Below are 57,671 nucleotides of genomic sequence, written 5' to 3'. Positions count from 1 at the left end.
TTCACTGTGTATGCAGAACCGCGCACTGCAGAAAAAATGATTGGCTTGACAATTGATTTACGTCGATATCTGCCTAATAATACAACTGGTGCTATTTGCAATTTATCCGGTATGGAAATGCCAGTGATTAAAATGGAAGACGATGAAACATTTAAGCAGACTCTTGTTCGAGTTAAACAATCAATGGATAAAATAAAGTCTCAAAATCCAGGTCTTTCTTCAGCAGCAGGAATGGAGTTACTGGCAGAAATGAAGCTATCTACAGTGAAGGAAATGTTTAATCAGCAATATGAACAGGCTGTACAGATGGGAATGGCATTGCCGTTACTGACAAATTTGGGAGTAATCGCTGATGAATCTATTCAGTTTGGTGAAATTCAAGCTGAGGACGGGTATATGACATCACCTATTATGTATGCACCATTCTTTTCAATGGGAGCAAGCTCTTATAATGGAAGGCTTACATTTACGATCGGTTATCATGCGCCGGATATATCAAAAGAAAAGGTAGAAAAATTTTTAGATAGTGTTGCTAATCAACTATCAGAAATAAAATAAAAGAGAATATAGAGAACAGATTTCTAACAGAATTGTATTTTAGGGGCTCGTATCATGTACGGATAATCTCTGGAAATTTTCTCTGATCGCACTTGCCTTTATGCTTTATATGCAATGGGAATGGTAGTGAGAAACAATTTGTATCGTGAAAAAACAAGATATATCGGTATAAAAACAATAAAACAGAGCTGATTTAAATTACACTTTGAATCAGCTCTGTTTTACTAGTTTGATGGCCCTTACAACAAAAAAGGAGGCTGTATCCGGTTAGGGTAAAGCGGATTTTTAATTTTTTTGAAAATAAAGTTGACATCCACAACTACTTAGTCATACAATGTAGTTGTAATAAGTAATACTGAATAGTGTGGTTTTACTCAAAAGCTATTCAGTAAAAAATTCGCCTTAGTACTCTGTGATACTGAATATAAGTCAGACAGAATAGGGGGTAAAGGAGGATCAGGACATGGAAAATTTAACTGAAATGCTAAAAGGTTCACTGGAAGGGTGTGTACTGGAAATCATCAGTCGCCGTGAAACGTATGGCTATGAGATTACCCGCCATCTGAATGATCTTGGGTTTACCGAAGTTGTGGAAGGTACGGTGTATACCATCCTTGTACGATTAGAGAAGAAAAAGCTTGTGAATATTGAAAAGAAACCATCAGATATGGGACCGCCTCGTAAGTTTTATTCATTAAATGAAGAGGGCCGCCAAGAGCTTGAATTGTTTTGGAAAAAATGGGATTTTGTATCGTCAAAAATTAACGTCTTGAAGTCAAAATAGGTTCATAAGATAAAATGTTCCGGCCGATACTTTGGGAATTTCTTGTTCGGTTTTATAAAAAAGGAGGAAAATAAGATGTTAGAAATGTTTAAAAAGTTAATTGGTGATAAAAAAGAGTACAAAATGATGATGGCACGAGTTGAGGCTCTGCCAGAGGACTACCAATTTGTATTTAAGAAAATTCAAAACTACATGTGGAATTTCTCAGCGGGTAACGGGATGGATATGTTACACATACAGTATGAATTAATCGATTTGTTTGAAGCTGGTGCAGCAGAAGGAAGACAAGTGCTTGACATTACTGGGGATGACGTGGCTTCCTTTGCTGACGAACTAGTGGCAAATGCTAAAACTTACGTCTCCAAGTATCGTGAAGATTTGAATGAAAGTATTATGAAGAAATTGAGAAAAAAATAAATGGAATAAGTAATACCGACTGATTAGCTGGTTACACATATGAATTGCCACCATAGCTATTCAGTTATATTTTTAGCTCGGTACTAAGTGATACAGAATATCAGTGGTACTAAATAGATAGAGGTAAATAAATTATCTCCGCAAAACATTTTTATAGGGAGGAAAAAAGTATGAGTCATGCAGCGATTTCTATAAAAGGCTTGAAAAAATCCTTTAAAGACAAGGAAGTTTTAAAAGGAGTAGATTTTGAGGTGCAGCGTGGAGAAATTTTCGCGCTGCTAGGCTCAAATGGAGCGGGAAAGACGACAACGGTCAACATCCTTTCGACACTCATGAAGCAAGATAGTGGTGAAGTAAGTATTTGCGGATTTGATGTACAGCGTCAACCAAATCATGTTCGTCAAAGTATCAGTTTGACAGGGCAGTTCGCAGCTTTAGACGGTATGCTGACTGGGAGGGAAAACTTGATAATGATTGCTAGGCTACGTGGTGTTTCCAGTCCCGCTCAAGTTGCTGACAATCTACTTGCAAGATTTAGCCTGACTGATGCGGCAAACCAAAGGGCAGATCAGTATTCAGGCGGGATGAAGCGCCGGCTTGATATCGCGATGAGTTTGATTGGGGCGCCAGCAGTTATTTTTCTTGACGAACCAACGACTGGACTCGATCCTGAAGCGCGGATTGAAGTGTGGGATACAGTCAAGGAACTTGCTGATAGTGGTACAACTATTTTGCTTACGACTCAGTACTTGGAGGAAGCAGAACAACTGGCTGATCGTATCGCAATTTTGCATGGTGGAAAAATTATTACGACAGGTACTCTTACTGAACTGAAAGAGATGTTCCCACCGGCAAAAGTGGAGTATATCGAGAAGCAGCCTACATTGGAAGAAATATTCCTTGCGATCATTGGCAAAAAGGAGGAGATGTAAATGAAAAGCAAAACAGGGGTATTACTTGGGCGCTTAATGCGCAATATTATGCGTAGTCCAGATACAATTATTACGGTAGCGATTACACCGATTATGATGATGCTATTGTTTGTATACGTATTTGGTGGGGCTATACAGACAGGAACAGATAACTACGTCAATTATTTATTGCCGGGAATTTTGCTAATGGCTATCGCATCCGGTGTAGCTTACACTTCCGTGCGACTCTTTACGGATGTAAAGAGTGGGCTGATGGCACGTTTCATTACGATGCCTATTAAGCGTTCATCGATATTGTGGGCTCATGTTTTAACCTCTCTTGTTGCTAATGTACTTACTATCGTTGTAGTTATTCTTGTTGCGCTCTTAATGGGTTTCCGTTCCAGTGCGAATATTCTAGATTGGCTTGCAGTAGCTGGGATACTAGGAATGTTTACGTTAGCGCTAACATGGTTGGCTATCATTCCAGGGCTGACGGCAAAGTCTATGGAAGGGGCGACAGCCTACTCGTACCCACTAGTTTTTCTTCCATTTATTAGTTCAGCCTTCGTACCTACCGAAACGATGCCAAAAATTGTTCGTGTGTTTGCAGAGAATCAGCCTGTAACTTCAATCGTGAATGCGATTCGTGCTCTTTTATATGAAGGAACTGTTGGAAACGATATTTGGATTGCGCTCGCTTGGTGCGTCGGAATTATGGTTATTGCTTACTTCTTTGCTAGTAAAGCATTTAAACGTCAGCTAGGGTAAGAAACGAGATAAACGAAACCTTCAGGAATAATATATATTTAGAAAAGCACGGGAGATTTTCCGTGCTTTTATTATTTATCATGCTCTCATTGTAGTAAATGAAATGGTATTTAAAAATAGAATAATTGTCCAGTGATAAAGCTTAATATTTGAGGCTCACTGCTTATGGAATGTATAAGCACACTCGTTTTTGTAAATCTGCTAATACTTCATCGGGTATTTCTTTGATTTTAATATCCTTCCCTAGAAAAAGCAGCCAATTTATTATTTCCGTCACTTCATCGGGATTGTTAACATTGATAAAAGTTTTTAAAATGGCTGTGGATTGGTAAGGATTAGTATAAGATATTGAAATTTTTAAAGGATGGTATTTTTTGAACTGGGCAATTGCTGTCGGACCAAGTTCAAGTACAAGGTTAATTGCTTCAGCCTTCTTACTTAGTTTTTCTAAAATCTTTTTCTTATTGAGCCTTTTATTCGTCGTGTATGGTTCGATATTGATGAGATCATCGACAGGAAACATTAACTTCTTTTCTTCTTTTAAGTCAAATCCTTCAATAATCCAATGGCTTTTTTCTTGATAAAGGTGTAATAGATAAATTGGATAAGACTTAATTTCTTCATCTTTTTTAATGGTAATCAATAAATGGTTATCCAAAAGAAGGATTTGAATGAGTTTTTCTAACATAGGATGGGGGAGATCAGAAAGCTCAAGTAGATCGGGATTATGAGGATTAGTTCCTTGGAACAGCAAGAGTTGATTTAAAAGAACAAGGTCATCCTGCTGGGTTTCTGAGATGAGTCCTAGTAGTTTTTCGGCTAAAGATTGACGACTCTTTAGGTAGGGAAGTTGTTGATTCCTCGTAGCCATAAAGGCAATAAAAAGAGCTTTCACTTCATTATCAGTAAAGCGAACAACGGGCAGGATAGAATTATGCATAACAAAATATCCACCCGTTCTCCCAACTTCAGCGACAAGTGGCATTCCCATAGCTTCAATTTCTCTAATGTCTCTAATAGCTGTCGATCTTGATATGTTAAATTCTCGTATGATTTCAGAAATTGTAAAGTGGGAGCGGTTGTTGATATATCGCATAATTGTATTGATCCGTTCAACTTTTTTCATGTTGGTCTCCTAAACAGTATCATTTTTTGACATGGTTTAAAGATATTATAAACGTATCAGATGAAAAGATAAATCGTTTGATTAATAAAAAAAGAGGCAGGTTTTGCATATGAAAAATTATACTATAGAAGAAAAAGATAGCTTTATTGTGTTAGGTATTGGAACTGAAATTAAGAGTGAATATACAGACTTTGCTGGAATAAATAAAGAAAAGGAAGCCTTTTGGTCGGCTGTTAAAGAAGATGGAAGGCTGGACACTTTAAAAGCTTTAGCGACAAATGAATACATTTTTTCTGTGAGCGAAGCGGTGAATAACAAAATGATGTATTATGCGGGTGTCATGACAGAAGCACAAATAGAAGAAGAATCTAGAGTAATTCAGTTTCCGAGGGGAGAATACTTAGTAGTAAAAGGGGAAGACAAAACAGCTGAAGAGTTAAGTAATAAGTTGACTGGCATCGCCTTCGGTCAAGCTTTACCAGATGCAAATGAGTTTGCTTATGTTGGTGGACCAAATACGACGGTTGAGATGGGGAAAAGAAACGGCTTAGTGTTTGGTGAAATGTGGATTCCAGTTGTTAGGAAGTAAAGTGATAAAAGGTACGAATAGGGGAAGTAGAGGCTAACAATCTTGGATTGTTGGCCTTTTTAACATGAATATAATATTCATATGTCTATTGTATTTTTTGCGGCAAGATTAAATAGCTTTTTTGTTACTTTACAATAAAGTATACTTAATATCAGTAATTCATATAATTAGGAGTGGTTTCTATATTTAGAGAAAATACAAAAAGGATACTTCTGTCATTAGTAACAAATCCAATACTAATAATTGTATACGGGATCTTTTGCTATGAGTTGGCCTTATACTGTAAGTACGGAAGAATGAATTATAATATTTACATTTTGTTATTGTGTATAGTACTTTTTATATCCATAACTACATTTACTACAATGCGGGTGATAAAAAATAGAGAATATGAATCTAAAAAATTAACAAATTCAATAGCATGGAGATCCATTTCTATTATCATTATTGTTGCAATTACATCATTTTATGGGATGCAGATTTATAAAAGTGCAATAAATTACAATGGCAAATTGGCATGGTTTATAGAAAAGTTAAAACATGAAAGGTCAGTTAAACTTAAACATAATAATATATATAAATCTGGAGTAGAAGGTATTTTTGAAGATATAAATAAAAAATATCCTTTGCCAAAGAAATTGTATATGGCAACTGATTTTGATCTTACATTTCATTCAGATGGAACAATCACAGCGTTTGATACATTTGTTTATGGGAAAAATGTTGATGGGAAAGAAGAAACTTATTTAATCTCTTATAATAAGAAGAAATCAGAAGATATTACTATAATACGAGATGGATATGCAAAGCCTGATTATAATGATGATAAATTAGTAGAACCTTTAATTAAAACGGTTAAGGCGATCCCAGTTAAGCAAACGGTCAAAAAATGGAATGAAAGTAAGTATGGGTTGATTTATTATGGAAAAAGAAATTGGGGATCCAATACAGAGGGAATTATTAATATTACTGAGGATGGTAAGAGGCAGAGTGTTAAAGAAGCAGCTTCTGATATCATTGGATATACTGTATCTATATTTGTCCCTGGAAAAGAGAAAGAGCTAGTCCCTGCTAGATATAATTTAATAAGTGACGCAAGTTGGAGTAAATCAAAGACGCCTCCAAAAGAAGATATGCTTAAAGAGAAGGAACAACAAGATTTAAAGAATGAAAAAGAACAGTTTTTCCTATCGAAAGAAGTTGGTTATAAACTAAATATGACAGATAAAGCATTAGGGAGCGCTTTTTATTCATTAAGCAAGACTAGTGATGAAGGGAAAACATGGGAGGTTATCAATCCAGACCCATTTAATGGGGGGATTGGTAGTGTATCAGGAATCATTTTTATAAATGATAAACTTGGGTTTTTAGGAGCAATTAGGCCTTCTGGTAATGAAGGAGAGTTATATCGCACAGATGATGGGGGAGTATCTTTCAAAAAGGTAGAATATCCGCCGCATGAAGTGAAATTAGATCATACACAGTCCACAATAAGTCCTTTTGATTCTCCTAGTATGCCATATGAGAAAGATGGGGTTTTTAATATGTTAGTTGGACAAGGGGCAGATGGAGACTACAATGGCGATAGTAGTGCACTTTATCAATCAAAAGATAACGGAGAGACATGGGAATTTGTAGAAGAAGTGAAAAAGAAATAATCAGAATGTTTTTTTAAAAATAAGGTAACTACTCAGCTATACATTTCATGACGGACAGGAAGAATTTACGAGTGAAATAATTAAAGTTCTTTCTCATGCTGGAGATTGGTTAATATGGTCTACTATTCTTGCATCTTCCATCATGTATACTGTTACTTTATATAAGAATCATCCAGATATCAGAAAAATTATACATGCTCGTTTTGAAGAAATAAAGCAACGAATAAAATATTAATGTAACTAATAAAAAACGTTATTCTTTCTAGTAATTTTGCTTATTTAGAAAGAATAACGTTTTTATTTTTTAATACTCAAGTAATAGTTTACCTGCAGTTCCTATCATATAATTTATTGAATTTTAATATACGTTATGTATAACAGATATTTACCTTATAAAATAAGGGGGGCATATTATGACTGAGACAAACGAATCTTCAGGAGTCAATTTGAAAAAAGATGTGAAGTTTTCTATTATAATTCCTGCACACAATGAAGAAAAGTACATTAGAAAATGTTTAGATTCAATTGCAAAGGCATCAGAGGCATATAAAGAGCAAACGGAAGTTATAGTTGTTTTAAATCGTTGCACAGATAAAACAGAGGAAATAGCAAAGTCTTATAACTGTATTACATTAAAAAATAACGATAAAAACTTATCCAAAATCCGAAATGCAGGAGCCCAAATAGCTAGTGGAGAAATAATCATTACTATAGACGCTGATACCCAAATGACAGAGTCTATGTTGTCTAATGTAGATAAACATCTAGCTTCAGGCAAATACATTGGTGGTGGGGTAACTGGAAAGTTTGAAAGAATGTCCTTAGGAATATTCGTTTCCGCAATGTTAATAATAATTCCCTTACTTTTTAAGTATGGAGCTATATCTGTAGGGATTTTTTGGTGCTATAGAAAAGACTTTATGGCAATCAACGGATTTAATGAAAACATGCTTATGGCAGAAGATGCTGATTTTGCCAAACGGTTAAAAAAATGGGGAAAGCGAAATAATAAGAAATTCGGTACAATTAAAAATGGAATGATGACTTCATGCAGAAGATTTGATACATATGGAGACTGGACTTTACTTAAAAATCCAAAAGTAATTTTAGCTTATCTAAAAGGAAATGATAGAAAATACGCAGATAAGACATATTATGATAACCAAGAAAGATAAAAATGGAGAAAACCGGTAGAAAATAGTTAGTGCTTTTTTAGATATAATGAGAATCCAACTTAATTTAATAGATATTATAAGAAAACCATCAATTTGATTACCCTTTTTCAAATTGATGGTTTTTATTTTTGAAATAAATATGTATTTTTTTATGAAAATATTTTTTGACCCCCATAAAACTTTGTACTCCTCCGAATATGTATAGTGAAAAAAATAAATAGAAGAAAAATGACTATGAAAGAATATAGAAGTATTAATAAAATTACTAGATTAAGTGGCATCCAAAATGGAAGGATGAAATTACCAATTATATAGAGAAGAGTTATTCAAGGATTGCAGATAAAATAGAAAGAGAATAAGCAAAACGAACGGTAGAAAATAAGAAAGTAGATAAAAATACAAACTTAACTTTAGTGCCGAGAGAAAAGGAAAATTATTAAGAAAACGTTGGGAAAAGTTAGACTCGAAAAATATAACTAACAGCAAGAAAACAAGACCGAAGAAAAGTACCAAGAAAATCTGGTTAAATGGTCACTTGTGTAGTGGCCATTTTGCTATTTGAAGGAGGCTGGGAGATTACAAGTGTTGAGTTTAGTAATGAAGATCTTAAGAAAACCGAAAATAGAAGATATCGTATATAACATACAAAACAACGAAGAAGACAAAGAAGCGTTTATCGTACAGTATCAGCCTTTTATTAGAAAATCAATCTCATCTGTCTGCCGTCGATATATTACAGAACAGGATGATGAATATAGCATTGGATTGTTTGCTTTTAACGAAGCAATTGAACAGTATTCCTATACAAAAGGAAAATCCTTTTTAGCGTTTGCTGATCTTCTTATAAAAAGAGATGTAATTGACTATATACGTAAGGAGTCTAAACATAACTTTGTCTTTTTAAAAGAAGATGAGCAAGAGGAAATGTTAGAAATGCAAGTGTCGCTTACGGAGTATATGAAAGAGATGGAAAATAGTAACCGTAAGGAGGAAATTCTTCATTTTCAAAGTGTGCTAGCTGAGTTTAAAATCACATTCTCAGAGCTTGCTAAAGAATCTCCTAAGCATCGTGATACACGTGAGCACTTAATAGAAATTGTGAAAATAATTATAAAAGAAGAGGAAATGATGGAAGAGCTGTTCCGAAAGAAAAAGTTACCGCTTAAACAGATTGAACCGCGTGTTAGGGTAAGTCGTAAAACGTTGGAACGACATAGAAAATACATTATTGCAATGTGTATTATTTTTGCAAACAACTATACATATATTCTGGATTACATAAGAGGGGAAAAGCATGATGAATAAAGGAATTGTGATGGATATAAAAAAGCATAGCGTAGTTGTTTTAACACCAAATGGAGAGTTTATTACGTGTAAAAGAAGAGGGGATTCTTGCATAATCGGGGAGGAAATCTCGTTTGATGAGCAAGAACAAAAAGCATCGCATTTTTCGATTCCTTCCTTTTTAAAGCCTGCATCAATACTTGTTGCTTGTTTTCTATTTGCAGTGCTGTTTTTCTACAACCAACCAGAAGAAAAAGTATTTGCTTACGTCTCAGTTGATATAAATCCAAGTTTAGAGGTGAGCGTAACAAAGGATTTTCGTGTTATAGATTTGCAGGCTTGTAATGATGATGGAAGGCGTATTTTAAAAGAATTGAAGCAATGGAAAAATAAACAATTACAAGAAGTAATACGTACTATTATAAAGCAAAGTCAAGAGGATAAGTATTTAACGAATGATAAGCAAGTTATGCTAACAGCTGTTGCAAAGGACAAGGCACTAGAACCACTTTTGGAAAAGGCAATGAAAGAATTAAAGAAAGAATATGAGCTAAAACATATTACAGTTGAATATCAAAGTAGCACAATGCAAATACGAGAGAATGCTAGAAAAGCTGGAATTGGCACAGGTGTTTATATAAAGCAAGAGAATGAGAAGAACAAATCACTTACGCCTCCTGTCACCCCGTCTAATCCGGTGGAAAACGAAGAAGAGGTGCAATCACACCCGGAGTCATCTCCTGATGCAACACTCGATTTGTCTCCTGTAAAAGAAAAAAAATATGAAAAGCAAGAGCAGAAAGAACAAAAGAAAACAGAGGAACAGCCATCGAAGCAAATAAAAGAAAACAATGGAAGAGGATCTCAGCAAGAAAATAGAGGGAATCAACAGGAGAATAACAGTAGAGAAGCTCAACAAGGAAATAATGGGAATCAGCAAGGGAACAACGGAAGAGGATCTCAACAAGGGAATAATGGAAATGGGAAAGGGAACAACGGAAGAGGATCTCAACAGGGAAATAATGGAAATAGGAAAGAGAACAACGGAAGAGGATCTCAACAGGGAAATAACGGAAACGAGCAAGGGAACAATGGAAGAGGATCTCAACAAGGAAATAATGGAAACGAGCAAGGGAACAATGGAAGAGGATCTCAACAAGGAAATAATGGAAATGAGCAAGAGAACAATGGAAGAGGGTCTCAACAAGGGAATAATGGAAATGGGCAAGGGAACAATGGAAGAAATCCTCAACAAGGAAATAATGGGAATCAGCAAGGGAACAATGGAAGAGGATCTCAACAAGGGAATAATGGAAATGGGCAAGGGAACAATGGAAGAGGATCCCAGAAAGAAAATGACGGAAACGAGCAAGGGAACAATGGTAGGGGGTCTCAACAAGAAAATAGGGGCCACCAGCAAGGGAATGAAAAGAAGAATCAATAGAATATGGAAGTGAGAGATTCACTTCAAAGCTAAAAGGATTTATTCCGCTATTTGCTGGGCAGCCCGATTGGTGAGGGCTGATGATTAGTGGGGGGGTGAACAAAACCCCCACTGATTAAAGTTGCACTTTAATATTCTATAGTTCTATTAAGAAGGAGTATGTGAAAAATATAATGGAGAAAAACATTCAACAAGAGAAAGATAAAGAAAAACCTGTTTTTTATGATCCGAAAGGAAGGAGAAACATAGCCTTTATTTGGTTTCTATGTATCTCAATAGTTAGTGTAAGTGTTGTATTTTATTTTTTCTTTCAAAGTATTTTTTCAACACCAGAAATTCCAAATATGAATACCGCTGTACAACAAGATACTAAACTTGTACCAATTAATCAAAAACTTAGTGATCAGCAGTTAAAGGAGGAAGCATTTAACCCAAATACCGAAACGAAGGATAATAAAAATTTGGTGAATCCGCCGAAGGATAGTAAACATCCTAAAGAAGTGTATGGTTTTTATGTAAACTGGGATGAAAATAGTACCGCTTCTTTAAAAGAAAATATCGATTCATTAACTACGTTAGTACCAGAGTGGTATCATTTAAAAGCAGATTTAACGATTAGAAGTGAGATAAAACCTGAGATAGTAAAGTTGGCAGAAAAAAATCAAGTGAAGATTATGCCTTTGCTTACTAACTATACTGAGGAAGCTTCTGGTCCTGATAGTGGGCTAATTCATAAGTTACTGAGTTCCTCAAACGATGTAAAGACAAAGTTTATTAATGATTTAGTAATCCAAGTTAAAAAAAATCAGTTTTCAGGTATTAATATTGACTTTGAGGCCGTACCTGAAAGTGATAGAGAAAACTTAACAAATTTTATGAAAGAACTTACTACGGAATTTCATGAACATGATTTGCTCGTTACACAAGATGTTCCAGCTAATGATAAGGCTTTTGATTATAGTGCGTTAGCAAAAATAATAGATCGAATGATTGTAATGATGTACGATGAGCACTATGGAGCCGGGGAACCAGGACCAATTGCTTCAAATAAATGGTTCCAACATACATTGAAAGAACTGAATATTCCGTCTGATAAACTTGTAGTTGCTTTCGGTAACTATGGATATGATTGGGAAGTAAATAGTAAAGAAGCTGCAAAGTCTATGACTTTCTCAGAAGTTATGGCAATGGCTCATGATTCAAATATAAAAATTCAATGGGATAAGGTGAGTGGAAATCCGTATTTTAGATATAAAACAGGAGAGAAAGAACATACTGCTTGGTTCTTAGACGGTGTTACTCTTTATAATCAAGTGAAAATCGCAATGGACAATCATGCAAAGGGGTTTGCGCTATGGAGATTAGGAGCAGAAGATCCTACAATATGGAAAGTTTTAAAAAATCCTATTGAGGTACAAAAAAATCCTAATGTATTACATAAAATCCGTAGTTTAGATGAAGTGAATTATTCTGGACAAGGTGAAATTTTACAGATTGAGAATGAAAGAAAAAATGGATTGAGAGATTTTAAAGTAGGCAAAGATGATTATATTACAGATGAAGTATATCAATCCTTACCATCTGCATATGAAGTGCAACGATATGGAAAACCAAATGGGAAACAAGTAGTATTAACATTTGATGATGGACCAGACCCGAAATATACGCCAGAAATATTAGATATATTAAAAGAGAATCAAATAAAAGCTGCTTTTTTTGTACTTGGTGAAAACGCGCAACTAAATACTAGTATTGTAAAAAGAATATACGATGAAGGGCATGAAATTGGCAATCATACTTTCAAGCATCCTAACATAGCAGATACGTCTTTACTACGAACGAAAGTAGAACTTAATACGACGCAACGTTTAATTCAGGAAGTAACTGGACATTCTACGGTTTTATTTAGACCGCCATATGAAGCGGATGCTAACCCGGATTCATCAAATGAAATATTGCCTATTTTACGTGCGCAAAATATGAACTATACAATGGTAGCGGAAAAAGTTGATCCCGAAGACTGGGCAATACCATCAACAAATGAATTAGTAAAGCGTGCTCTTAATCCCATTTATAAGGGAGAGGGAAATATTATTCTTCTCCATGATGCGGGAGGGAACCGTACACATACAGTAGAGGCGCTCCCAATCATTATTAAAGACCTAAAAAAGCATGGATATAGTTTTGTAACAATTTCAGATTTAATGAATAAAGAACGAGATGAAATCATGCCTCCTGTTTCTTCTGAGGGGAAGCAATATTTACTTTACAATAAAGCTGTCTTTTCAGGGGCAGGATACTTTAAGCATATATTAACAACTATTTTTTATATTGCTATTGGATTAGGGATTTTTCGATTTTTATTCTTAATTTATTTTGCATGGAAGCAGAAAAGAAAAACGTTATCTCGCTATATTAATTCGTCCTATCAACCTTTTGTTAGTGTTGTCATGGCAGCATATAATGAAGAAAAGGTGATAGCCAAGACAATTCACTCAATTTTGGATAGTAATTATAGAGAATTTGAAGTTATTGTTGTGGATGACGGATCGACAGATGGTACGTCAAAAGTAATGAAAGAAACATTTTATAAACACCCTAAAGTTCGTTTCATTCAGAAAGAAAACGGCGGGAAATCATCGGCAATGAACCTAGGGTTTCAACAATCGCGAGGAGAAATCATTGTCACTTTAGATGCGGATACTATTATTGCGCAAGACGCCATTTCTCTAATGGTTAGACACTTTGAAGATCAGAATGTAGCTGCAGTTTCAGGTAATGTCAAAGTGGGGAATAGACGGAATTTGTTAACTACTTGGCAACATGTTGAGTACATTACAGGGTTTAATTTAGAACGTAGAGCTTTTGATGAGTTAAATTGTATTACAGTAGTTCCAGGAGCTATTGGGGCGTGGCGCAAAAAGAATGTAGTTGAATCTGGATATTTAAGCGAAGATACGTTAGCAGAAGATACGGATCTTACTATTACATTTTTACGTCAAGGGCATAGAATTGTATATGAAGAAAAAGCGCATGCTTTTACGGAATCACCTGAAGATGTGAAAAGTCTCATTAAACAGCGGTATCGTTGGTCATATGGTACACTTCAATGTCTTTGGAAACATCGAAAAGCGTTATGTAATCCAAAGCATAAAACATTAGGATTTATTGCACTGCCTAATATGTGGTTATTCCAATATGTGCTGCAATTCATTGCTCCTTTTGCAGATATATTAATGATTATAGGACTATTTAGTAGTAATCCGCTAAAAGTTTTAGGATTTTATCTTGTTTTCTTTTTAATGGATCTTCTCGCTTCTCTGTTCGCATTTAAATTAGAGGAAGAGAACCCAAAACCATTGGCATGGTTAATTTTACAACGTTTTATTTATCGCCAATTTATGACTTATGTTGTCATTAAATCTATATTCTCATCGCTTCGAGGAGTAGCGGTAGGGTGGAATAAACTAAAGAGACTGGGGAGTGTTAAACATTCCACGGAACATAAGGAGGCATCATAAAAGAGCAGACTATCTGCTCTTTTTTTCATTGGTTTTAGTTAGTTGAATGTAGAGTTGTAGTATAAAAACTGCTGCTTCTATAATGAGATTCCTATTCATCATTAATGGTGAGACATTATGTTAAGCTAATCCTTTAGTTTCGGATTAAAGTTTTTTTATATTTTTTTAAAATGACGGACACAAAAACGCATATACCTCCGAATTATATATATGGATAACATAAATATGTATATAAAAGGGGAGAAATAAGATGAAAGAAAAAAAAGAAATGTTTCAAGAAATCGCTGAGGTGTTAAAGGTATTGGCGCATCCAGTTCGTCTATCTTTAGTAAAAATAATGCTTGCAAAAGGTCCTACTAATGTAACAACAATGTATGGAGATTTACAAATGCCTCAAAGTACAATTAGTCAACATTTATCTAAACTAAAAGCTGCTAAAATGGTTACAGGTACTCGGAAAGGATTAGAAATTTATTATGAGGTAACTGACAATCGCACAAAATCAATATTAGCATGTTTAGTTTAAATGATGATTTCTATTTCAAAATAAAAAGCGCTATTCTTTTCTATGATTTTACAGAGAGAATAGCGTTTTTTATTTTTAAGGAGTATCTTTTTATATGCCTATAGAACGGAGTGAAAGGTTTATGGGTTTAAATGTACCTACTATTACCTTAGGTTCTAATGCGTCTAATAATGAAAAAATTCTCGGTTTAGGGGTGCTTCTTTATAGCTTACGTACAATTGAGATTAGAAAAAGTAGAGCGAGCGTTTAATGAGGCGGAAGTAGTGTTTATATGTGAAACTTTATAGAAATCTCATTTTTCTAATTGTATCTTTTTAGATTGATGGATGTGGGGTCACGTCCATCAATCTAAGAAAACAAGTTAGCTAAAAAATGATGAAAATAAACTTTATAGAAATAAAAAATATGAACGTAGAGGATTAAACAAAGTATATAGTGCTTTTTTAGTCATGTAATCTTTTAATCTGATGATCTTTTCCCCATTCAAACAGATTATCCATTATTTGCATTAAAGATTTTCCATATTCACTTAGTGTGTACTCAACCTTTGGTGGAACTTCTTGATATACGGTACGATAGATAATCCCATCAGCTTCAAGTTGCCGAAGTTGTTGTGTAAGAACCTTTTGTGTAATGTTTGGGATTTCTCGTTTAATTTCATTTGTTCGCATTTTTCCATCCGACAAAATACATAAAATATGAACTTTCCATTTTCCACCGATTACATCGAGTGTTGTTGCAATTGGGCAATTATCATTTTGATTCATATAACACCTCCACAGGTACTTTAAGGTTCCTATAGCACTTTAAAGTACGTACTTTTCAATTATATGTGACTCATTCATACTAATACGTAAAGGGTTGAATAATTTATAAAGGGGATGAAAAAAGATGAAAACACTTGTAATTGTAGCACATCCTGATATTGAAAAATCAAAAATTAATAAAAGATGGATTGAAGAACTTGAGAAATATTCGGATGAAATTACGGTGCATGAATTGTATAAAGTGGCACCGAATTGGGAGTTTGATATTGAAGAAGAGCAAAAGTTATTAGTAGAACATGACAGATATATATTTCAATTTCCGCTTTACTGGTACAGTTCACCACCATTATTAAAAAAATGGTTCGATGATGTATTAACATATGGATTTGCGTACGGATCTAAAGGAGATAAAGTGAAGGGGAAAGAATTTGGTGTGGCTATTTCTATAGGTGGATTAGAAAAAGACTATGAAAATAGTGGAATTACAATGGATGAGTTGACGAAACCATTCCAAGCTACATGCTTATACACAGGTATGGAATTTATACCTTCCTTTTATTTATATGGTGCAGAATATAAACTAAGTGATGAAGAGATTGATAAAAGTGCACCTGAGTATGTGCAATATGTGATGAACAAGAAGTATTCTAATATATAATGGGAAATATCCATTTACTTGTAAAGTAAATGGATATTTTATATTCTTTTTATATTCACTAAGTGTAATCTTTAGTAAATTAATAGTTAATCTGGTAAAATAAAAAACCTAACATATATAAAGGGGAGTTTTACTTGAGAACGATGCGACAATTATTACAAAAGAGAGCAATGCAATCACCAAATTTGGAAGCGCTTGTAGGGGGGAAGAAAAGATATTCGTTTCAGCAATATAATGAACGAGTAAATCAGTTTGCACATTATTTGTTATATAATGGTGTGCAAAGAGGAGATCGTATAGGAATACTATGCAAAAATAATCACCCATTTCCAAGCGTTATGATGGCAAGTTTAAAAATTGGAGCGGTATTTATTCCGCTAAATCATCAGCTGACTGTTTATGAATTAGAAACGATTGTAAAAGAAGCGAAATTAAAAGTGTTAGTTATTGATGAAGAATTTAATGAAGTGTTATTAAAGGTTGATGCTGTTAAAGAAATTCCTTATGTAATTCAAACAACAAAAGAAGGCTTTGGTTCATTTGAATTAGAGTTGCAAAAACAGCCAACGACAGAACCGAACGTAGAAGTTCATGAAGAAGACGATGCCATTTACTTGTTTACATCAGGAACGACTGGACAGGCAAAAGCATGTGTAATTGGACATAAAAACTTACATCATTATTTTGCTGAAATTGCGGGACAAAGAGAAATCCCAGCAGGTGAACGCTTTTTATCTGTGCATCCATTGTTTCATATGAGTGGCGTGCTTTCTATTTTAAATTGTATTTATCATGGCGTTACGATGATCTTCTTAGCTGATTCGAATCCTGCTCTTATTTGGGATAAGATTGAAGAAGAGAAAATTACTACGATGCTTGCTTTCCCAGCTGTTTATAGTTACATGCTTGATGAACTAAATAAAAAAGAACGTAACATTTCAACCTTTAAAGTAGCACAAAGCGGTGGTACAAAAGTGCCAGAAACACTCATTCAAAAATATATGGAAAAAGGCATATATATGGTGCAAGGCTATGGTAGTACAGAAGGTTGGGTTGTAACCTCATGGCATCCAATGATGGGAAAAGAAAAGATGTCTTCTGTAGGAAAGACCTTGAAAAATGTAGAGGTGAAAATTGTTCACCCGGAAACAGGACATGAACTAACAACAAATGAAGTTGGAGAGATTCATGTGAAAAGTCCATACATGTTTAAAGGATATTGGAATAATGAAAAGGCAACAAAGAAGGTAGTAAAAGATAACTGGTTTAACATGGGCGATGCTGGCATGATAGATGATGATGGATTCCTGCATATTATGGGAAGATATAAAGACGTTATTATACGCGGTGGTGACAACGTATATCCAGATCAAGTAGAAGATGTTATTCATGAAATACATGGTGTTTTAGAAGTTGCAGTAGTTGGAGTTCCAGATGACTTTTGGGGAGAGGTTCCAAGAGCTTACATTGTGAAGGATGGCGAAACAACATTAACAGAAGAAAGTATTCTTCAGTATTGTAAAGAGAAGTTAGCAAGTTACAAAATTCCAGAAGTGGTATTCTTAGAAGAGTTACCGAAAAATGCTTTAGGAAAAGTGTTGAAGAGGGAATTAAGAGAAAATGTACTTGTAAAATAAAAAACATTAGATAATGAGGAATCCAGTTATGTACAAAGCATAACTGGATTTTTTGTTTATGGTTCTGTTAGTAGATATCATAAAGATTTTAAAAATTTTGTGTTTTTGGTGTAATATTGAAAATAAAGGGATCTAACTAATTTCAGTACAAGGGGGAGAAAAGATGGCTATAAAATTAGAAACTGAGCATTTATGTATAGAACCTTTTACCAATGATGATGTTTTTAGAATTAAAGAATTGGCTAATGACAAGGAATTAGCTAATATTCTTGGGCTTCCGCATCCATATAAACTGGAGTTCGCGCAAGATTGGGTTGATATGCAACCAGAACTTATTAGGAAAGGAATCGAATATCCTTTAGGAATTGTCTCTAAAGAATCAAGAGAAATTGTAGGTACAATTACACTAAGAATTGACAAGGGTAACAATAGAGGTGAACTTGGTTATTGGATTGGTAAGAATTATTGGGGAAAGGGTTTTGCAACTGAGGCTGTAAACAGAATGATTCAATTTGGCTTTATCGAATTAGGTCTAAACAAAATTTGGGCATCTGCCATTTCCAGAAATAGATCGTCGATTAAAGTATTAGAGAAGTCGGGTTTACGTAAAGAAGGTACATTGAGACAAAATAGACTTTTATTAAATACATATGAAGATGTTGATGTTTATGGAATATTAAAGACAGAATACAACGTTTTAAATTACAGATAAGTTTGGTAGTGTGATGACAAAAGGAAATCCTTTAGAACAGGGTTTCCTTTTGTATTTTAATAGAAGCATGTTTATCAAAAACATAATAATTTACTAGATTTTGTATTTTGTGTAAGATAATAAAGAATATTCAAATATTAATCAAGGGAAGAGATGTAAATGAAGCTGCCGCTATTACAGATAGAGACAGAGAGACTCATGATCCGTCCGTTCCAAAATGATGATTATGAAAGTTGGTTAGATGGATTTAATAAGAGGCTGCCATCTCAGTATAAATACGACGATGGTTATCAAGTTATGGCATCATCAACAAAAGAATGGTTCACGGAATGGATTAGAGGATTTGATGAAGCAGCACATCGAGATGAGATGTATGTATTAGGTATTTTTCGTAAAGAAGATGGGGCTAATATTGGAAAGCTAGAGCTAATAAAAATTTTACGTATGGACTATCAATGGGCGATGATGGGATACTCCATACATAATCAATATTGGAGAAATGGATATGGTGTTGAAAGTGTGAAAGCTGCGTTACCGTTATTTTTTAGTAGCCTTGATTTTCATAGAATCGAATTACATATACGTGTTGATAATGAGCCATCGGTTCGTCTTGCGGAAAGAGCAGGCTTTTCATTTGAATGCAAGAGAAAGGCGTTTTCATTAGAGAATGGTAAGTGGATGGATTTTCTTATTTATTTTAAAAATAAGGAGATGAGTATATGAGAGTGGTTATTACGGATAGAAATTGTAGATTGGAGGTGCAGTGGTGAAGTACGATCTTACAGTCATCAAAAACTTATTTGGCCCTTCTAAAAAAATATTAAATGGCTTACCAAAGGCAGTAACGATTGAAGAAATAGAAGAAGATGTTTTGTATAACGTACAAACATATAAAGAAAAGATAAGTAGATTGGAAGAGGTTTGTTTTAATTGGGAGTTAAAAAGAGCGAGTATTGTATTAAACAAAAGGTTTAGTAGTTATAACTCAAGTGTGAAAGTGTTACTTGATGCCGGTTTTTCTTTGTATGCCGCAAAGATAGAAGTATGTAGAGAATTGAATAATGTAGAAAAGCTTGAAAGACAATATACATATCGATCAATAGCAGAAGGAACGTTATCGGAAAAAGAATTTAAATATATTTGGGAACAATGTATGTCGGGTTCAGGGAATCAAACTTCAATTTTAACTATCAATGAACATTTTTATTCAGTGCAAACAGAGTTAGGTACGGGCTGGGAAAAGTCATGTATTGTTTTTTATGATAAAAATGAGCCGATTGGTATGTCCATACCGCATATAGAAACTGGAACAGAAAGTGAAGGACGGTTATTTTATTTTGGGGTAATGCCTTATTATCGGGGGAAAGGAATTGCTTCCCATATGCATTTTCAATCGTTGCATATGTTAAAGGAAATAGGGGCTACTTATTACATTGGAAGCACACATACTTCAAATGAAAAGATGCAGAGGATATTTTGGAGAAATAATTGTTCGTTGAAAACGGAGATAGAGCTGTATTATAAAATCTTTAAAGAAGGTTAGGAGAAAAGAAAATGAAGACTATAAATGTATTTCATTACGACGCATTTACGAATAAACCAAATAAGGGAAATCCAGCAGGTATTGTATTAGAAGCAGATGGATTAACGGAAGAGGAAATGCAAATTATTGCTGAAAAAGTTGGATATAACGAAATAACTTTTGTTCTTTCCACAGAAGTAGGAGATATAAGAATGCGCTATTTTACACCTGGTTTTGAAATGGATTTATGTGGTCATGGGACAGTAGGGACGATATTTGCCTTGCGCGAAAAAGGTTTATTAGAAGAGAAAAGTAACCTTACGATTGAAACGAAGGCTGGGATTTTACCGATACAAATAGGTGTAAATGAAAATGGAGAAACCTTTATTAAAATGAGACAGGCAGCACCTCAGTTTAAAGAATTTACAGGTTCAACAGAAGAATTAGCTCATAGTATCGGTTTAGAAGTAAATGATTTAGATGTAAGTTTACCGATTGTATATGGAAGTACCGGTAATTGGACTGTAATTGTACCGATTAAAAATCTTAATGCATGTGAGAGAATGAAACCTAATAATGCTGCATTTCCATCAGTATTAAAAGAAATACCTAATGCTTCTATTCACCCAATTTGTCTAGAAACTTATGATGAACTAGCACAAATGCACGGCCGTCATTTTTCATCAGCTTACGCTGGGACGATTGAAGATCCAGTGACAGGAACAGCTTCAGGTGTAATGGGAGCGTATTATGTGGAGTATTTAGAGAAAGGTTTTGAACATGAATTGGGTTTAATCGTTGAGCAAGGACAGGAAATAAATAAAGATGGTCGTGTAACTGTTTATGTAACGAAAGGGATAGAAAACGAAAAGTTACAAATAGATATTGCTGGAACAGCGGTGTATGTGAAAGAGTTTGAAGTTTCAATATAAAGTGGAACTTTAATCAGTGGGGTCTTACTGCCCGGTGAATAGCGGGATAAAAAGAAAGCCCGGAATACATCCGGACTTTCATTATCTGTTCAATACTTCAATGTACGAAGCATTTCCAGTTGTTCTTAAAGCGGAGCGGAAATTATTATTTTCTAACGCCTTAGCAACTTGTTGTAACTGCTGTGCATCATCATGATGAATAAGTAAGCTGTCAGCACCGCTTTCCTCTATATGAATGTGTTCGACATTTCCGATTGCATCATGTACAGCTTTTAAAAATTCAGGTTTCATATTGTCCTCCTATATGTATGTAACGTTGTAATTTAGTATTTCCTTATTTATGAAATATAAAAGTAAATGAAAGGAGAAATAAAAATGAATATAAAGCAATTTAATGAACATATAACATCACTATTTGGAGAGCATCTTCATAAATATGGCGATGATGAATATGGTTTTACTTATATAAGTAAAGATGAATTTCACAAAATCGGTTACACAACAAATTTAACGTTAGAAACTATTGAAGAAGCGTATCGAAATGGAGTCGATATGATAGTTACACATCATGCGCCGTGGAGTTTTTTATTTGGTATGGAAGAGGCATGTATTGAGAAATTGAAGCAATATGAAATGAATCATTTTTGGATTCATTTGCCGTTAGATTTTGTAAAGTTTGGCACGTGTACATCGTTATTTAACGAAATTAGGATAGATACAATACTGGAATATTCAACCTATGAGGAAGAAGAACTACCAGGAATAGGAGAATATAAAGAAGCCATTCCTTTTTCAAACTTAGTTGGAAAACTTGAAGAAAAAATGGAAGAGAAAGTGAAGAGCTGGAGAAATCACGATAAACCAGTAAAACGGATTGCAATCTTAACCGGTGCAGGAAATAATACAAATTTGATTGAACGTGCATTAGAAAAAGGATGTGACACGTACATAACAGGTGAAAAAACATTATATACAGTGCAACATGCGAAATTTAAAGGAATTAATTTAATTGTAGGTAGTCATACGTTTACAGAAGTGTTTGGTGTAGAAAGTTTGGCTCATAAATTACAAGACAGAGACCCTGCAATAGAAATTATTAGAGTATATGAAGAGCATTTAGAGTGATAAAATCACGTTATCATAAATGGAATATTGAAGAAAGTCATTGTAATAAAATAAAATTGTTGTTTGTTATATCAGGGCGATTGAAAGGATTTTACTTTTGTTTGTCAAATGATAGTAAAGTTGTCTTTTGAATTAAGGAAATATTCGGAGTTGAAGGGTGAGAGAATGGACATTTCAATAATCACTGCACAACTAGTTAAGGAAAAAGTTATTTCACATTATCCAAATAGCGTAAAAGCATTAAACGGGGGAACGACAAGTACTATATATTTGTTAGATGAACAATACGTTATAAAGTTGAATGAATCGGATGTCATACGTGAAGAAGCTTATTTTCTTCAGTTTTATAAAAAGGACGAATTATTTCCAAAGCTTTTATATAAGGAACCTTTAAATCGCTATATTGTTTACTCATTCCTTGAGGGCACAACTTCTTGCAAACTAGGCCATAAACGGAGTGTTCTTAGTAAACTTGTAAAGGAAGTTATCAATAAGTATGAAGTAGCTACAGAGGTTGATGGCTGGGGATGGAAAGAAAGCCCAGTTCAATCTTGGAATGAATTTTTAACGACAAATGTGATGGAAGCTCATGAAAATGTAAGACGTTACATAAGTGAGGAAGAGTATAGAACGGTTTTTAAGTTAGCAAATAGTCCAAGTAGGGGGACTGGAATAAATCAGCCATTTTTATTGCATGGTGATCTTGGATTTCATAATTTTATATTTCAAGAGAATAAACTGCACGGTGTAATTGATCCTTTACCAGTGTTAGGAGATCCTATATATGATTTAATTTATGCGTTCTGTTCAACCCCGGAAGATTTAACAAAAGAAACAATCGATTATGCGATGAAACAATGTGTATTTCATAAAAAAGACCGTGATTTATATGAAGAAATAGTCATAGGATTATATTTGCGTATAGATACGTGTTTACGGCACCACCCGAAAGATTTAGAAGATTATTTAGCAGCTTGGCGTTATTGGATGGGTGAGGTTGAGGTGACTTTATAGCACAAATATTTTTGGGGAGATAGTGAGATGAATGTTGCAGAAGCGAAAAAGGATTTACTGTAATTCCATTGTCAGTTACAGTTGTTTATTTACTTACTTTTATAAGTTTATTAATTGAAAATAAAAAAGTAGATTATTATCAACAAAAATCAGTTTAATAAAAATATAGGGATAGGGGGAATTATGATGAAAAATTACGTTTGTACAACGTGCGGTGTGCAGTATGCAGCGAGTGTAGAGGAACCGGTGAGTTGTCATATTTGTGATGAAGAGAGGCAATATGTGAATCCGAAAGGGCAGTCTTGGACGACTTTAGAAAATTTGCAAACAGATGATACATATAAAAATGTAATAATCGAAGAGGAAAATGGACTTTATAGTATTACGACAAAACCAGGATTTGCGATCGGTCAAACGGCATTTATAGTGAAAACAGAGTCATATCGTTTACTATGGGACTGTATTACGTATTTAGATGAAACGACAATTGCGAAAATAAAAGAGCTTGGTGGATTAGATGCGATTGCATTGTCTCATCCTCATTATTATTCAACGCAAGTAGAATGGGCAGAGACATTTGATGTACCAATTTATATACACGAAGATGATAAAGAATGGGTGATGCGCCCAAGTAGTCGTATTATTTATTGGTCTGGTGAGTCTTTACAATTAGCGGATGGGATTACTGTACATCGTCTTGGAGGACATTTTAGTGGTGGTTCTGTATTGCATTGGGAAGAAGGTAATGATGGAAAAGGGATTTTGTTAACAGGTGATATTATTCAAGTTGTAGCGGATGAGCGGTGGGTAAGTTTTATGTATAGCTATCCAAACTTAATTCCATTACCAGCGAGAAAAGTGGAAGAAATGGTGAACCGAGTGAAGCCGTTACAGTTTAATCGTTTATACAATGCTTTTCATCGAGTAGTAAAAGAAAATGCAAATGAGGCAGTTGAACGTTCTGCTGAAAGATATATAAAAGCAATAGAAGGAAAGTTGTTTCATACGTAAAAGGAGAGTAGCTTAATAAAAACGTTAGTATGCTTTGGAGATAGTATTACAGCTGATGAAACATTTTTTGATGGAATGCCGAGATTAACACCACGTTTGCAAGAGATGTTTCCGAAGTGGAAAGTAGTGAATGCAGGTGTTCCAGGGGATAATACATTCGATGCGTTAAATAGGATTGAAGAAGATGTAATATCATATAAACCAGATTTCGTAACAGTTTTTCTTGGTACGAATGATGCGGTTTCTTTTTCTCAAGTGTCATTACAAGCATATAAAGAAAACTTAGAGAAGATTGTGAACCATATTTCATCAGATAAAGTACTACTGATTAGTCCTGCACCAGTTGATGAAGAAAAACAGCGTAATAGAACAAATAGAGTGCTTGGTCAGTATGCAGACGTGGTGGAGAAAGTGGCGAGGGAAACAGGAAGTTATTTTCTAAACGTATTCGCTGAAATGATTCAAGAACGGGATTATAAAAGATTTGTAGAAAATGGTGAAAAAGATGGATTACACTTTGGACCAGAAGGCTATGAGTATGTAGCGAGGTTAATTGGTGAAAAGTTAAAAGGAATTTTATAAGGAGCAAAGCACTTAGTGTTTTGCTTTTTCTTGTTTTTTTGCAGTCTATAAACTTATTCACCGCTGTAATTTGCACAGATATTTTGTTTTTTTTATATGCGTAAAAGGTTAGCTCTGTTTTAAAGTAATATAAATTTATTTTTAAAAATTTATATTTCGTAGTTGAAAATCAATAAAGGTGTAACTATAATAGTTACAGTTAGTTTGTTATTTTGAAATATACACATTGAATTACAAGAATGAAAGGAGTTTTTATGTAAATCAAAAAGTTATAAAAATCTATTAATTTTTATAATAAGATAAAAAGCTTTTCGGTTCATACACATTATTAAATATGTTAATTCTAATAGAAAACTAGAGGTGGAAAGATGAAAAATTTTAAAGGTATGTTGATATCATCACTTGCAATTACAACTTTTGCTGGGGTAGGTACGACATTTGTAACAAATACAGTACATGCTGCCAATAACGATTCTAGTAAAATACAATTTCGTTCTAATAAGAGTATAAACACAACAACTAGCTCGAGATTGCCTGTATTATCAATCAATCCTTATGATGAACCTAGATTTTTGAGACAGGGATATCTTGAAGAGGCACCTTTAGGAATTAATGCTCCTTATGCTTGGGGAATTAAAGGAGGAGATGGTCAAGGAGCAACCTTTGTAGATTTGGAAGAAGGCTGGTTATTAAATCATGAAGATTTAGTCGGTCAAAATATTGAATTTATGTCTGGAAAAATGAGTAATGATCTTTCTCACGGTACTTCAGTTCTAGGTGTTGTTTCTGCAGCTGACAATAGGATTGGGAACATTGGGATTGCACCAAAAGCAAAGGCAAAAGTAATTTCAGTGATCCGAGATAATGGGAGAATCGATGTAAGAGATGCTATTTTAAGTGCCGTAGATTCTTTACAGGCTGGAGATGTTTTATTAATAGAAGAATCCTTTAAATATGATGGATATGGAGATGACCCTTTACCAGTAGAAGTATACCCGAGTATATTTAACGCAATTCGTAAAGGTACAGATAAAGGTATTATTATTGTAGAAGCAGCTGGTAATGGTGGGATTGATTTAGATAAATTTAAAGACCGTAATGGTAAACAGATTTTAAATCGAAATAGTCCAGACTTTAAAGATTCAGGAGCTATTATAGTTGGAGCATCTACTGCAAGAGTTCCTCATAAACGTTTAGGTTTCTCTAACTATGGTAGTAGAATTGATGTATATGGTTGGGGAGAGTATGTTGATACATTAGATACATATCAAAATCAAAATAGTAAAGGACAAAAAGTTACAGATCAGAGTATAATGAATCGTTATACTTCTAATTTCCGTGGTACTTCTAGCGCTTCGCCTATAATCGCTGGGGCTGCTGTATCAATTCAAGGGATTGCTAAAGAACATTTAGGTAAGGCATATACACCAAAAGAATTGAGAGCAATTTTAAGTAATCCTAATACAGGCACAAAATCTAATGACCCATCATCTGATAAAATAGGGGTTTTACCAGATTTAAAAGCGATTTTGTCTAACCTTGGTTTTCATAGTGATTTAACTACCAATGATTCTATGGTATTTCCAGATAACGTAGAAAAAAATGAAGGAAAAGAAAATTCAACTTTCGTATTTCCAGGTGAAGAAACAAAAAAAACAGGGGATAAAAATTCAACTGTAACATTCCCAGAAGAAGATTTAAAACAGCAAGAAAAAGAAGAGGGATTAATTGTTTTTCCTGATTAATAAAAAAATACTACCTTCCATTTGGAGGTAGTATTTTTTATTTCTTGTCATTAACAAGCAGGCATGAAATTTGTATTTGTTTATCTTTCATAATGAACTTAACCACAAAGTCGAATGTTTGACTGTTAATTAACTTTTTCGTCTCAATCAATTACATGAATCAATCTAGAAATGCTTGCTGCAATGCTTTCAGTCCATCGCTGTATATACCATGAACCAGATTTATTGCCTCTTCATCACTAACTGCAACAGGAGTGAACGTACCAGACCACTCTACTAACGATGTGTTACTTTCAGTACCTTCTTTAACTTGGATTGTAGATAAATAATTAGTGACCGGGAACGGTGCATTCATGATTGAATACGTGTAGTAGCGTTCCTTATCATTGAATACTTCTAAGCGTTCTATAATTGTTTCACCATCTGGATTAGCTAGATGACGTACACGACCGCCTTCAGTTAATTTACTGCTAGGTATATAAGGTAACCAGTCTGGAAGGGAGTTGAAACCTCCGATTAATTGCCATACTTGTTCAGTTGATCCGAAAATTTCCATAGATATAGTAGTATATGCCATGTTCATTACGCTCCTTTTCATCTCGGTATTTACGGGTAAATAATCAGTAGAGAATAAATCGCCCCACTGATTAAAGTTTCACTTTATAGGTCCATAACTTATAGTGAGAACGAATTTTATCGTGGATTTTTTATTTAATATATAATTATAAATTTAAAACTATATACTTTTAATAATTAAATTATATAATAAATATAGAAACGAAAATTTATGAGCAAGGAAGTTGAAAAATATGACATTAACAATGGGCTTTATTGGATTTGGAAAGTCAGCTAACCGCTATCACTTACCTTATGTAAACACGCGTAATAATATAAAAATAAAAACGATTTTTGTACGTCAAATAAATGAAAAATTAGCGGCTCCATATAAGGAAAAAGGTGTTTACTTCACTACTGATTTGGACGAATTGTTGAATGACAAGGAAATTCAAGTGGTGACGGTCTGTACGCCAGCACATACGCATTACGAATTAGCGAAAAAAGTTATACTTGCTGGAAAATCAGTTATCGTTGAAAAACCATTTTGCGATACAGTGGAACATGCGAAAGAATTATTAGCTTTAGGACGAGAAAAAGGTGTAGTAGTTATGCCTTATCAAAACCGCCGTTTTGATGGTGATTTTTTAGCTGTGAAGCAAGTAATTGAACAAGGGTTCCTTGGTGATATTATTGAGATTGAATCACATATTGATTATTTCCGTCCTGGTTCAATCACTCATGAAGCTCCAAAAGAAGAAGGTTCATTTTACAGTTTAGGTATTCATACGATGGACCGTATGATTTCACTATTCGGCCGTCCAGATACGGTGACATACGATATTCGTAATAATGAAATGGAAGGTGCGGTTGATAACTATTTCGATGTTGGTTTACATTACGGAAATCAGTTGAAGATTAAGCTGAAAACGAACCATGTCGTAGCAAAAGATTATCCACGCTTTATCGTTCATGGAACAAACGGATCATTTATTAAATATGGTGAAGATCAGCAGGAAAATGATTTGAAAGCGGGTGTTATGCCTGAGAGTGCAGGATTTGGTGAAGATTCACCGATGTACTATGGAGTTGCTAAGTATCGTAATGCAAATGGTGACTGGATTGAAAAACAAATTAAAACGCCACTTGGTGATTACGGTCGTTTCTATGATGCCGCGTATGAAACAATTATAAATGGTGCACCAAAACTTGTGAAAGACGAAGAAGCGGTAACGAATATTGAAATCTTAGAAAATGGATTTGCTGCCCCATCACCTTCAGTTTACAAACTTGAGGCTTTACATTTGAATGAATAGAAGAGAGTTTGCAGTATAAAGGAGGTATGGAAATGGCAAGCGGATCAACACAAGTAAAATACCTCGGCATTTATCAAAAGATTAAACAGCAAATTTTAGATGGTGAATATAAAATCAACGAAAAAATTCCGAGTAGCCCCGTCCTTGCTGAAGAATTTGGTGTTTCAGCCCTTACTATTAAGAAAGCGCTGGATCTATTAGTTAGAGATGGCTACATCATCCGCCGGCGCGGAAGTGGAACAGTGGTGCAAGATTGGCGTCAACAGGAAAAGGCACGAATGATTCAAACTTTAACGGGTACGAAAGCTGTATACGGCAGTGAGGTAGAAAGTAAAATTATCGAGTTTGCGATTGTTGGGGCTGATGAAGTAGTTGCTGAGAAATTGGGAGTTTCAATCGGTGATTTCGTCTATAAAATCATTCGCCTCCGCATCATTCACAGCATTCCGACGATTATGGAGCATACATGGATGCCAATTTCGGTTATCCCAGGTGTTGAGGCTTCTGTTTTAGAGGAGTCGATATACTCACATATTCAAAATAAACTTGGTCTTGAAGTAGGGACATCTGTTGTCAGGGTTAAAGGAATTCGCCCACATGATAGGGAAAAGCAGTTTATGAACTTAACAAATCAGGATTTCCTAATGCGAGTTGAACAAGTAGCTTATTTAACGGATGGACGAACTTTTGAATATTCTTATGCAGATCATCTACCCGAAACCTTTGAGTTTGAAACAGTCATTACTGCAAAAAATTATAAAGAGATATAAAAATCGGTTGAGGCAAGTATTGTCTCAACTGCTCCTATTATACGTTAATAGAATGAATCCAAGACTTAACATTTGATTTATAGAACTGTAAAGTTTAAAATTACAGTATAGTTTTTAGAAGTGAGTTGTTATCGTCTGTAAAATGTAGATAAATTAAATATTCTCGAATAAATAATATTGCTTGTATTTGATTCTAAACTGTAATTTTTTTTAATACATTTCAATAACCGATGTTTAAAATGTACGTTTCATAACATTAAAGGAGTGAGTTAAATATGGTAATTCTATATACAACAGCAAGCTGTGCCTCATGCCGAAAAGCGAAAGCATGGCTTGAAGAGCATCAAATTGATTATATTGAAAAAAACATCGTATCAAATTCTATGACAGTTGATGAGCTTAAATCGATTCTTCGTTTAACTGAAGAGGGGGCTACTGAAATTATTTCAACTAGATCCAAAACTTTTCAGGACTTAAATATAAATATTGATGAGCTCTCGCTAAATGAATTTTATACATTAATAATTGAGCATCCACTAATGTTACGACGCCCAATTATGCTGGACGAGAAAAGATTGCAGATTGGTTTTAATGAGGAAGAAATTCGTAAATTTTTACCACGTAGCGTTCGAACGTTTTTGAACATTGAATTGCAAAAATTGGCCAATTAATAAGTAGTATTTTTAGAAAAAGTTTTTTGAAAGGAGGAAGCAGAAGATGATTGAAGTATGTGTTACAGTTAATTATAATGATAGAAATTATCAAACAAATGTTATTGTGAGTAAAGATACGATTTGGACAAAAATTAAACAGTTGGCAGAAGAACAAGTGAAGAAACAGTGGAGTGTTTAATTTTATTTTCAACTTAAAAAGCTAAATGAAGTTATCAGATATAGGTGGGACCGGATAGAATATAAGAGAATTAATTTTTTATGGCAAGAAGTATTCTATATGTTTTAACGTTCTAACCTATCTGTAATATTTATGGCTACAGTTAATATATGAGAAACAATATTTTTGATCGTAGGAGGAAAATCATGAACAGCGACTTTACCTTGGCCATACACAGTTTAACTTATTTAGCTTTACAGCCAGATCGGATGTCAACAAGTAATGCTATTTCAGAAAGTGCAGGTGTACATCCAGTACGCATTCGCAAAGTACTAAGTTTGTTAAAAAAACATAAGTTTATACAATCGAAAGAGGGGACTGGTGGCGGTTTTATTTTCGCTCGCGATTTAGATGAAATTAATCTTTGGCATATTTATCAGATAACCTCTGAAGGTGCTTTGCAGCCGAAGTGTCCAGAATCAAACAATCAGTGTGTTGTAGGTTCGAACATGCGAAAAGTTCTTTTCGCTATTTTCTTAGGTGCTGAAGAGCATCTAGGTGAATACTTAAAGAATTATACAATGAAAGAAGTTGTTGACCTTATCAATCAAGAGCGTTAAGCGGCTTAATTATTATATAGCCGTGAGTTCTTAACACTTAAATGTAATGAAAAATATTACAGTATAATTGTTTTTATATCTTTTTTATTGTCACAAAAAATATTTATAGGAAGGTGAAACGGTATGATGTCAAATAATAATCATGTTTTAAAAGTAGGAGATTGGGTTCGTGGAATATCAAATGAAGGTGAATTAATAGTTGGTTATATTGTATCACTTGATGATGTAGAGGATATAGTTACAGTTAGTATTGTGAAACGTGACGGCCAGTACACAATAAACGAAGCGATTTTACTCTTTAGTAAACACGTTAACAAACTCCCTGAATCAAAGGTAATAAATAAGGAACAAATCCTTTATCTTATAGATCTTGCATTATTAACAGGGGATGAAGAATGGTTTATCGAGCTTTCTTCAAAATTAAACTCGATAAAAGAGCTAGTTAATGAGGGATTTTAAAATTTAAACTTTTGAGGGTGCACACAATCCGCCTTATGGAGAGGACACAATTACTTTTCGCATAAAAGGAAATGATGTAAAAACGATTCATTACAAACATAGAGATATTCCTGATAACGATAATTATGTAAATGAGCTGTCCATATGGGGCAGCTTTTTTGTTTTTTACTCAGTGTATCTTTTTAAAATGTATATGAATTCAATATTAATAATATATATCCTAAAATTTGGTTTTTTTTTATTTTGGAATTTTTTCTTTTTACCTACATTAATTATTTATTAGAATATCTTTTATGTTTAAAATGAAATTTTTTGATAAAGGGGATATAAGTATCTTTATAATGAGTAACCTAGAACAACAATGTATTATTGTATTTTTTTACTAACTAATTCAGCTTTAAGCGATAAAAACAATGGCTACATGCTAACTGTAAAATATTATCCATATAAAATTATTGCACTTTAATATTTCTGAAAATATAAAAATATTAATTTTATAAATATACACGTTATAATGAGGGCGTCGAGAGAAATTTTATTATCTCTGGAGAAAATATAAAAAATGCGATTACTAGTAAGAAAGGTGTGTGATTAGAGGCGAAATGTATGTAATGTGCTTCAGTGGCTTGTGTAAGCAGTATCATCAGTGCTACCGAAGTTATGAAGGTAATGTATAGAATTGAGAAAGAAATGCCTCGCAAATGAAGAGAGGCCGGTTTATCTAAAATTACTGTTAAAAGTAAAAAAGAGAAACCATTAAAGTAATACACTGTTATTAGAAATGTTGCAACGTATTTATGAAGTCTATTCTATATTGTTCTCTTAAGAGGTCTTTATATAAAGAGCGGATATTACGAGTAAACTTTTTTGTGAACGCTAACAATTATATTAGGACGCTAACTAGCGAATGTTTCAATTTGGATTCATTATGATGAAGGACATACAAAGTGGGGCAACTTGTAAGGAATTCATTTTCCGAAAAGGGAATATTTGTTAGGTGTAAAGAGAGATGCAGGAATAGATACAAGGGGGAGTTATTATATGAACGGGAATACTGCAAAGAAAATAGAAGTTCAAGCTGAAAATACCGCACGAAAAAATGAGCAATATGCAGATCCGAAAAAGTGGCATAAGCAGGATACTACATGGGCACTCAGTCTATTTGGAACTGCAATTGGAGCAGGGGTGCTCTTTTTACCGATTAATGCAGGTTCAGGTGGTTTATTATCTTTACTACTAATTACATTACTTGCATATCCAGTTATGTATTACTCACATAGGGCGCTTGCTAAAATGATATACGCTTCTAATTCTGCTGATGAGGGGATCACAGGTACAATTAGAGAGTATTTCGGAAATAAAGCGAGTATCATTTTTAACATCGTATATTTCGGTTCAATTTATACAATCGTACTAATGTATTCGGTTGCGCTTACAAACACTGCAAGTAGTTTTATCGTGCATCAATTGCACATGCCAGAACCTCCAAGAGCTATTTTATCACTTGTATTAGTTCTTGGTCTTATCGCTATACTGAATTTTGGTCAAGATATTACTGTAAAGGTAATGAGTATGTTAGTGTATCCTTTCATAGTTTCTTTACTTTTTATCGCAATATCTTTAATTCCACAGTGGAATACGTCAATGCTTAGTTTTTCAGCTGTTTCAACTGCTTCAACAGGAACAGGCTATTTTGGAACGATATTGATGATTCTACCAATCATCGTATTCTCATTTAATCATTCACCTATGATTTCATCATTTGTTGTGAAACAGAGAGCTACGTATGGAATCGAAGCCACTGATGCTAAATGTGCGCAAATACAAAAGGTTTGTTATATCATGACATTCGCTGTTGTTATGTTCTTCGTTTGGAGTAGCGCATTGAGCTTGACTCCAGATGATATAAAAATGGCAAAAGAACAAAACTTATCAATTCTTTCATATCTTGCTAATGAGCTTAATTCGCCTGTAATCACTATTGCAGCTCCAATTATTGCTTTTGTGGCTATTACAAAGTCTTTCCTTGGCCATTATATCGGAGCATTTGAAGTAATGCGTGACATGATTATTAAGTTCGGTAAATCACGTGGAAAAGATATTGAAGAAAAAACAATTAAGACAGTAATCCTTACTTTTGTTGTATTATCATGCTGGTTTGTTGCTTATACAAATCCAAGTATTCTTGGACTTATTGATTCTCTAAGCGGTCCATTAGTTGCTGCTATCTTATGTCTATTACCGATGTATGCGATTCAAAAAGTTCCAGTACTAGCTAAATACAAAGGGAAAATGAGTAACGTATTTGTTATTATTGTAGGTGTACTTACTGTCTTAGCAAGTATTAAGTCATTATTCTAATTCACGATTGTTAGTTCTAGTGCAAAATAAAATAAAGCGATTTTGGGACAGGCTTCTCCATTTGGAGAGTTTGTCCCTTTTTAAATGAGTGACAAAAGGTCATCTTTTCCATAGTCTCTTTTCGTACATAAGGTTGCTTTATTGAGTGTAATTTTTTGATGATTATGAACAAGCATTCCTTTGGTTAAATGAATATCCCATATGAAACTTTTAGCGAACCGGTTGCTCAATCAACTGTTTTTTATGTTTGTAAGTAGTATTCGGAAGAAAACTTCTATACGAAATGTTTAGCACTAGAGGACATACATTTTTAATGAGTTAAATATAATTCATAATAGCACCAAGAAGAAATGAATACGCTTTACGGTATTAGTTATATGGAAAGACCGCACGATAGGATTGCATAATTTTAAAAGTAGCAATCTGGCATAAAGTGAGTAAGGGGGACAAAGATATGAGTACTTCAAATTTGAATGAAATAAGTAAACAAATTTTAAAAGAGGAGGAAACACTTCAATTTTCCTCTTTTACAAATGAAGATGCCTTGCAACTAGGTTTATTTATCGTTGAAACAGCAAAGCAAGAGGGGAAATTGATTGCTGTTGATATAACGAAAAATGGTGTGCAATTATTTCATTTCAAGATGACAGGGACAAATGAGGAAAATACGAAATGGATTGAGCGTAAAAAACGAGTCGTTTCCCTGCATGATCGTAGCTCGTATTATATGCAGATACAAAGTGAAATAACTGGGGTCTCCTATAATGAAAAATATCTTTTAGATACTTCAGAATACGCTGCGTTTGGTGGATGTTTTCCTATCAGAATAAAAAACGTAGGGGTTATTGGAATGATAACAGTTTCAGGATTACCACCAGAAGAAGATCACGAATTGGTAATAAGGGCAGTTAAAAATCATTTGAAGCAATAGTAAAAATAAATGTGATGGTTAAGTAAAAGCCAAGAATGAACATATTATTGTTCGTTTTTGGCTTTTTATTATTTTTTCTTATAGTCGGCTAAGAGGGTTCTTTTACAGGTAGCACTTAATTTTGCAATGTTCTTTAAATTGCATCGTTTTGTTCGAGTGAGCGAAATTGCTGTAATTGAAGATGCTCTAAATTAATGTGAAATTTGGTGATTAAAGTAGCTACATTTCATATTTGTGTAAATATGAAACAAGCAGGATACATGAATAGAGAATGGGTAAAATAGTACCGAATGATGATTAGATTTTATGAATGATGTTATAAGGCTTTTTTTAGGAAAACTGAAGGAAGCAGTGTGTTTAGATTTAGAATGACTGGCAATGGGTGCTAGGAAGTTCAATGATTCAAAAATGAACTCATTTAAACGCATACTATCTTCGAGATGTATCATTTTGAAGAATATTAAAACTTAGGAGGAACGGAATTATGACAAAAGATTTCTATACTGCACTGAAAGAAAGACGTACTTACTATGGGATTAATAAAGAGGTACAAGTATCGGATGAAAAAATTAAAGAAATCGTGGAGTTTGCTGTGAAATATACTCCATCCGCTTTCAATTCTCAAACTGCACGATTAGTTGTATTATTTGGTGAAGCTCATGATAAATTATGGGATATTACCACTGAAACATTAAGAAAAGTAGTTGGAGATGGAGACTTTTCAGGAACGCAACAAAAAATGGATTCTTTTAAAGCTGGTTATGGAACAGTATTATTCTTTGAAGATGAGGCTATCGTTAAATCGCTTCAAGAAAAGTTTGCTGCATATGCTGAAAACTTCCCAATTTGGTCACACCAAGCATCAGGTATGCACCAATTAGTCGTGTGGACAGGTTTAGAAGCAGAGGGATTAGGGGCATCATTACAACATTATAATCCATTAATTGACGATGAGGTAAAACAAGAATGGAAAGTCCCTGCTAATTGGAAACTAATTGCACAAATGCCATTTGGTAATCCAACAGCTGCACCAGGTGAAAAAGAATTCCAACCACTTGAAGAGCGTGTGAAATTTCATAAGTAATATTCGAATGTAATAAAATAGAAATTTAATCAGTGGTGGTCTTACTGTCCGCAAATAGCAGGGGAAGCTAACTGTATTGTAAAAATAAAACTGTTTATTAATAAAAAAGCTTATTCGTTTTTTTTATTAATCGAGTATGTATGAATAAAAGATTTTAAAACACTATTTTAATCTGTAAGGGAACAAGGTGATCGTTTTGATCACCTTGCTTTATTTCTTACATTTTATTTATTAAAAAACGCTAGCTTTTCATAAATGCTTGAAAAATTAGCGTTTTAATAATAGGTATCTGTAATTTGATTACTTAAAACTATATACGAAAAAGCTTTTATGTTATTCCTCAAGTTCTATCCATTCCTGTGACCATTCTTCTATTCCGCGAATAATAGCTTCTAAAGCAAATCCTTTTTGAGTTAAAGAATATTCTATACGAACTGGTGTCTCAGGAAAGACTTTACGTTCGACAATTCCTTCTAGTTCTAATTCTTTCAATCTTTCTGAAAGTAATCTTCCGCTAACAGGAAGAGAAGATTCAAGTGTACAAAAGCGCTGAGATCCAGAAAAAAGTTGGTAAATAATTAGTGCTGTCCATCGTTGACTAAAAAATTTCATTCCTTTTTCAAAGCGAGGGCATAATGTAGAATCATTCATTTTCCTTCACCTCCTAAAATAAATTATATAACATCTTACTATTAGTAACAAATGTTTTTATAATTAATTACTTGACGTAAATTGATTACGAATGTATACTCACTTACATAAAGTAACTAAGTTGTTTTATGTAACTAAAACTCTTTTCTTTAAATGGCCAAAGTTGTAATGATACATATTGCATATAAGCTGAGAGAAAAAAGAATAGCATCTGTAAAAACACTTACGTTGTGTAAGTTAAACAATAAAAAATATAACAATGGAAGAGAATTTTAGAGATTCTCTATACTAGGAGGTACCTAATGGTTACAACAGATACAATTCATATGTTAGAAGATAAAATTCAATTTATACATCAAGATGGAAAGGATATTTATTTAGTAGGTCCTATCAAATTGCCAATTAATTTATATGGGGAGACTAAAGTTTTTCAATGGTATTCTTGGTTACAATGTAGTGAGGTTACAAATAGTGTAGAAGGAATTATCGAAAAACTCTCATCTATTAATTTAGCTGATATGCAGCAATCTAGTGTACTTGTATATGGTGATTTTGAGAATTCTGAAGATGCCCTAATTCGTATGCATAGTATTTGTCACACCGGTGATATCTTTGGTAGTAAACGTTGTGACTGTGGATTCCAATTAAAGCAGTCTTTACAAATGATTACAGAACATGGTTCAGGTGCTTTATTTTACTTAGCGAATCATGAAGGAAGAGGAATTGGCTTGTTTAGTAAAGCTATGACGTACCTCTTGCAAGAAAATGGGTTAGATACAGTAGAAGCTAATCTGAACCTAGGTTTTGAAGATGATGTTCGAAACTATGATGATACAATTGAAGTATTAAAAGCGCTACGCTCAAAACCTGTAAAACTTATTACAAATAATCCGAAAAAATTAGAAGCGTTACAAAAAGCTGGATTAAATGTTACGAGTCGTGAACCGTTATGGGGTGATGTCTCAGAGTTTAATGAGAAATATTTGCAAACGAAGATTCAGCGTTCTGGACATTTTGAAGGGGGACACTTACATGCTTGAGCATGAATTGTATATGAAGCTAGCACTAGAAAATGCCAAGGCTATGAAGGGACAAACGACTCCAAATCCATTGGTTGGATCTGTAATTGTAAATGATAATCGAATTGTAGGGGTCGGAGCACATATGAAGGCCGGAGAACCACATGCCGAAATACATGCGATACGTATGGCTGGAGAACAGGCACGTGGTGGTACAATTTATGTAACTCTTGAACCTTGTTCTCATCATGGTAGAACAGGGCCTTGTGCTGAAGCAATTGTACAAGCAGGAATTAAGAAGGTAGTAGTTGCTACACTTGATCCCAACCCGCTTGTTTCTGGACGTGGAATTAAAATTCTACAAGATGCAGGTATTGAAGTACTTGTAGGAGTGTGTGAAGAAGAATCTAAAAAAATGAATGAAGTCTTTAATAAATATATTTTGACAAAGCGCCCATTTGTAACGATTAAATCAGGAGTTACATTAGATGGGAAAATCGCTACGTCTTTATCGGATAGTAAGTGGATTACATCTACAGAAGCAAGACAAGAAGTACACCAAATACGAAACGAAAATGCGGCTATTTTAGTAGGAGCGAATACTGTTCAAAAGGATAATCCATCATTGACAACGCGTATTCCAAATGGCCGAAATCCAATTCGAGTAATATTGGACTCGACATTACGCATACCGATGGAAGCTAACGTTGTTACAGATAGAGAAGCTCCTACCTGGATATTTACAACAAGTAATCATGCAGAGGAAAAAAAGAAAGCATTAGAAAATGCAGGAGTTAAAGTATTTGTTACTAGCGGAGAAAAGCATATAAACTTACATGAAATGCTTGATGTTTTAGGACAAAAAGGAGTTTCCTCCCTGCTTATTGAAGGTGGTGGAGAAGTAAATGCTTCGTTTATTGAAAATAAACTAATGGATAAAATTATTTTATATTTCGCACCTAAAATTATTGGAGGTAGATTGGCGCCTAGTTTTGTAGAGGGGACTGGTATTACTAAAATGAAAGATGCAATTGAATTTAAGGATATATCATTTACCCAGATTGGAAAAGATTATAGATTTATTGGCTATCCAGCATATCGGAAAGATGAGCAATAAGGGGAATAAAAACTACTTATATGTTCCGATAAATGGATTGCAGAAAGGAGCGATGAAGAGTGAAGTTTGGATTTGATATCGATGATACACTAATTGATTTAAGGCAGCATGCTTTTCATTTATATAATAAGAAATTAAACAAAAAAGTAGGGTTGGATGTATTCCATTCTTTAAAAACAATTGAAATTCATGAAGCATTTGGCATGACTTCCGAGGAAGGCGGTCATATGTGGAATAGTTTGCTGGATGAGATTTATTATACTTCTTGTTCACCGTTTCCGTATGCTGTAGAGACATTGCAAGAATTAGAAAGACAGGGACATGAAATTTACTATATAACGGCGCGACCTAAAGAGCATGGAGAGCAAACAAAAAAATGGTTAATAGAAAAAGGATTTCCGGTACATGAAGATCGCTTTTTCTATGGAATGAAGGATGAAGAAAAAATACACTTTATACAAGAAATAAAATTAAACTATTTCTTTGATGATAAGCCGGCTGTTTTAGAAACGTTAATAGGAAAACCGATAAATGTATATGCAAAAACTACTTCTTACAATCAATATCTCAATATCCCGCGTATTACAAATTGGATGGAGTTAGGAGATATTATAAAGAAAGATATGTGAGGATTTAAATGGAAAATCAAATAGAGCCAAGAGCATATTGAGTATTACAATTTTAGAGGAAAGACATACGTATTATGTCTTTCCTTATTTTTTAATATTATCGTTTTTATTAGTGTGATGTGCTAGGAGTACTTCTAATAGAGGGGGAATAGAAAAATGAGCAATAAGAAAAATATTTTTAAGCTAGTCTTGTATGGAAGCGTAATTTATATATCATACCAGTGATGGTTTTCCCTGGTGCCACAGTATATGCGGATATTTTGGGTAAGAAGTTCAAGAATTAATGAGATGTGTTCATGATCATGAATTTTTGGAAAACGAAAATTACAATGTTAGGTTATTTTGAATCAGTAGTGGACGATATGCAAAATTACATATTACAAAATAAACATCGTAATTTTTGGATTCTTGGTATAAAATACATTACTTAAACTATATATTAGAATGGAGAAAGTGAATTGGAATTATTAAGAAACAGTAAGATTGGTACAAAACTAAACATATTAATAACTATATCAAGTATTGCATGTATAGTATTATCCCTAATAGGGTTTTGGGGGTTAGAAAGAGGGAAAAGTACTTCCTCTAATATGTATGAGGATAATTTACTGCCAATTGAGTGGATTGGAATTGTAGAATCTAATTTTTATCACGTTAATATGAACTTTATGGAAATAATGTTATCAAAAGATGAAAAAAGAATGAACGAATTAATAAGAGAAATGGATGGGATTCGTAAGGAAAATGATCATCTTTTAAAGCAGTTTGAGGCTAAACTTATTTCTACTAAAGAAAAAGAATTATATAACACGTTTCATGAAACATTTAATGAATTAAGGACTCAAATGAAGAAAGCACAAGAATTAGGGAAGTCTAATAATGAGGAAGCATATGCATATTATCTAAAAGAGATTGAACCTAATATGCAAAAATCAATAAAATCAATTCGTGAATTGATTTTATATAATAGTAATAATGCAGAGCTTTTACAGAAGGAAAATAATAATAGTGCTCAAAATACAATGATAATGTTTGTTAGTATTTCGATTTTAGCAATTTTAATAATTATATTAATTGGATATGTTATTAAATTAACTATCCGAAAACCACTTGCATTACTACAAAATGATATGGAAAAAGTAGCAGCTGGAGATTTAACAACACGTACTCCTTATAAAGCAAATAATGAATTAGGGCATATTGTTCAGTCTTTTAATAGTATGTTAGATAACCTTCAACAATTAATTGCGAATGTTAAGATGACAACACAAGAGGTTATTTTTACTACGGAGAGTGTATTACAAGATACAAATCAAGCGTCTAGTATTTCAAATGAGGTTGTACAGACTGTTTTAGAAGTAAAAACAAAAATAGAAGGACAGGTAACTAGTATTCAGGAGAGCTCATCCTCAATGGAAGAAATTACAACCGGGGTGCAAACTGTAGCTGAATCTTCAGCAGTAGTCGCTGAGGTAGCAGTAACGACTACAGAACGAATAAATATCGGTAGTGAAGTGATAAATCACTCTATTCTTCAAATGAATAGTGTGCATGATGTTGTCGAGGAAACATCAAAAGTAATAAATAAACTTGTTACACGTACACAACAGATTGATACAGCTCTCGCTGCAATTACTAATATTGCCGAACAAACGAATCTTCTTGCCTTAAATGCCGCTATTGAAGCGGCACGTGCTGGAGAGAATGGGAAAGGATTTGCAGTGGTTGCCGCAGAAGTTCGAGACTTGGCTGAGCAATCTAAAGAATCTGCAAAAGAAGTTAATCATTTAATAAAATCCATTCAAAAAGATACCCAAGATACAGTTAATGTCATGCAAAAAGGACAACAAAAGGCAGTAGAAGGAAAAGAAGCTGCTTACAAAGCGAATCAAACCTTCTTGTCTATTATGAGAGATATTGATAAGATTACAGGTCAAATTCAAGAAGTATCCGCAGCGACAGAAGAGATGTCTGCTGGTACAGAAGAAGTAAATGCTTCTCTTTCGCTAGTTTCTGAAACTGCAACGGATGTGAAAAAGGAGACTCTTCAAACTGTAAATTCAATTCAATCACAGGCCGTATCAATTGAACAAATATCAATCCAATCCAACAAAATGAAAGAAAAGGTGGAAGAATTAACGGAATTGGTTTCAAAATTTAATATTACAGAACAAAAAGAATAAGTAAATTGTAAAAGATTAGGTACGGCTATCAGCCTAAAAATAATTGATTTTTTACGATTAAAAAGATTTTAGTAATTAATTCAATCACAAGTGTAATAACATGTATAAAAAACATGAAGACTTAAGAGTCTTCGTGTTTTTTTTATTGAATAATGTCTGAAAAAATATTGATAATTATACGATATTTTGGAATTTATCACAAAATATTCATATATGCAAAATTACATACATTTAATGATTGATAATCACGAGTTAATGTAACTATAATAATTACACTGATAAGTAACTTATTGACGACAATTATAAGTGAAGAAGGAGGGCTTTATTGTATTTTGTATATAAAAAAATAGAGAAGGAGATATGCAAATGAAAAGGTTACTTGTTATAGGCCTAATGTATACAATGTTTTTCCTCATAGGAAATATACACTTACATGCTGATGAACGAATAAATGCAAAAAAAATTACTAGTTTAGAAGAGCCTACTTGGATATTTCAGGCGGGCATAAGTAAGGGGAAATATCATGACCGACAAGATTTAGGATTTATTTTGAAGAGAAATACACCATTAAAGGTAAGACAAACAAATCCTAATTTTAAAGACAAATTAACATTACGTTTATTGTCTAATGACTCAAAAAATGAAAAATCCATACAAGTAGGAAATGAATGGGTTACTATCCAAGGTGATACGTCTTTAGTTCCTTTCATAGATACTCCGTATGGTGAAGAGCACGCTGTACTTGAGTACCAAGTAGGGAATGAAAGTGCTACTAACCCCCTTCCCATTTATAAACAACAAGGAAGTGTATCTCAATTTTTTAGTACATGGGATCAATTTGATGGAGAGTATGCGTTACTTCAAGGGGAGAGTTTTCAATTATTTGTACCTAAAAAAGATAAAGAGTTAGTAAGATCTTTAAAAGATTTTCAATCATTGGATGAGTTAATTGCGTATTATGAAGATATTTTTGTGATGTATGATTCAATTATTGGTTTAGATGGCTCAACGTTTGAAAATAAAAAAAGTCAAAATCGTTATTTCTTAAAAGCAGATATATCTGGTGCTGGCGGTGCCTATTATGGCACAAATTGGACAGCGAATAGTACAGATAGTACAAAGATGTGGTTAGATAAACTAAGTTGGGGAACTTTACATGAAATCGCTCATGGATACCAAGCTGGTTTTGATAATCAAGGAATATTTACAGGAGAAGTTTCTAATAATCTATTTGGTGTTCAATATCAATATAGTAAATACGGCAAAAAAGCAGATCAAGTTGGTTGGTTGTTTAATTTCGGGAAAAAGGAACAGGTAGAACGGAATTTATATAATGCTTTAATGAAAGAAAATAAAAATTATGATGATTTAGATTTACGACAAAAACTTATTCTTTTAACGATGGCGAAACAAAAAGCTGGCGATGAAGCATTTGCAAAAATGTATCAAGGTTATCGAAAACTAGCTAGCAATGCTGCTTTCAAAAAAGGTGACCATTCTTTACCAGATTTAATGAATCAGTATTATAGTGAGAATGGACAAGTTGATTTTACACCTGTTTTTGAAAGATGGGGCTTTAAGCTTAATCATAAACAAATAGAGATGAATAGGGCGAAAGGTTTTCCGGCTGTTACTTCTTTAGCTTATATAGTGCCTGAATCACAATTAGCGAAAGCAAGAGCTATAGTTGATCCTGATATTCCGATAAACTCCAACTTCGAAATAGTTACGAATCAGCAAATTGCTCCACTTGGGCTAAAAGGGAATTTGCATATCCATTTAAATACAAATGAAATAGATACATTAAAAGGAGGAAAAATTAAATTAAAAGAAGGGAATACAGTTATTCAAGAGAAAACAATTGAAACAACAGATATCAATTTACAAGACGTACCAAATGGAGTGTATACGGTTGAAATTTCAGGTGGGAAAACGAATAGTATGTACCATTTCAGTTCGTATTATGCCTATGTAAAAGAAAAAGATAATAGTCTAAAGATTGATATTAACGAAATGAAAGTGAGTAAGTTGGTAAATGAAACGATTCAATTCCTAGGATTAGGAGATGACCAGTTTGCCGTATTAAATACAGACTTAGAGCAAAATCGAGCTATTTTTACGATTACTACTAAAACGCCTCATAGCTATTATGCAGGTGAAAAATATGCATCGATAGAGGTCTTTAATGAAAAAGGTGAAAAAATTTATACGAAGGAAATGGAAGGAACAAATGTAACAATTGTAAAAGATATCATTCCACTAAAAGAGGGATATAGAATTAAAATCTATCATGATGAAATAAAAAAACGATTAACTAGTAAAGCTACTATTATTAATCCTATGAATAAAATGAATGAATTTATAATAACAAAATGGGGATTGAAAAATACTTCTTTGCAAAATAATCCAGAAGAAAATCTTATACAAAGAATTGATGAAGAAATGGAAGCGATTATAGGTAATCAGTTTTTAAAAGAGATACCAATGCAAAAATTAGAAATGAAAAAGAATGTGTGGATGGCAATAAATATGTTATCAGAACCACAAAAAATAACGTATATGAATAAATATAAAGATAGCTTATATAATGAATAATTTTTGAGAAATGAATTGAATCTAAAAAAGTAGCAAACCAATCTATTAACCTATGTATGTAGAGGTATGTAAAAACGATTGGCTATAGTTAAAATTTTTTATCTATGCTTAAAATTCTAAAATACATTTATTTAATTTAATAATACGATTATAAAGGGGTAAAAATATGAATAATTTCGTAAAGGTAGGTTTAACTACAGGAGTGGTGTTATCGGCGATTATGCCTTATGGAGGAGTACATGCGGAAACAGAAGATTTAAAAGTGGAAACAAAGGAAGATACGTTCCGAACAGGTAATTTAACAGCACCTTCTCAAAATTCGGCAGAAAATGTAGCAAAGGATGCACTAAAAGGAAAAACAGAACAAGCATTATCATCAAAGCAAGTTAATACGGAATCCAAAGTTAATTATAATGTTACGCAAAGTCGTAAATCTTATGATGGTACTACATTGGTACGTCTTCAACAAACGTATGAAGGACGTGATGTATACGGATATCAACTAACAGCACATATTAATGATGATGGTGTACTTACGAGCGTTTCGGGAGATAGTGCCCAAAATTTACAACAACAGGAAGATTTGAAACAACCTATTACTCTATCAGAAGAGGATGCAAAGAAACAGCTTTTCAACATCTATGGAAATGATCTCACATTTATCGAAGAACCAGAAATTAAACAAGTGGTATATGTAGATGAAAATACAAATAAAGCTACAAACGCATATCAAATTACTTTTAGTGCATCTACACCTGAATATGTATCCGGTACAGTATTAATTGATGCTTTTGGTGGTAATCTATTAAAAGAACTCGTTCAAAAATTGGGTATACAAGTAGAGAGTAGTATTGTCCAATCTGCGACATCAAATAAATCAACAGATCCTTCAAAATTAACAGGTACAGGAAAAGATGACTTAGGTATTAATCGTACGTTTGGAATTACACAAAGAAGTGATGGAACGTACATGCTTGCAGATTATTCTCGTGGTAAGGGAATTGAAACATATACTGCTAATTATAAAGATTATAATAATTATAGAAGAAATGTATGGGGTTATCTCGATGATTTAGTAACAAGTAATTCTACAAATTTTACAGATCCTAAAGCAGTTAGTGCCCATTATTTAGCAACGAAAGTATATGATTTTTATCAAGAAAAATATGGCCGTAACAGCTTTGATAATAACGGACAAAAAGTAATTTCTGTCGTTCATGGTTGGAACACAAATGGTACGAATAAAGGAAATCCTAAGCAGTGGTTTAATGCATTTAGTAATGGCGCTATGCTAGTATACGGAGACCCAATTGTTAGAGCATTTGATGTGGCAGGACATGAATTTACACACGCGGTTACAAGAAATGAGTCTGGACTTGAGTACGCAGGAGAAGCTGGTGCAATTAATGAAGCGTTATCTGATATTTTAGGAGTAGCCGTTGAAAAGTATGCCAATAACGGAAAGTTCAATTGGACAATGGGAGAACAATCAGGTCGTATTTTTAGAGATATGAAAAACCCATCATCTATCTCTTCTAGATATCCAGAGGATTATAGGCATTATAATAACTTACCTATTGATGCTGACCACGATCATGGTGGTGTACACACGAACTCTAGCATTATTAATAAAGTAGCTTACTTGATTGCTAGTGGTGGAAGCCATAATGGAGTAAACGTACATGGCATTGGAGAAGATAAAATGTTTGATATTTTCTATTATGCAAATACGGATGAATTAAATATGACTTCTGATTTTAAAGAATTAAAAGAAGCTTGTATTCGTGTAGCAACGAACTTATATGGTAAAGACTCATTAGAAGTACAAGCTGTCCAACAAGCCTTTAAAGCAGCGTATATTTAATATTATTGTGATGAATTACAAACTCTTTCATTTTAATATAGTGATTAATTTGTATTTATAGACAAAAACCTTGTAGAATTTTTCTGCAAGGTTTTTGAATGTTATCCCGCTATTTGCCGGGCGGTAAGACCCCGCTTCAAAATTCAGCTGTTATTTTTTTACTTGTTGTAAAGGATGGAAAGCTTTTAAGGTTGTGGCACGCCTCTTAAGAAAAAGATAAGGCGAAGCGATCTCGCTGTTATTTTCCAACAACAAACATTTGTTATTTGTATTATTTAGTGAAAGTTACCAAACGTTTTTCAAAACTATTTTACCTATTGCTTTATTTGACTCCAAATATTCATGTGCTTGTGCAACTTCATCAAACGTAAAAGATTTAGAATCTAGCAATGGACGAAGTTTTCCTTCTTCTACAATTTGCGTTATTTTCGTTAAGATTTCTCCGCAATCATTACGCTTATCTGTATGTAATATTTTTAATGCCATAAAAGTAACGTGCAGAGAGAGTCCTTTTGCGTGTAAAGGAGAGAGGTCATGGGTTGAACGAGCTGCAATAGTTATGACAGTTCCATTGACCGCAGCAGCTTCAAAAGAATGATCAAGATTCTTGCCGCCTACTGTATCAAATATAACTTCAAATCCGTTTCCGTTCGTATGTTTTTGTACATATTCTTGAACAGATTCTTCTTTATAATTAATAGCTATATCGGCTCCTAAACGATGGGCTATTTCCATTTTGTTTTGCTGAGAAGCTGTTGTAAAAACTTTAGCGCCTGCCCATTTAGCTAGTTGAATGGCTACGTGTCCTACGCCACCAGTAGCTCCATGAATGAGAACATTTTGACCAGGTTTAATATTTGCACGATCAAATAAAGATTCCCAAGCTGTAATTGCAACTAATGGTAGAGCAGCAGCTTCTTCCATTGTTAAATTGTTAGGTTTGTGAGCAATTAATCGTGCATCAGCAAGCATAAATTCTGCAAGTGCACCTCCAGTTTCTTTAAAACCTCCGGCACATCCGTATACTTTATCCCCTGATTTGAATTTCGAAACACCTTCTCCTACTTCAATAACAATACCAGCTACATCGCCGTGTAATATAGCTGGAAACTCAGGAGCGACGGCTGAAACGGCCCCACTACGCATTTTTGTATCGATTGGATTTACACTTGTTGCTTTTACATCGATTAGAACATGACCTGGTAAAAGTTTTGGTTTTGAAACTTTTTCTAATTGAAATACAGATGAATCCCCAAAAGAATGGATAATTTGTGCTTTCATAGTTTATACCTCCTGTTTGTGGTTATAGCATAGCAAAGTACGAAAAATAAGTATAATATTTTGAATTTTGTTAGTGAGAATTTTATATAGAGAAGGGGAAAGTGCATGAAATGAAATAATGTAACGTACTTCTAAAAACTACTGTAAAGCTTTTTGAAGAAAGGGTAGATGTTATTTTTGCAGCATGATTTATTCATTATGTTTATCCCGCTATTTGCCGGGCAGTAAGACCCCGCCTCAAAATTCAGCGAAAGCAAAGAAGTTAGGTGGGAGTTGGGCTGCTCGTAAAAGCCAGATTGGTGAGGGCTAATTAAAGTTTAACTTTATTCGGAGCGACAGGGGATTTAGCGAAACGCAAAATTTACCCTGCTTTATACAAACTATTTAGTAATTAAAATATACCGCAGTCTATTTCGATTATCGGTATTGGCAGAAGGGTAATGTCAGATGTGGAATTTCAAACAAAGGTAGAACAATCCATTGCTATATTTTCTAGAAGATCTACTGATGACGAATCAGGAGTAGAAGGGTTTATTAGCACATTTCGTTATTGTCAATTAAATACAGCGAATGTAGAGGACTATCAAGATTTGTTGAGTCTTGTAAAGAGGCGTGAAACAGAATTAAACATTCCTGAAAACCGCATGTTTTACCTATCTGTTATACCAGAAGTATTTGATGTCATTGCTTTAAATATTAAGGAAAGTGGATTGTGAGCTACAAAAGGATTAAATCGTCTTATTATAGAGAAGCCTTTTGGTTATAATGTAACGTCTGCTCGTGAGTTTAGCGCTAAATTAATTGAATATTTTGATAAAAATGATATTTATTATAACGATCATTATCTTTGAAAATGAATGGTAACTAGGAATACACTTAGAAAAGTATTACGAAATAAATCGTATGTAATTCAAGACATTTTTATTGACGATAATAATTTATGTGGTTAATATATTAGACATAAGATTATTTAATTACTAAAAGTAATCAGATATAAAATGTTTCGTTAAATTCTATAAATAAGTAAGTTGTGGTAGAAATGCTTTGAATTGCCACTATTAATATTGGGGACAATTAAAAAGCGAAAGGTATAAAAAGAATTGGGATTTGATAACTCTTTGTTTTTTTATAAAAACAGGGGCTTCTGTACAATTCATTTTTAGTATATCGACGAGGATTATACAACAAGAGGGGGACTGAACTTGGAATCAATGACCTTTGTTTTATTTGGAGCGACAGGGGACTTAGCGAAACGCAAAATTTACCCAGCACTATATAATTTATATAGAGATCAAAAGCTTCCAAAGCAAATATCCGTTATCGGGCTTGGGAGACGTCAAGTATCTCATGTAGATTTTCAAGAAAGAATAAAAGAATCAATAGAGACGTTTTCCCGTCATAGAGAAGAAGGTACTCCGGAACTGGAAGGTTTTTTAGATAATTTTCGCTATTGTCCATTAGATGTGAGTAAGCCGGAAGACTATGAGAGGTTATTACAAGTCGTTCGTGAAAGGGAAGAAGAATTACATATAAAAGGAAATAGAATGTTTTATCTTTCCGTTGCTCCTGAATTTTTCGAGACCATTGCTTTAAATATTAAGGAAAGCGGACTTGATAAAACGGATGGATGGAAACGTCTGATGATTGAGAAACCATTCGGGCACGACCTTACATCTGCTCGTGAGCTTAACGATAAGCTTAGTCGCACGTTTGAAGAAGACGAGATATACCGTATCGATCATTATTTAGGTAAACCGATGATTCAAAATCTTGAAGCATTAGAATTTGCAAATCCTGTTCTCCAATCAATTTGGAATAAAGAACATATAGCGAATGTACAAATCACAGCGAGTGAAACAGTTGGGGTTGAAGAAAGGGCAGGATATTATGACCAGGCAGGGGCCATTCGAGATATGGTTCAAAATCATATGTTACAAATATTAATGATGACTGCTATGAATCTGCCGGAAAAGGTTAATGCATGTGAAATTCGAGAGGAAAAGCGAAAGGTAATGGAAACGCTTCGTAAAGTGAAAAAAGAAGACGTTCAAAGCCATATCATTCGCGGACAATACGCTGCAGGTGAGATAAAAGGCGGGCAAGTTGTAGCATACAAAGAGGAGCCAGGAGTAAATCCTTCTTCTAACATAGACACATTTGTTGCTGCTCGCCTGTGGATCGATAATCCATTTTGGACTGGCGTTCCCTTCTATATACGAACAGGCAAACGAATGAAAGAAAAGTCTACTCGTATTGTAATCGAATTTAAAAATACGTTAAAACAGCAATATCAAGATAATAATCCAAATGCAGCACCTAACTTATTAATAATTGAAATTAGCCCAGGTGAGAACGTTTCATTACAGTTAAACAGTAAAAATCCATTGAAAAATGGAGAAATTGAACCGATGCGTATTAACTTTACTTGTGAGCAAGCGGATGTGGGAGTACCTGAAGCGTATGAAAGACTCATTCATGATGCTGTGAGTGGAGACGCTACATTCTTTGCACATTGGAGAGAAGTTGAATTGTCATGGGAATGGGTACAACCAATTCTTGAAGCGTTCGAGGAAAACTTATTACCGCTTCATGAATATGAGTCTGGTTCATATGGTCCAGAAGCGTCTAATGAACTGTTACAAGAAAGTGGATTTAAATGGTGGTTAGATCAAGAGACGGAAAAATAAGTACTTTCTTTAATGAAAGCATTTAGGGGGACGATTACTATGACACAAAACATAAATCAATTAGCAGTGAATACACTTCGTACGTTATCGATTGATGCTATTAATGCGGCAAACTCAGGTCATCCAGGTCTTCCGATGGGAGCAGCACCAATGGCTTATGCATTATGGGCGAATCATTTAAATTACAATCCTAATCACCCAGAATGGTTTAACCGTGATCGTTTCGTTTTATCGGCGGGACATGGATCTAGTCTGTTATATAGCCTACTTCATTTAGCTGGATATGACGTTTCAATTGATGACTTGAAAAATTTCAGAAAGTTAAATAGTAAAACACCTGGACATCCTGAGTTTGGGCATACTCCTGGAGTTGAAGCGACTACAGGCCCGTTAGGACAAGGGATTGCTAATGCTGTAGGAATGGCAATGGCAGAAGCTCATTTAGCAGCGAAGTTCAATAAGGATGGTCACTCTATTATAGATCACAATACGTATGCTTTAGTCGGAGATGGTGACTTAATGGAGGGTGTCGCTTATGAAGCGATGTCAATGGCAGGACATATGAAACTTGGCAAGTTAATTGTACTGTATGATTCAAATGAAATTTCACTTGATGGTGAATTAGGCATTGCTTTCTCTGAAGATATTCAGAAAAGGGCAGAATCTGTACATTGGCAATATGTAAGAGTTGAAGATGGAAACGATGTTGATGCGATTACAAAAGCTATTCAATCAGCGAAAGAAAATACGGATCAACCTACTCTTATAGAAATTAGAACCATTATAGGTTATGGAAGTCCAAAAGTTGCTGGAACGAACAAAGCACATGGTAATCCGCTTGGAGTAGAAGAAGCGACAGCGACAAAACAAGTGTATGGTTGGGATTATGAGGAAGATTTCTTTGTACCTGAAGAAGTAAAAGCTCATTTTAATGAACTAAAACAAAAAGGTATTGAAAAAGACAATGACTGGAATGAGCAGTTCAACTTATACAGAGAAGCGAATCCTACACTGGCAGATGAATTAGAAAAAGCGATTACAGGTGAGGTTTTAATTGAAGCAAAAGACATTCTATCTTTTGATACTGAAAAAACGATTTCCACTCGTGTTGCAAGTGGGGAAGCTATTAATCATTATGTGAAATCGATTCCTTCTATTTTCGGTGGAAGTGCGGATCTTTCTCATTCTACGATGACAGATATAAAAGGTGAAGCAGTATATGCAGTAGAATCATATGCTGGACGAAATATATATTTCGGTGTACGTGAACATGCAATGGGCGCTGCAGCGAATGGATTGGCGCTTCATGGAGGAGTAAAACCTTTCGTAAGTACATTCTTTGTATTTAATGATTATCTTCGTCCGTCCATTCGACTGGCTGCACTGCAAAAGTTACCTGTTACTTACGTATTTACACATGATTCGATTGCTGTAGGAGAAGATGGTCCAACGCATGAACCAATTGAACAATTGGCAGCTCTTCGAGCAATTCCTGGTTTAACAGTTATCCGCCCGTCAGATGCAAATGAAACAGCAAGTGCTTGGGCGTATGCTTTACAGCAAACGGATGGTCCAGTCGTTTTAGTACTGAGTCGTCAAAATTTACCGGTGTTTAATGAAACGAAAGCGAACATAGAGAATTTCTCTAAAGGAGCTTACGTATTAACACAAACAAATGAAAATCCGGATGTAATTTTAATTGCGACAGGTTCTGAAGTATCCTTAGCTGCTAGTGCGAAAGCAAAATTAGAAGAAGATCAAGTTTCTGTTCGCATCGTTGCAATGCCGAGCTGGGAGTTATTCGATCGCCAATCGAACGAATATAAAGAATCCGTTCTTCCGTCTTCTATAACGAAACGAGTATCTCTTGAGATGGGTGTATCTCTCGGTTGGGAACGTTATGTAGGACAAGAAGGAAAAGTAATATCAATTGAAACATTTGGAGCTTCAGGTACTGGAGCTGAAGTCATGAATCTATTTGGATTTACGACAGAAAATGTTGTTCAAATTACAAAAAATGTGTTGAATTCTTAAGCTATGACTGTGAATACCTTTCTGTACATACTAACATTTCAGTGCTGAAAGGTATTCCAGATTGTAGTGATATGGATTTTTAATAAAAGATGATTTGAGGAGGAATTATATTATGCAAGTAGGATTAATTGGGTTAGGTAAAATGGGATTAAATTTAGGGAAAAATTTAATGGATCATAAACATGAAGTAGTAGCGTTTGATTTAAATACGAGCGCAGTAGAAGAAATGAAAGAGTACGGGGCAACAGGTACATCTAGTTTAAGTGAACTTGTTCAGTCATTACAATCACCAAGAATTCTTTGGGTAATGGTACCACACGCTGTTGTTGATTCTGTTATTGATGAGGTTACACCACTTTTATCAAAAGGAGATATTTTAATTGAAGCTGGTAATTCACATTATAAAGAGTCTATCCGCCGATATGAGCAATTAAAGAAAGATGGCATTCACTTTATGGATGCAGGAACTTCTGGTGGAATGGAAGGCGCTCGTAATGGTGCTTGTTACATGATCGGAGGAGATCAAGAAGCTTGGGACATCGTTGAACCTATCTTCCGCGATACTGCTGTAGAAAATGGATTCTTATATGCTGGAAAAGCTGGTAGTGGTCACTTCTTAAAAATGGTTCATAACGGAATTGAATACGGTATGATGGCTGCTATTGGTGAAGGATTTGAGATTCTAGAAAAAAGTGAATTTGACTACGATTATGAAAAAGTATCAAGAGTATGGAACAACGGTTCAGTCATTCGTTCTTGGTTAATGGAATTAACAGAAAATGCATTTTCTAAAGATGCAAAACTGGATGAGATTAAGGGTGTTATGCATTCTTCTGGTGAAGGAAAATGGACAGTAGAAACAGCATTAGACCTTCAAACAGCAACTCCTGTTATCGCAATGTCTCTATTAATGCGCTACCGCTCATTAGACAATGATACATTTACAGGAAAAGTTGTAGCAGCTCTGCGCAATGAATTTGGCGGACATGCAGTAGAAAAGAAATAAAGTGAAACTTTAATAAGTAGGGGCTTCATTCCACACAAATCGGGCTTTTACGGGATAAGCATATTAAACATGTAACTCATCAACGTTTAAAAACTGGAGGGAATTAATCATGAAATTTTTTATTGATACTGCAAATCTTGAGGATATAAAAAAAGCATATAAACTTGGAGTTTTAGCTGGTGTTACAACGAATCCTTCTTTAGTAGCAAAAGAGGGCATTAAATTTGAAGACCGTATTGCAGAAATTTGTCAGGCAGTTCCTAAAGTTGAATCTGTTTCGGCAGAAGTAACGCCAGATGCTGTTACAGCTGAAGAGATGATCGCCCAAGCAGAAGAACTGATTAAAATTAACGGTGGCGATGAAAAAGTTACAATTAAACTTCCGATGACGTTAGCAGGATTAGAAGCTTGTCGCTACCTTACTGAAAAAGGTGTGAAAACGAATGTTACACTTATTTTCACGGTGAACCAAGCACTTTTAGCTGCTCGAGCAGGTGCAACGTACGTTTCTCCATTTTTAGGTCGCTTAGATGATATTTCTGAAGATGGTGTACTATTAGTTGCTAAAATTGCTGAATTATTCGATGTTCATCAACTAGATACACAAATTATTGCGGCTTCTGTTAGACATCCAGATCATGTAACTCGTGTAGCGATGGCAGGTGCTCACATTGCAACAATCCCTTATAAAGTAATTGAACAACTTGCTATGCACCCATTAACAGACCAAGGTATTGAGAAATTTGCTGCTGATTGGGCGAAAGCGCCTAAATTATAATGTTATGAAAGTGAAGGTGCTTTCCGAAAGTTGTTTTTCATGAGAAGACAAATCCTAAGTAACTTCATCGTTTAAAGTGGATACTGAGTTTGTAGTCTTACTACGTGAAAACAGCAAGAGAAGAAAGTGTCATTCACTTTTAAAAAAGGGAAAATTGATCGCGCGAAGCGTTTATCACAATAACATTATAATTATGGAAGAGAAATCCCCTTATCAGAGAGGTGAGTTAACATGTATCTCTGATAAGGGAGATTCTTTTTGTATAAATTATTATTTTGTGAAGATGATTTGTATATCGATATATAAATTCTTACTCATGAAAGAACTATATAGGTTCTCTTAATTGTATAGCAATTTTGAAAGGGTTTACATAAAGGGGTGGAACTGCGTATGAATATGTACCTTTTAATGATTACATTATTATCAATCGTAATTGTTATTTTAGGGGTATCGTGGTGGAGATGGCATGCATTTATTAGTTTAACGATTGCAAGTTTGTTTTTAGCAATTATGTCTGGGATGCCAATGGATAAAATAGTGAGTGCTTATGAAACGGGAGTCGGCAGTGTTCTCGGGCATTTAGTAGGTATTTTAGTATTAGGTACAATTTTAGGGAAAATGATGGCAGAGTCAGGTGCTGGAATGCAAGTGGCAGAGTTCTTTATTAAATCCTTTGGGATAAAAAACTTACCATGGGCGATGTTAATTGCAGGTTTTATTATTGGAATCCCGGTGTTTTTTGAAGTAGGCATTTTAATATTACTGCCGTTAGTAATTTCAATTCATAAAACAACGAAACAAAATATTTTATTGATAGCATTACCAGCAATTGCTGGGCTATCTGTCGTACACGGCCTTGTTCCTCCGCATCCAGGGGCCATAGTTGCAATTGGTATTTATAAAGCGAACCTTGGGAAGGTACTATTGTATTCACTCATTATTACATTTTTTGCAGCGATTATTGCAGGTCCTATATTCGCTAAATGGATTCACAAACGTGTAATTCCTGAAAATGAGCCAGAATTGATTCGTGTAAATACAAAATCAACGAAATTACCAGGAATAGGAGTTTCATTTTTAGTTATATTGTTACCAGTTATGTTAATGGTTTTAGCTGCAGCGGCTCCGTATGTTCCACTGTCTACTACTTTGATGAAGATTGTCACATTAATCGGTAGTCCTATCATTGCGTTATTGATTGCATGTTTTGCAGCGTTTTATTTTCTTGGATTTCGTCAAGGTATCGATAAAAAGGCTATTAAGAAGGTAACAGAAGATAGCTTATTACCAATCGGTTCAATTGTTGCGATTATTGGTGCTGGTGGCGGATTTAAGCAAATTCTTATCGATAGTGGTGTAGGGAATGCTATTGCTCAAATGTCTGAGCATTTAGCTCTATCTCCAATTGTATTAGCATTTATAGTAGCAGGATTAATTCGAATTGCGACAGGGTCAGCGACAGTCGCTTTAACAACAGCAGCGGGTATCGTTTCGCCAATCGTTGAAAATACGATAGGTGTGAACTTAGAGTTACTCGTTATTGCAACAGGTGCAGGAGCGTTAATGTTTTCTCACGTAAACGATGCTGGGTTCTGGATGGTAAAAGAATACCTAGGCTTAACAGTGAAAGAAACATTTAAAACATGGACAGTATTAGAAACGTTACTTTCATTTATCGCTTTTGGAGGCGTTTTACTACTCGATATGTTTGGTTAAAATAAGGATATTTTTATATGAATTGAGAGAGACAACTTTAGCACATAACGTTATGAATAGATAAAATAAATATATTTTTATGGTTCTTATATGATTAGGACACTGTAGGGATTTTTGTTAGGAGGAAGAGATGGTGAGCTCAAAATATATGATTGGTGTAGATATTGGGACAACTAGTACAAAATCAGTTCTATTTTCTACTGATGGATCTGTTATTGCTAGTCATGGAATTGAATATCCTTTATATTCTCCTACACCTGAAACAGCAGAACAAGACCCAGAAGAAATCTTTCATGCAGTAATAAATACGATTAAAGAAACTGTACGAATAAGTAGTGTACAGCCGAATGATATTCTTTGTGTCTCTTTTAGTTCGGCAATGCATAGTATCATTGCTGTAGATGAAAAGGGAAAGCCGTTAACGAGATGTATCACTTGGGCAGATAATAGAAGTGCAAGCTGGGCGGAGAAAATAAAGAATGATATGAATGGTCATGAAATTTATCTTCGTACTGGGACACCAATTCATCCGATGTCACCACTTTCGAAATTAGTTTGGCTACAGAATGAGCAAGCAGAGTTATTCGCAAAAAGTTATAAATTCATTTCTATTAAAGAATATGTTTTTTACAAGTTATATAAAGAATATGTAATTGATTATTCTATAGCATCAGCGACAGGAATGTTCAATTTAAAATCTTTAAAGTGGGATGAAGAGGCTTTACATGTAGCAGGAATTACAGATGAAAAGCTTTCAAAGCTTGTTCCAACAACGCACAGTTTAACAGGATTAGATGAAGAGTTTGCCAAAGAGATGAATGTACTTGTTTCTACGCCTTTTGTAGTAGGAGCGAGTGATGGAGTACTATCTAATTTAGGTGTAAATGCAATAGATCCTGGCGTTGTGGCTGTTACAATTGGTACAAGCGGTGCGATACGTGCTGTAACAAATCGTCCTGTAACAGATCCAAAAGGTAGAATTTTTTGTTATGCGTTAACTGAAGACCATTGGGTAATCGGTGGACCAGTTAATAACGGCGGTATGATTTTCAGATGGGCTCGTGACCAATTGGGCACTTCAGAGATTGAACTTGCAAAGCGCTTAGGAAAAGATCCATATGAGGTGCTTACTGAAATAGCAGCAAAAGTGAATCCGGGATCTGACGGTTTATTATTTCACCCGTATTTAGCGGGGGAAAGGGCTCCTTTATGGAATGCAAATGCGCGAGGATCTTTCTTTGGACTCGGATTGCATCATAAGAAAGAACATCTGATACGTGCTGTTTTAGAAGGAGTAATTTATAACTTATATACAGTTCTTCTCGCTTTAAAAGAACTAATTGGCGAACCGAAAAAAATTCAAGCGACAGGCGGTTTTGCAAGGTCGGAACTTTGGAGACAGATGATGGCGGATATTTTCCATCAAGACGTATATGTTCCGGAAAGTTTCGAAAGCTCTTGCTTAGGAGCTGCAATCCTCGGTTTATATAGTTTAGGTGAAATAGATACATTATCCGTAGTTTCTGAAATGGTAGGTGCAGATTTTCATCATGAGCCAAACATGGAAAGTGTGGAAAAATATAAAGATTTAACGCCAATCTATATCCGCTTGTCCCGTCAATTGGAAGAAGAATATGAAAGTATAGCAGCGTATCAAAAAAAGTGGGTTTAAAAGCTATTTACCAAGAAAATATGGTAACGTATAAAGAGGTACTCCGATTTTTTAGGATACTCTTTCAACATAAAATATTTTAAAAAGTATGATGAACGAAAAATATAGGGAGAGAGGGTTATGAAAATGAAGGATAACAAAGAGTTTATCGGATATGTTGGGACTTACACGAAAGAAAATAGCGAAGGAATATATAAGTTTATTTTAGACACGGAAGCAAAAAAAATTGGTAATGTAACACTTACTGCTAAGCTGGATAACCCTACATATGTAACGATTAACCGAAATAATGAATATCTCTATTCTGTTGTTAAGGAAGGCGAATCTGGCGGTGTAGCTGCTTATTCCATTGATAGTCATACTGGAGAACTAAAAGCGAAAAATAGACAAGTAGTAGAAGGGGCTTCTCCTTGTCATATTAGTGTTGATAGTGGAAATCATACAGTAGTTACAGCAAATTACCATAAAGGAACGATTGAGTCTTTTGAAATAAATGAAGAAAATGGAACTGTAAATCCTGCTTCATCTATTATGGCACATGAAGGTTCAGGTCCGAATAAAGAAAGACAAGAAAAACCACATGCACATTACGCGGGGTACACTCCTGATGAAAAATATGTAGTGGGCGTTGATTTAGGGATAGATAAAATAATTACGTATGAAGTAAAAGATAGTACATTAATAGAAGTGAATAGCCTGTCTGTGAATCCGGGAAGTGGACCAAGACACATTGCTTTTCATCCAAATGGAAAATACGCTTATGTAATGACGGAGCTTAGTTCAGAGGTTATTGCGCTAACATATAACTCGGAAGAAGGATCCTTTACAGAATTACAGTATATTTCTACTCTTCCAGAACAATTTGATGAAAATAGTCAAGGCAGTGCTATCCATATTTCTTCTGACGGCCGCTTTGTATATGCAGGTAATCGTGGTCATAATAGTATCGCTGTTTATAGCGTAGATCAAAACTCAGGTGAGCTTGCATTTGTGGAACATACATCTACAGAAGGAAATTGGCCAAGAGACTTTGTATTAGATCC

General features: G+C 34.3%; 53 protein-coding genes and 4 pseudogenes (2 of these 57 running past the window's edge). 51 read left to right on the top strand and 6 right to left on the bottom strand.

The window, feature by feature from the left end:
- From ACXKY9_RS16480 to ACXKY9_RS16460, 5 genes are all read left to right on the top strand, one after another.
- Positions 1–558, top strand: the 3' end of a protein-coding gene (locus ACXKY9_RS16480) for a condensation domain-containing protein (RefSeq protein WP_000415484.1). It extends 759 nt beyond the left edge of the window; only the last 558 of its 1,317 coding nucleotides appear in the window; its start codon lies beyond the left edge, outside the window; it ends in the stop codon at positions 556–558.
- A 463-nt stretch (positions 559–1,021) separates the two neighbouring features.
- On the top strand, positions 1,022–1,342 hold the full coding sequence (locus ACXKY9_RS16475) for a PadR family transcriptional regulator (RefSeq protein ID WP_000429488.1): 321 nt from the start codon (positions 1,022–1,024) through the stop codon (positions 1,340–1,342).
- Positions 1,343–1,417: 75 nt separating this feature from the next.
- Complete coding sequence (locus ACXKY9_RS16470; protein WP_000891986.1) at positions 1,418–1,759, top strand: DUF1048 domain-containing protein; 342 nt, start codon at positions 1,418–1,420, stop codon at positions 1,757–1,759.
- Between the two features lie 170 nt (positions 1,760–1,929).
- The gene (locus tag ACXKY9_RS16465) at positions 1,930–2,691 is read left to right on the top strand and encodes an ABC transporter ATP-binding protein (protein ID WP_000017469.1); all 762 of its coding nucleotides are present in this window, start codon (positions 1,930–1,932) and stop codon (positions 2,689–2,691) included.
- A complete protein-coding gene (locus tag ACXKY9_RS16460) occupies positions 2,692–3,441 on the top strand; it encodes an ABC transporter permease (protein ID WP_000837827.1) in 750 nt (249 codons plus the stop codon).
- 163 nt (positions 3,442–3,604) lie between these two features.
- Here the strand turns inward: ACXKY9_RS16460 and ACXKY9_RS16455 are convergent, their stop codons facing one another.
- Positions 3,605–4,567 (bottom strand): helix-turn-helix transcriptional regulator, encoded by a 963-nt coding sequence (locus tag ACXKY9_RS16455; RefSeq protein ID WP_000755059.1) that lies wholly within the window; start codon positions 4,565–4,567, stop codon positions 3,605–3,607.
- Positions 4,568–4,676: 109 nt separating this feature from the next.
- Here ACXKY9_RS16455 and ACXKY9_RS16450 point away from each other — a divergent pair, with 109 nt between their 5' ends.
- From ACXKY9_RS16450 to ACXKY9_RS16410, 9 genes and pseudogenes are all read left to right on the top strand, one after another.
- Entirely contained in the window at positions 4,677–5,156 is a 480-nt protein-coding gene (locus ACXKY9_RS16450) for a GyrI-like domain-containing protein (protein ID WP_000801032.1), read from the top strand.
- Between the two features lie 173 nt (positions 5,157–5,329).
- Positions 5,330–6,814 (top strand): WD40/YVTN/BNR-like repeat-containing protein, encoded by a 1,485-nt coding sequence (locus ACXKY9_RS16445; RefSeq protein WP_023901655.1) that lies wholly within the window; start codon positions 5,330–5,332, stop codon positions 6,812–6,814.
- A gap of 40 nt (positions 6,815–6,854) precedes the next feature.
- A pseudogene (locus ACXKY9_RS16440) lies at positions 6,855–7,049 on the top strand (hypothetical protein); the annotation flags it as partial.
- A 178-nt stretch (positions 7,050–7,227) separates the two neighbouring features.
- A complete protein-coding gene (locus ACXKY9_RS16435) occupies positions 7,228–7,989 on the top strand; it encodes a glycosyltransferase (RefSeq protein ID WP_000141002.1) in 762 nt (253 codons plus the stop codon).
- A 582-nt stretch (positions 7,990–8,571) separates the two neighbouring features.
- On the top strand, positions 8,572–9,294 hold the full coding sequence (sigI, locus tag ACXKY9_RS16430) for an RNA polymerase sigma factor SigI (protein WP_002132841.1): 723 nt from the start codon (positions 8,572–8,574) through the stop codon (positions 9,292–9,294).
- The gene (locus ACXKY9_RS16425) at positions 9,284–10,717 is read left to right on the top strand and encodes an anti-sigma factor domain-containing protein (protein WP_000981260.1); all 1,434 of its coding nucleotides are present in this window, start codon (positions 9,284–9,286) and stop codon (positions 10,715–10,717) included. Before sigI ends, ACXKY9_RS16425 begins: the two co-directional genes overlap by 11 nt.
- Positions 10,718–10,890: 173 nt before the next feature.
- Positions 10,891–14,238, top strand: a complete 3,348-nt coding sequence (locus ACXKY9_RS16420) for a trifunctional glycoside hydrolase family 18/polysaccharide deacetylase/glycosyltransferase family 2 protein (RefSeq protein WP_000414300.1) — start codon at positions 10,891–10,893, stop codon at positions 14,236–14,238.
- A 250-nt stretch (positions 14,239–14,488) separates the two neighbouring features.
- A complete protein-coding gene (locus ACXKY9_RS16415) occupies positions 14,489–14,764 on the top strand; it encodes an ArsR/SmtB family transcription factor (RefSeq protein WP_000660066.1) in 276 nt (91 codons plus the stop codon).
- Between the two features lie 94 nt (positions 14,765–14,858).
- A complete protein-coding gene (locus ACXKY9_RS16410) occupies positions 14,859–15,014 on the top strand; it encodes a hypothetical protein (RefSeq protein ID WP_002101139.1) in 156 nt (51 codons plus the stop codon).
- Positions 15,015–15,207: 193 nt separating this feature from the next.
- Here the strand turns inward: ACXKY9_RS16410 and ACXKY9_RS16405 are convergent, their stop codons facing one another.
- On the bottom strand, positions 15,208–15,531 hold the full coding sequence (locus ACXKY9_RS16405; RefSeq protein WP_001072981.1) for a winged helix-turn-helix transcriptional regulator: 324 nt from the start codon (positions 15,529–15,531) through the stop codon (positions 15,208–15,210).
- Positions 15,532–15,655: 124 nt separating this feature from the next.
- On the opposite strand from ACXKY9_RS16405, the gene ACXKY9_RS16400 reads away from it, so the two are divergent.
- From ACXKY9_RS16400 to ACXKY9_RS16375, 6 genes are all read left to right on the top strand, one after another.
- A complete protein-coding gene (locus tag ACXKY9_RS16400; RefSeq protein WP_000855228.1) occupies positions 15,656–16,189 on the top strand; it encodes an NAD(P)H-dependent oxidoreductase in 534 nt (177 codons plus the stop codon).
- A gap of 143 nt (positions 16,190–16,332) precedes the next feature.
- A complete protein-coding gene (locus ACXKY9_RS16395) occupies positions 16,333–17,826 on the top strand; it encodes a class I adenylate-forming enzyme family protein (RefSeq protein ID WP_003284924.1) in 1,494 nt (497 codons plus the stop codon).
- 163 nt (positions 17,827–17,989) lie between these two features.
- Positions 17,990–18,538: a GNAT family N-acetyltransferase gene (locus ACXKY9_RS16390; protein WP_000985518.1), complete on the top strand. Its 549-nt coding sequence runs from the start codon at positions 17,990–17,992 to the stop codon at positions 18,536–18,538.
- 159 nt (positions 18,539–18,697) lie between these two features.
- The gene (locus tag ACXKY9_RS16385; protein WP_000775353.1) at positions 18,698–19,261 is read left to right on the top strand and encodes a GNAT family N-acetyltransferase; all 564 of its coding nucleotides are present in this window, start codon (positions 18,698–18,700) and stop codon (positions 19,259–19,261) included.
- 43 nt (positions 19,262–19,304) lie between these two features.
- Positions 19,305–20,081, top strand: coding sequence for a GNAT family N-acetyltransferase (locus tag ACXKY9_RS16380; RefSeq protein WP_000872890.1), 777 nt, complete (start codon positions 19,305–19,307; stop codon positions 20,079–20,081).
- 11 nt (positions 20,082–20,092) lie between these two features.
- Positions 20,093–20,992, top strand: coding sequence for a PhzF family phenazine biosynthesis isomerase (locus tag ACXKY9_RS16375; RefSeq protein WP_000849314.1), 900 nt, complete (start codon positions 20,093–20,095; stop codon positions 20,990–20,992).
- An 81-nt stretch (positions 20,993–21,073) separates the two neighbouring features.
- On the opposite strand, the gene ACXKY9_RS16370 is transcribed toward ACXKY9_RS16375, so the two are convergent.
- Positions 21,074–21,283, bottom strand: a complete 210-nt coding sequence (locus ACXKY9_RS16370) for a hypothetical protein (protein ID WP_000801651.1) — start codon at positions 21,281–21,283, stop codon at positions 21,074–21,076.
- Between the two features lie 84 nt (positions 21,284–21,367).
- On the opposite strand from ACXKY9_RS16370, the gene ACXKY9_RS16365 reads away from it, so the two are divergent.
- The 6 genes and pseudogenes from ACXKY9_RS16365 to ACXKY9_RS16340 all read left to right on the top strand — a co-directional run bounded on the left by ACXKY9_RS16365 (position 21,368) and on the right by ACXKY9_RS16340 (position 26,469).
- Positions 21,368–22,117 (top strand): Nif3-like dinuclear metal center hexameric protein, encoded by a 750-nt coding sequence (locus ACXKY9_RS16365; protein ID WP_001022449.1) that lies wholly within the window; start codon positions 21,368–21,370, stop codon positions 22,115–22,117.
- Positions 22,118–22,282: 165 nt separating this feature from the next.
- Positions 22,283–23,131 carry an aminoglycoside phosphotransferase family protein gene (locus ACXKY9_RS16360; RefSeq protein ID WP_000355251.1) on the top strand — a complete coding sequence of 283 codons (849 nt, stop codon included), beginning with the start codon at positions 22,283–22,285 and terminating at the stop codon, positions 23,129–23,131.
- Positions 23,132–23,172: 41 nt separating this feature from the next.
- Positions 23,173–23,289, top strand: a pseudogene (locus ACXKY9_RS16355) (DUF7010 family protein); the annotation flags it as partial.
- Positions 23,290–23,314: 25 nt separating this feature from the next.
- Positions 23,315–24,142 carry an MBL fold metallo-hydrolase gene (locus ACXKY9_RS16350; protein ID WP_003284929.1) on the top strand — a complete coding sequence of 276 codons (828 nt, stop codon included), beginning with the start codon at positions 23,315–23,317 and terminating at the stop codon, positions 24,140–24,142.
- 15 nt (positions 24,143–24,157) lie between these two features.
- Positions 24,158–24,724 carry an SGNH/GDSL hydrolase family protein gene (locus tag ACXKY9_RS16345; RefSeq protein WP_000855200.1) on the top strand — a complete coding sequence of 189 codons (567 nt, stop codon included), beginning with the start codon at positions 24,158–24,160 and terminating at the stop codon, positions 24,722–24,724.
- A gap of 368 nt (positions 24,725–25,092) precedes the next feature.
- Complete coding sequence (locus ACXKY9_RS16340) at positions 25,093–26,469, top strand: S8 family peptidase (RefSeq protein ID WP_002101134.1); 1,377 nt, start codon at positions 25,093–25,095, stop codon at positions 26,467–26,469.
- A gap of 160 nt (positions 26,470–26,629) precedes the next feature.
- Here ACXKY9_RS16340 and ACXKY9_RS16335 read toward each other — a convergent pair whose 3' ends face one another.
- On the bottom strand, positions 26,630–27,046 hold the full coding sequence (locus ACXKY9_RS16335) for an SRPBCC family protein (protein WP_000332045.1): 417 nt from the start codon (positions 27,044–27,046) through the stop codon (positions 26,630–26,632).
- Positions 27,047–27,278: 232 nt separating this feature from the next.
- Between ACXKY9_RS16335 and ACXKY9_RS16330 the strand changes: the two genes are divergently transcribed.
- The 10 genes and pseudogenes from ACXKY9_RS16330 to ACXKY9_RS16285 all read left to right on the top strand — a co-directional run bounded on the left by ACXKY9_RS16330 (position 27,279) and on the right by ACXKY9_RS16285 (position 35,396).
- Positions 27,279–28,340 (top strand): oxidoreductase, encoded by a 1,062-nt coding sequence (locus tag ACXKY9_RS16330; protein WP_000176643.1) that lies wholly within the window; start codon positions 27,279–27,281, stop codon positions 28,338–28,340.
- Positions 28,341–28,372: 32 nt separating this feature from the next.
- Complete coding sequence (locus ACXKY9_RS16325) at positions 28,373–29,110, top strand: GntR family transcriptional regulator (protein WP_000146281.1); 738 nt, start codon at positions 28,373–28,375, stop codon at positions 29,108–29,110.
- A gap of 275 nt (positions 29,111–29,385) precedes the next feature.
- Positions 29,386–29,781: a transcriptional regulator SpxA gene (gene spxA, locus ACXKY9_RS16320; protein ID WP_000236189.1), complete on the top strand. Its 396-nt coding sequence runs from the start codon at positions 29,386–29,388 to the stop codon at positions 29,779–29,781.
- Positions 29,782–29,827: 46 nt separating this feature from the next.
- Positions 29,828–29,962 (top strand): BA3454 family stress response protein, encoded by a 135-nt coding sequence (locus tag ACXKY9_RS16315; RefSeq protein ID WP_000573532.1) that lies wholly within the window; start codon positions 29,828–29,830, stop codon positions 29,960–29,962.
- A gap of 185 nt (positions 29,963–30,147) precedes the next feature.
- Entirely contained in the window at positions 30,148–30,561 is a 414-nt protein-coding gene (saiR, locus tag ACXKY9_RS16310) for an Rrf2-family transcriptional regulator SaiR (protein WP_001083465.1), read from the top strand.
- Between the two features lie 123 nt (positions 30,562–30,684).
- A complete protein-coding gene (locus ACXKY9_RS16305; RefSeq protein ID WP_000987462.1) occupies positions 30,685–31,020 on the top strand; it encodes an IDEAL domain-containing protein in 336 nt (111 codons plus the stop codon).
- A 7-nt stretch (positions 31,021–31,027) separates the two neighbouring features.
- Positions 31,028–31,141 (top strand): annotated as a pseudogene (locus ACXKY9_RS16300) (DUF3888 domain-containing protein); the annotation flags it as partial.
- 920 nt (positions 31,142–32,061) lie between these two features.
- Positions 32,062–33,381 (top strand): aromatic amino acid transport family protein, encoded by a 1,320-nt coding sequence (locus ACXKY9_RS16295; protein WP_001014190.1) that lies wholly within the window; start codon positions 32,062–32,064, stop codon positions 33,379–33,381.
- A 454-nt stretch (positions 33,382–33,835) separates the two neighbouring features.
- Positions 33,836–34,312, top strand: a complete 477-nt coding sequence (locus ACXKY9_RS16290; protein WP_000107937.1) for a heme-degrading domain-containing protein — start codon at positions 33,836–33,838, stop codon at positions 34,310–34,312.
- A 484-nt stretch (positions 34,313–34,796) separates the two neighbouring features.
- Positions 34,797–35,396 (top strand): nitroreductase family protein, encoded by a 600-nt coding sequence (locus ACXKY9_RS16285; protein ID WP_000158937.1) that lies wholly within the window; start codon positions 34,797–34,799, stop codon positions 35,394–35,396.
- A gap of 333 nt (positions 35,397–35,729) precedes the next feature.
- Here the strand turns inward: ACXKY9_RS16285 and ACXKY9_RS16280 are convergent, their stop codons facing one another.
- Entirely contained in the window at positions 35,730–36,047 is a 318-nt protein-coding gene (locus ACXKY9_RS16280) for a winged helix-turn-helix transcriptional regulator (RefSeq protein WP_001000104.1), read from the bottom strand.
- A 302-nt stretch (positions 36,048–36,349) separates the two neighbouring features.
- Between ACXKY9_RS16280 and ACXKY9_RS16275 the strand changes: the two genes are divergently transcribed.
- The 7 genes from ACXKY9_RS16275 (at position 36,350) to ACXKY9_RS16245 (ending at position 45,454) form a co-directional block, all read left to right on the top strand.
- Complete coding sequence (locus tag ACXKY9_RS16275; protein WP_000258865.1) at positions 36,350–37,087, top strand: GTP cyclohydrolase II; 738 nt, start codon at positions 36,350–36,352, stop codon at positions 37,085–37,087.
- Complete coding sequence (gene ribD, locus ACXKY9_RS16270) at positions 37,080–38,183, top strand: bifunctional diaminohydroxyphosphoribosylaminopyrimidine deaminase/5-amino-6-(5-phosphoribosylamino)uracil reductase RibD (protein WP_000889429.1); 1,104 nt, start codon at positions 37,080–37,082, stop codon at positions 38,181–38,183. The genes ACXKY9_RS16275 and ribD overlap by 8 nt, the downstream gene beginning before the upstream one ends.
- 59 nt (positions 38,184–38,242) lie before the next feature.
- Entirely contained in the window at positions 38,243–38,812 is a 570-nt protein-coding gene (locus tag ACXKY9_RS16265; RefSeq protein WP_000668223.1) for a 5' nucleotidase, NT5C type, read from the top strand.
- 302 nt (positions 38,813–39,114) lie between these two features.
- On the top strand, positions 39,115–39,243 hold the full coding sequence (locus ACXKY9_RS16260) for a hypothetical protein (protein ID WP_003284944.1): 129 nt from the start codon (positions 39,115–39,117) through the stop codon (positions 39,241–39,243).
- Between the two features lie 27 nt (positions 39,244–39,270).
- Positions 39,271–40,995 (top strand): methyl-accepting chemotaxis protein, encoded by a 1,725-nt coding sequence (locus ACXKY9_RS16255; RefSeq protein WP_000422000.1) that lies wholly within the window; start codon positions 39,271–39,273, stop codon positions 40,993–40,995.
- A gap of 366 nt (positions 40,996–41,361) precedes the next feature.
- Positions 41,362–43,590: a putative mucin/carbohydrate-binding domain-containing protein gene (locus ACXKY9_RS16250; protein WP_000826248.1), complete on the top strand. Its 2,229-nt coding sequence runs from the start codon at positions 41,362–41,364 to the stop codon at positions 43,588–43,590.
- A 166-nt stretch (positions 43,591–43,756) separates the two neighbouring features.
- The gene (locus ACXKY9_RS16245; protein WP_001058955.1) at positions 43,757–45,454 is read left to right on the top strand and encodes a M4 family metallopeptidase; all 1,698 of its coding nucleotides are present in this window, start codon (positions 43,757–43,759) and stop codon (positions 45,452–45,454) included.
- A gap of 285 nt (positions 45,455–45,739) precedes the next feature.
- Here the strand turns inward: ACXKY9_RS16245 and ACXKY9_RS16240 are convergent, their stop codons facing one another.
- On the bottom strand, positions 45,740–46,735 hold the full coding sequence (locus tag ACXKY9_RS16240) for a zinc-dependent alcohol dehydrogenase family protein (protein WP_000647264.1): 996 nt from the start codon (positions 46,733–46,735) through the stop codon (positions 45,740–45,742).
- Positions 46,736–47,049: 314 nt separating this feature from the next.
- Between ACXKY9_RS16240 and ACXKY9_RS16235 the strand changes: the two are divergent.
- From ACXKY9_RS16235 to ACXKY9_RS16200, 8 genes and pseudogenes are all read left to right on the top strand, one after another.
- Positions 47,050–47,586: pseudogene (locus ACXKY9_RS16235) on the top strand (glucose-6-phosphate dehydrogenase); the annotation flags it as partial.
- A gap of 351 nt (positions 47,587–47,937) precedes the next feature.
- Positions 47,938–49,422, top strand: a complete 1,485-nt coding sequence (gene zwf, locus ACXKY9_RS16230; RefSeq protein WP_000445362.1) for a glucose-6-phosphate dehydrogenase — start codon at positions 47,938–47,940, stop codon at positions 49,420–49,422.
- A gap of 39 nt (positions 49,423–49,461) precedes the next feature.
- Complete coding sequence (gene tkt / locus ACXKY9_RS16225) at positions 49,462–51,456, top strand: transketolase (RefSeq protein ID WP_000193045.1); 1,995 nt, start codon at positions 49,462–49,464, stop codon at positions 51,454–51,456.
- Between the two features lie 112 nt (positions 51,457–51,568).
- Positions 51,569–52,462, top strand: a complete 894-nt coding sequence (gene gnd, locus ACXKY9_RS16220; protein ID WP_001195925.1) for a phosphogluconate dehydrogenase (NAD(+)-dependent, decarboxylating) — start codon at positions 51,569–51,571, stop codon at positions 52,460–52,462.
- Positions 52,463–52,571: 109 nt separating this feature from the next.
- Positions 52,572–53,240 carry a fructose-6-phosphate aldolase gene (gene fsa, locus ACXKY9_RS16215; RefSeq protein ID WP_000667676.1) on the top strand — a complete coding sequence of 223 codons (669 nt, stop codon included), beginning with the start codon at positions 52,572–52,574 and terminating at the stop codon, positions 53,238–53,240.
- A 390-nt stretch (positions 53,241–53,630) separates the two neighbouring features.
- On the top strand, positions 53,631–54,956 hold the full coding sequence (gntP, locus tag ACXKY9_RS16210; protein ID WP_001057615.1) for a gluconate permease GntP: 1,326 nt from the start codon (positions 53,631–53,633) through the stop codon (positions 54,954–54,956).
- Positions 54,957–55,086: 130 nt separating this feature from the next.
- A complete protein-coding gene (gntK, locus tag ACXKY9_RS16205) occupies positions 55,087–56,628 on the top strand; it encodes a gluconokinase (RefSeq protein WP_000254931.1) in 1,542 nt (513 codons plus the stop codon).
- Positions 56,629–56,748: 120 nt separating this feature from the next.
- Positions 56,749–57,671 carry the 5' portion of a lactonase family protein gene (locus tag ACXKY9_RS16200; protein WP_000782217.1) on the top strand. The gene runs 145 nt beyond the window's last position, so 923 of the gene's 1,068 nt are visible here — the first part of the coding sequence; it begins with the start codon at positions 56,749–56,751; its stop codon lies beyond the right edge, outside the window.

Source organism: Bacillus sp. 2175, from assembly GCF_057812155.1.
Note: the sequence above shows the minus strand (reverse complement) of the source record. Positions and strands in the feature narration are given on the sequence as shown.

Excerpts from the sequence above, each read along its gene's own strand:
- ACXKY9_RS16245 (WP_001058955.1), top strand. The coding sequence starts at position 43,757 with ATGAATAATTTCGTAAAGGTAGGTTTAACTACAGGAGTGGTGTTATCG.
- gntP (WP_001057615.1), top strand. The coding sequence starts at position 53,631 with ATGAATATGTACCTTTTAATGATTACATTATTATCAATCGTAATTGTT.
- ACXKY9_RS16425 (WP_000981260.1), top strand. The coding sequence starts at position 9,284 with ATGATGAATAAAGGAATTGTGATGGATATAAAAAAGCATAGCGTAGTT.
- ACXKY9_RS16335 (WP_000332045.1), bottom strand. The coding sequence starts at position 27,046 with ATGGCATATACTACTATATCTATGGAAATTTTCGGATCAACTGAACAA.
- ACXKY9_RS16420 (WP_000414300.1), top strand. The coding sequence starts at position 10,891 with ATGGAGAAAAACATTCAACAAGAGAAAGATAAAGAAAAACCTGTTTTT.
- ribD (WP_000889429.1), top strand. The coding sequence starts at position 37,080 with ATGCTTGAGCATGAATTGTATATGAAGCTAGCACTAGAAAATGCCAAG.
- spxA (WP_000236189.1), top strand. The coding sequence starts at position 29,386 with ATGGTAATTCTATATACAACAGCAAGCTGTGCCTCATGCCGAAAAGCG.
- ACXKY9_RS16370 (WP_000801651.1), bottom strand. The coding sequence starts at position 21,283 with ATGAAACCTGAATTTTTAAAAGCTGTACATGATGCAATCGGAAATGTC.
- ACXKY9_RS16400 (WP_000855228.1), top strand. The coding sequence starts at position 15,656 with ATGAAAACACTTGTAATTGTAGCACATCCTGATATTGAAAAATCAAAA.
- ACXKY9_RS16280 (WP_001000104.1), bottom strand. The coding sequence starts at position 36,047 with ATGAATGATTCTACATTATGCCCTCGCTTTGAAAAAGGAATGAAATTT.
- ACXKY9_RS16275 (WP_000258865.1), top strand. The coding sequence starts at position 36,350 with ATGGTTACAACAGATACAATTCATATGTTAGAAGATAAAATTCAATTT.
- ACXKY9_RS16315 (WP_000573532.1), top strand. The coding sequence starts at position 29,828 with ATGATTGAAGTATGTGTTACAGTTAATTATAATGATAGAAATTATCAA.
- ACXKY9_RS16435 (WP_000141002.1), top strand. The coding sequence starts at position 7,228 with ATGACTGAGACAAACGAATCTTCAGGAGTCAATTTGAAAAAAGATGTG.
- ACXKY9_RS16460 (WP_000837827.1), top strand. The coding sequence starts at position 2,692 with ATGAAAAGCAAAACAGGGGTATTACTTGGGCGCTTAATGCGCAATATT.
- ACXKY9_RS16330 (WP_000176643.1), top strand. The coding sequence starts at position 27,279 with ATGACATTAACAATGGGCTTTATTGGATTTGGAAAGTCAGCTAACCGC.
- ACXKY9_RS16475 (WP_000429488.1), top strand. The coding sequence starts at position 1,022 with ATGGAAAATTTAACTGAAATGCTAAAAGGTTCACTGGAAGGGTGTGTA.
- ACXKY9_RS16395 (WP_003284924.1), top strand. The coding sequence starts at position 16,333 with ATGCGACAATTATTACAAAAGAGAGCAATGCAATCACCAAATTTGGAA.
- tkt (WP_000193045.1), top strand. The coding sequence starts at position 49,462 with ATGACACAAAACATAAATCAATTAGCAGTGAATACACTTCGTACGTTA.
- ACXKY9_RS16390 (WP_000985518.1), top strand. The coding sequence starts at position 17,990 with ATGGCTATAAAATTAGAAACTGAGCATTTATGTATAGAACCTTTTACC.
- ACXKY9_RS16455 (WP_000755059.1), bottom strand. The coding sequence starts at position 4,567 with ATGAAAAAAGTTGAACGGATCAATACAATTATGCGATATATCAACAAC.
- ACXKY9_RS16350 (WP_003284929.1), top strand. The coding sequence starts at position 23,315 with ATGATGAAAAATTACGTTTGTACAACGTGCGGTGTGCAGTATGCAGCG.
- gntK (WP_000254931.1), top strand. The coding sequence starts at position 55,087 with ATGGTGAGCTCAAAATATATGATTGGTGTAGATATTGGGACAACTAGT.
- ACXKY9_RS16470 (WP_000891986.1), top strand. The coding sequence starts at position 1,418 with ATGTTAGAAATGTTTAAAAAGTTAATTGGTGATAAAAAAGAGTACAAA.
- gnd (WP_001195925.1), top strand. The coding sequence starts at position 51,569 with ATGCAAGTAGGATTAATTGGGTTAGGTAAAATGGGATTAAATTTAGGG.
- ACXKY9_RS16385 (WP_000775353.1), top strand. The coding sequence starts at position 18,698 with ATGAAGCTGCCGCTATTACAGATAGAGACAGAGAGACTCATGATCCGT.
- ACXKY9_RS16295 (WP_001014190.1), top strand. The coding sequence starts at position 32,062 with ATGAACGGGAATACTGCAAAGAAAATAGAAGTTCAAGCTGAAAATACC.
- ACXKY9_RS16340 (WP_002101134.1), top strand. The coding sequence starts at position 25,093 with ATGAAAAATTTTAAAGGTATGTTGATATCATCACTTGCAATTACAACT.
- ACXKY9_RS16405 (WP_001072981.1), bottom strand. The coding sequence starts at position 15,531 with ATGAATCAAAATGATAATTGCCCAATTGCAACAACACTCGATGTAATC.
- saiR (WP_001083465.1), top strand. The coding sequence starts at position 30,148 with ATGAACAGCGACTTTACCTTGGCCATACACAGTTTAACTTATTTAGCT.
- ACXKY9_RS16285 (WP_000158937.1), top strand. The coding sequence starts at position 34,797 with ATGACAAAAGATTTCTATACTGCACTGAAAGAAAGACGTACTTACTAT.
- ACXKY9_RS16240 (WP_000647264.1), bottom strand. The coding sequence starts at position 46,735 with ATGAAAGCACAAATTATCCATTCTTTTGGGGATTCATCTGTATTTCAA.
- ACXKY9_RS16375 (WP_000849314.1), top strand. The coding sequence starts at position 20,093 with ATGAAGACTATAAATGTATTTCATTACGACGCATTTACGAATAAACCA.
- ACXKY9_RS16290 (WP_000107937.1), top strand. The coding sequence starts at position 33,836 with ATGAGTACTTCAAATTTGAATGAAATAAGTAAACAAATTTTAAAAGAG.
- ACXKY9_RS16260 (WP_003284944.1), top strand. The coding sequence starts at position 39,115 with ATGAATTTTTGGAAAACGAAAATTACAATGTTAGGTTATTTTGAATCA.
- ACXKY9_RS16465 (WP_000017469.1), top strand. The coding sequence starts at position 1,930 with ATGAGTCATGCAGCGATTTCTATAAAAGGCTTGAAAAAATCCTTTAAA.
- ACXKY9_RS16325 (WP_000146281.1), top strand. The coding sequence starts at position 28,373 with ATGGCAAGCGGATCAACACAAGTAAAATACCTCGGCATTTATCAAAAG.
- ACXKY9_RS16415 (WP_000660066.1), top strand. The coding sequence starts at position 14,489 with ATGAAAGAAAAAAAAGAAATGTTTCAAGAAATCGCTGAGGTGTTAAAG.
- ACXKY9_RS16450 (WP_000801032.1), top strand. The coding sequence starts at position 4,677 with ATGAAAAATTATACTATAGAAGAAAAAGATAGCTTTATTGTGTTAGGT.
- ACXKY9_RS16410 (WP_002101139.1), top strand. The coding sequence starts at position 14,859 with ATGCCTATAGAACGGAGTGAAAGGTTTATGGGTTTAAATGTACCTACT.
- ACXKY9_RS16250 (WP_000826248.1), top strand. The coding sequence starts at position 41,362 with ATGAAAAGGTTACTTGTTATAGGCCTAATGTATACAATGTTTTTCCTC.
- ACXKY9_RS16305 (WP_000987462.1), top strand. The coding sequence starts at position 30,685 with ATGATGTCAAATAATAATCATGTTTTAAAAGTAGGAGATTGGGTTCGT.
- ACXKY9_RS16365 (WP_001022449.1), top strand. The coding sequence starts at position 21,368 with ATGAATATAAAGCAATTTAATGAACATATAACATCACTATTTGGAGAG.
- ACXKY9_RS16360 (WP_000355251.1), top strand. The coding sequence starts at position 22,283 with ATGGACATTTCAATAATCACTGCACAACTAGTTAAGGAAAAAGTTATT.
- fsa (WP_000667676.1), top strand. The coding sequence starts at position 52,572 with ATGAAATTTTTTATTGATACTGCAAATCTTGAGGATATAAAAAAAGCA.